At 71.6% G+C, this 56,069-nt stretch carries 54 protein-coding genes, 2 tRNA genes and 1 pseudogene (2 of these 57 cut by a window edge); 37 read left to right on the plus strand and 20 right to left on the minus strand.

Annotated elements, in window-relative coordinates:
* From HOO61_RS12465 to HOO61_RS12490, 6 genes are all read left to right on the plus strand, one after another.
* Positions 1-141, plus strand: partial view of an acetolactate synthase large subunit gene (locus tag HOO61_RS12465; protein WP_172259047.1) — the 3' end only. 1,635 nt of this gene lie to the left of the window's left edge; the window shows 141 of its 1,776 coding nt (coding positions 1,636-1,776); its start codon lies off the left edge, out of view; the stop codon is at positions 139-141.
* Positions 138-686, plus strand: a complete 549-nt coding sequence (gene ilvN / locus HOO61_RS12470) for an acetolactate synthase small subunit (protein WP_172259048.1) — start codon at positions 138-140, stop codon at positions 684-686. Before HOO61_RS12465 ends, ilvN begins: the two co-directional genes overlap by 4 nt.
* 34 nt (positions 687-720) lie before the next feature.
* On the plus strand, positions 721-1,749 hold the full coding sequence (gene ilvC / locus HOO61_RS12475) for a ketol-acid reductoisomerase (protein ID WP_367650143.1): 1,029 nt from the start codon (positions 721-723) through the stop codon (positions 1,747-1,749).
* A gap of 177 nt (positions 1,750-1,926) precedes the next feature.
* Entirely contained in the window at positions 1,927-2,265 is a 339-nt protein-coding gene (locus tag HOO61_RS12480) for a hypothetical protein (protein ID WP_172259049.1), read from the plus strand.
* A gap of 46 nt (positions 2,266-2,311) precedes the next feature.
* Entirely contained in the window at positions 2,312-3,811 is a 1,500-nt protein-coding gene (locus HOO61_RS12485) for a cytosine permease (protein WP_172259050.1), read from the plus strand.
* 96 nt (positions 3,812-3,907) lie between these two features.
* Positions 3,908-4,624, plus strand: coding sequence for a DsbA family oxidoreductase (locus HOO61_RS12490; RefSeq protein WP_172259051.1), 717 nt, complete (start codon positions 3,908-3,910; stop codon positions 4,622-4,624).
* Between the two features lie 3 nt (positions 4,625-4,627).
* Here HOO61_RS12490 and HOO61_RS12495 read toward each other — a convergent pair whose 3' ends face one another.
* Positions 4,628-5,200, minus strand: a complete 573-nt coding sequence (locus tag HOO61_RS12495; protein WP_172259052.1) for a YdeI family protein — start codon at positions 5,198-5,200, stop codon at positions 4,628-4,630.
* Positions 5,201-5,367: 167 nt separating this feature from the next.
* Between HOO61_RS12495 and serA the strand changes: the two genes are divergently transcribed.
* Positions 5,368-6,978 (plus strand): phosphoglycerate dehydrogenase, encoded by a 1,611-nt coding sequence (gene serA, locus HOO61_RS12500; protein ID WP_172259053.1) that lies wholly within the window; start codon positions 5,368-5,370, stop codon positions 6,976-6,978.
* Between the two features lie 6 nt (positions 6,979-6,984).
* Here serA and HOO61_RS12505 read toward each other — a convergent pair whose 3' ends face one another.
* The gene (locus HOO61_RS12505) at positions 6,985-8,436 is read right to left on the minus strand and encodes a PLP-dependent aminotransferase family protein (RefSeq protein WP_172259054.1); all 1,452 of its coding nucleotides are present in this window, start codon (positions 8,434-8,436) and stop codon (positions 6,985-6,987) included.
* 61 nt (positions 8,437-8,497) lie between these two features.
* Between HOO61_RS12505 and HOO61_RS12510 the strand changes: the two genes are divergently transcribed.
* Entirely contained in the window at positions 8,498-9,199 is a 702-nt protein-coding gene (locus tag HOO61_RS12510; protein ID WP_216658883.1) for a YitT family protein, read from the plus strand.
* Here HOO61_RS12510 and HOO61_RS12515 read toward each other — a convergent pair.
* Complete coding sequence (locus HOO61_RS12515) at positions 9,165-10,670, minus strand: gamma-glutamyltransferase (protein WP_172259055.1); 1,506 nt, start codon at positions 10,668-10,670, stop codon at positions 9,165-9,167. The two genes, HOO61_RS12510 and HOO61_RS12515, sit on opposite strands and share 35 nt — an antisense overlap.
* Positions 10,671-10,688: 18 nt before the next feature.
* Positions 10,689-11,255 carry an O-methyltransferase gene (locus HOO61_RS12520; RefSeq protein WP_172259056.1) on the minus strand — a complete coding sequence of 189 codons (567 nt, stop codon included), beginning with the start codon at positions 11,253-11,255 and terminating at the stop codon, positions 10,689-10,691.
* A gap of 424 nt (positions 11,256-11,679) precedes the next feature.
* On the opposite strand from HOO61_RS12520, the gene HOO61_RS12525 reads away from it, so the two are divergent.
* The 5 genes from HOO61_RS12525 to HOO61_RS12545 are packed head-to-tail and all read left to right on the plus strand — an operon-like array spanning position 11,680 to position 16,634.
* On the plus strand, positions 11,680-11,820 hold the full coding sequence (locus HOO61_RS12525; protein WP_172259057.1) for a hypothetical protein: 141 nt from the start codon (positions 11,680-11,682) through the stop codon (positions 11,818-11,820).
* A 10-nt stretch (positions 11,821-11,830) separates the two neighbouring features.
* Entirely contained in the window at positions 11,831-12,919 is a 1,089-nt protein-coding gene (locus HOO61_RS12530; protein ID WP_172259058.1) for a 3-isopropylmalate dehydrogenase, read from the plus strand.
* Between the two features lie 35 nt (positions 12,920-12,954).
* On the plus strand, positions 12,955-14,043 hold the full coding sequence (locus tag HOO61_RS12535) for a branched-chain amino acid aminotransferase (RefSeq protein ID WP_172259059.1): 1,089 nt from the start codon (positions 12,955-12,957) through the stop codon (positions 14,041-14,043).
* Positions 14,040-15,902 carry a Na+/H+ antiporter NhaA gene (nhaA, locus tag HOO61_RS12540; RefSeq protein ID WP_367650144.1) on the plus strand — a complete coding sequence of 621 codons (1,863 nt, stop codon included), beginning with the start codon at positions 14,040-14,042 and terminating at the stop codon, positions 15,900-15,902. Before HOO61_RS12535 ends, nhaA begins: the two co-directional genes overlap by 4 nt.
* Positions 15,903-15,959: 57 nt before the next feature.
* Positions 15,960-16,634: a DUF2306 domain-containing protein gene (locus HOO61_RS12545; RefSeq protein WP_172259060.1), complete on the plus strand. Its 675-nt coding sequence runs from the start codon at positions 15,960-15,962 to the stop codon at positions 16,632-16,634.
* Here HOO61_RS12545 and HOO61_RS12550 read toward each other — a convergent pair.
* The 4 genes from HOO61_RS12550 to HOO61_RS12565 form a co-directional block, all read right to left on the minus strand.
* Complete coding sequence (locus HOO61_RS12550; RefSeq protein WP_172259061.1) at positions 16,610-17,254, minus strand: response regulator transcription factor; 645 nt, start codon at positions 17,252-17,254, stop codon at positions 16,610-16,612. The two genes, HOO61_RS12545 and HOO61_RS12550, sit on opposite strands and share 25 nt — an antisense overlap.
* A complete protein-coding gene (locus HOO61_RS24880; RefSeq protein WP_216658884.1) occupies positions 17,251-18,396 on the minus strand; it encodes a sensor histidine kinase in 1,146 nt (381 codons plus the stop codon). The genes HOO61_RS12550 and HOO61_RS24880 overlap by 4 nt, the downstream gene beginning before the upstream one ends.
* Before the next feature lie 629 nt (positions 18,397-19,025).
* Complete coding sequence (locus HOO61_RS12560; protein WP_172259062.1) at positions 19,026-20,432, minus strand: HNH endonuclease signature motif containing protein; 1,407 nt, start codon at positions 20,430-20,432, stop codon at positions 19,026-19,028.
* 140 nt (positions 20,433-20,572) lie between these two features.
* Positions 20,573-20,917, minus strand: coding sequence for a TraR/DksA C4-type zinc finger protein (locus tag HOO61_RS12565; RefSeq protein ID WP_172259063.1), 345 nt, complete (start codon positions 20,915-20,917; stop codon positions 20,573-20,575).
* A gap of 88 nt (positions 20,918-21,005) precedes the next feature.
* On the opposite strand from HOO61_RS12565, the gene HOO61_RS12570 reads away from it, so the two are divergent.
* The 5 genes from HOO61_RS12570 to cimA all read left to right on the plus strand — a co-directional run bounded on the left by HOO61_RS12570 (position 21,006) and on the right by cimA (position 26,942).
* Positions 21,006-22,736, plus strand: a complete 1,731-nt coding sequence (locus HOO61_RS12570; RefSeq protein ID WP_172259064.1) for a serine/threonine-protein kinase — start codon at positions 21,006-21,008, stop codon at positions 22,734-22,736.
* 71 nt (positions 22,737-22,807) lie between these two features.
* The gene (locus HOO61_RS12575; protein ID WP_172259065.1) at positions 22,808-23,374 is read left to right on the plus strand and encodes a DUF5709 domain-containing protein; all 567 of its coding nucleotides are present in this window, start codon (positions 22,808-22,810) and stop codon (positions 23,372-23,374) included.
* Between the two features lie 124 nt (positions 23,375-23,498).
* Positions 23,499-24,530, plus strand: coding sequence for a zinc metalloprotease (locus tag HOO61_RS12580; protein WP_172259066.1), 1,032 nt, complete (start codon positions 23,499-23,501; stop codon positions 24,528-24,530).
* A gap of 166 nt (positions 24,531-24,696) precedes the next feature.
* Entirely contained in the window at positions 24,697-25,113 is a 417-nt protein-coding gene (locus tag HOO61_RS12585) for a hypothetical protein (RefSeq protein WP_172259067.1), read from the plus strand.
* A gap of 248 nt (positions 25,114-25,361) precedes the next feature.
* Positions 25,362-26,942, plus strand: a complete 1,581-nt coding sequence (cimA, locus tag HOO61_RS12590) for a citramalate synthase (RefSeq protein WP_172259068.1) — start codon at positions 25,362-25,364, stop codon at positions 26,940-26,942.
* A 51-nt stretch (positions 26,943-26,993) separates the two neighbouring features.
* On the opposite strand, the gene HOO61_RS12595 is transcribed toward cimA, so the two are convergent.
* A complete protein-coding gene (locus HOO61_RS12595; protein WP_216658885.1) occupies positions 26,994-28,790 on the minus strand; it encodes an LVIVD repeat-containing protein in 1,797 nt (598 codons plus the stop codon).
* A 156-nt stretch (positions 28,791-28,946) separates the two neighbouring features.
* Between HOO61_RS12595 and HOO61_RS12600 the strand changes: the two genes are divergently transcribed.
* Entirely contained in the window at positions 28,947-29,624 is a 678-nt protein-coding gene (locus tag HOO61_RS12600) for a DUF305 domain-containing protein (RefSeq protein WP_172259069.1), read from the plus strand.
* Between the two features lie 10 nt (positions 29,625-29,634).
* Here the strand turns inward: HOO61_RS12600 and HOO61_RS12605 are convergent, their stop codons facing one another.
* Positions 29,635-30,225: a TetR/AcrR family transcriptional regulator gene (locus HOO61_RS12605; RefSeq protein WP_172259070.1), complete on the minus strand. Its 591-nt coding sequence runs from the start codon at positions 30,223-30,225 to the stop codon at positions 29,635-29,637.
* A gap of 71 nt (positions 30,226-30,296) precedes the next feature.
* Between HOO61_RS12605 and HOO61_RS12610 the strand changes: the two genes are divergently transcribed.
* Together HOO61_RS12610 and HOO61_RS12615 are read left to right on the plus strand one after the other, a co-directional pair.
* Positions 30,297-30,851: an NADPH-dependent FMN reductase gene (locus tag HOO61_RS12610; RefSeq protein ID WP_172259071.1), complete on the plus strand. Its 555-nt coding sequence runs from the start codon at positions 30,297-30,299 to the stop codon at positions 30,849-30,851.
* Positions 30,852-30,882: 31 nt separating this feature from the next.
* The gene (locus HOO61_RS12615; protein ID WP_172259072.1) at positions 30,883-32,295 is read left to right on the plus strand and encodes an amidase family protein; all 1,413 of its coding nucleotides are present in this window, start codon (positions 30,883-30,885) and stop codon (positions 32,293-32,295) included.
* A 1-nt stretch (position 32,296) separates the two neighbouring features.
* Here HOO61_RS12615 and HOO61_RS12620 read toward each other — a convergent pair whose 3' ends face one another.
* The 3 genes from HOO61_RS12620 to HOO61_RS12630 are packed head-to-tail and all read right to left on the minus strand — an operon-like array spanning position 32,297 to position 34,251.
* Positions 32,297-32,908: an energy-coupling factor transporter transmembrane protein EcfT gene (locus HOO61_RS12620; protein WP_172259073.1), complete on the minus strand. Its 612-nt coding sequence runs from the start codon at positions 32,906-32,908 to the stop codon at positions 32,297-32,299.
* Positions 32,909-32,915: 7 nt separating this feature from the next.
* Positions 32,916-33,620, minus strand: a complete 705-nt coding sequence (locus HOO61_RS12625; RefSeq protein WP_172259074.1) for an energy-coupling factor ABC transporter ATP-binding protein — start codon at positions 33,618-33,620, stop codon at positions 32,916-32,918.
* A gap of 1 nt (position 33,621) precedes the next feature.
* On the minus strand, positions 33,622-34,251 hold the full coding sequence (locus HOO61_RS12630; RefSeq protein ID WP_172259075.1) for a biotin transporter BioY: 630 nt from the start codon (positions 34,249-34,251) through the stop codon (positions 33,622-33,624).
* A gap of 137 nt (positions 34,252-34,388) precedes the next feature.
* Here HOO61_RS12630 and HOO61_RS12635 point away from each other — a divergent pair, with 137 nt between their 5' ends.
* A complete protein-coding gene (locus HOO61_RS12635) occupies positions 34,389-34,928 on the plus strand; it encodes a TetR/AcrR family transcriptional regulator (protein ID WP_367650145.1) in 540 nt (179 codons plus the stop codon).
* A gap of 79 nt (positions 34,929-35,007) precedes the next feature.
* On the opposite strand, the gene HOO61_RS12640 is transcribed toward HOO61_RS12635, so the two are convergent.
* On the minus strand, positions 35,008-35,631 hold the full coding sequence (locus HOO61_RS12640) for a pentapeptide repeat-containing protein (protein ID WP_367650146.1): 624 nt from the start codon (positions 35,629-35,631) through the stop codon (positions 35,008-35,010).
* A gap of 53 nt (positions 35,632-35,684) precedes the next feature.
* On the opposite strand from HOO61_RS12640, the gene HOO61_RS12645 reads away from it, so the two are divergent.
* Both HOO61_RS12645 and HOO61_RS12650 read left to right on the plus strand, forming a co-directional pair.
* Complete coding sequence (locus HOO61_RS12645) at positions 35,685-36,326, plus strand: sulfotransferase family 2 domain-containing protein (RefSeq protein WP_172259078.1); 642 nt, start codon at positions 35,685-35,687, stop codon at positions 36,324-36,326.
* An 8-nt stretch (positions 36,327-36,334) separates the two neighbouring features.
* On the plus strand, positions 36,335-36,760 hold the full coding sequence (locus HOO61_RS12650; RefSeq protein ID WP_172259079.1) for a hypothetical protein: 426 nt from the start codon (positions 36,335-36,337) through the stop codon (positions 36,758-36,760).
* Between the two features lie 9 nt (positions 36,761-36,769).
* Here HOO61_RS12650 and HOO61_RS12655 read toward each other — a convergent pair whose 3' ends face one another.
* Positions 36,770-37,627: a 3-methyladenine DNA glycosylase gene (locus HOO61_RS12655; RefSeq protein WP_172259080.1), complete on the minus strand. Its 858-nt coding sequence runs from the start codon at positions 37,625-37,627 to the stop codon at positions 36,770-36,772.
* A 94-nt stretch (positions 37,628-37,721) separates the two neighbouring features.
* Between HOO61_RS12655 and HOO61_RS12660 the strand changes: the two genes are divergently transcribed.
* The 6 genes from HOO61_RS12660 to HOO61_RS12685 all read left to right on the plus strand — a co-directional run bounded on the left by HOO61_RS12660 (position 37,722) and on the right by HOO61_RS12685 (position 42,748).
* Complete coding sequence (locus HOO61_RS12660; RefSeq protein ID WP_172259081.1) at positions 37,722-39,083, plus strand: pyridoxal-dependent decarboxylase; 1,362 nt, start codon at positions 37,722-37,724, stop codon at positions 39,081-39,083.
* A 48-nt stretch (positions 39,084-39,131) separates the two neighbouring features.
* Positions 39,132-39,944: a fumarylacetoacetate hydrolase family protein gene (locus HOO61_RS12665; RefSeq protein WP_172259082.1), complete on the plus strand. Its 813-nt coding sequence runs from the start codon at positions 39,132-39,134 to the stop codon at positions 39,942-39,944.
* A 7-nt stretch (positions 39,945-39,951) separates the two neighbouring features.
* The gene (gene gltX, locus HOO61_RS12670) at positions 39,952-41,430 is read left to right on the plus strand and encodes a glutamate--tRNA ligase (RefSeq protein WP_172259083.1); all 1,479 of its coding nucleotides are present in this window, start codon (positions 39,952-39,954) and stop codon (positions 41,428-41,430) included.
* Positions 41,431-41,434: 4 nt separating this feature from the next.
* A complete protein-coding gene (locus HOO61_RS12675; RefSeq protein ID WP_172259084.1) occupies positions 41,435-42,442 on the plus strand; it encodes a type II CAAX endopeptidase family protein in 1,008 nt (335 codons plus the stop codon).
* Between the two features lie 71 nt (positions 42,443-42,513).
* Positions 42,514-42,585 (plus strand) — tRNA-Gln (locus HOO61_RS12680).
* Positions 42,586-42,675: 90 nt separating this feature from the next.
* A tRNA-Glu gene (locus HOO61_RS12685) sits at positions 42,676-42,748 on the plus strand.
* Between the two features lie 182 nt (positions 42,749-42,930).
* Here HOO61_RS12685 and HOO61_RS24885 read toward each other — a convergent pair.
* The 3 genes and pseudogenes from HOO61_RS24885 to mobF all read right to left on the minus strand — a co-directional run.
* A pseudogene (locus HOO61_RS24885) lies at positions 42,931-43,986 on the minus strand (tyrosine-type recombinase/integrase); the annotation flags it as partial.
* Positions 43,987-44,024: 38 nt separating this feature from the next.
* Positions 44,025-44,267: a helix-turn-helix domain-containing protein gene (locus HOO61_RS12695; RefSeq protein WP_172259085.1), complete on the minus strand. Its 243-nt coding sequence runs from the start codon at positions 44,265-44,267 to the stop codon at positions 44,025-44,027.
* A gap of 230 nt (positions 44,268-44,497) precedes the next feature.
* Positions 44,498-47,179: a MobF family relaxase gene (gene mobF, locus HOO61_RS12700; protein ID WP_367650147.1), complete on the minus strand. Its 2,682-nt coding sequence runs from the start codon at positions 47,177-47,179 to the stop codon at positions 44,498-44,500.
* A 420-nt stretch (positions 47,180-47,599) separates the two neighbouring features.
* Here mobF and HOO61_RS12705 point away from each other — a divergent pair, with 420 nt between their 5' ends.
* Complete coding sequence (locus HOO61_RS12705) at positions 47,600-48,010, plus strand: PRC-barrel domain-containing protein (protein WP_172259087.1); 411 nt, start codon at positions 47,600-47,602, stop codon at positions 48,008-48,010.
* 121 nt (positions 48,011-48,131) lie between these two features.
* Entirely contained in the window at positions 48,132-49,817 is a 1,686-nt protein-coding gene (locus HOO61_RS12710) for a hypothetical protein (RefSeq protein WP_172259088.1), read from the plus strand.
* Positions 49,818-49,884: 67 nt separating this feature from the next.
* Here HOO61_RS12710 and HOO61_RS12715 read toward each other — a convergent pair whose 3' ends face one another.
* Positions 49,885-50,355, minus strand: coding sequence for a hypothetical protein (locus tag HOO61_RS12715; RefSeq protein ID WP_172259089.1), 471 nt, complete (start codon positions 50,353-50,355; stop codon positions 49,885-49,887).
* Positions 50,356-50,621: 266 nt separating this feature from the next.
* Between HOO61_RS12715 and HOO61_RS12720 the strand changes: the two genes are divergently transcribed.
* The 5 genes from HOO61_RS12720 to HOO61_RS12740 all read left to right on the plus strand — a co-directional run bounded on the left by HOO61_RS12720 (position 50,622) and on the right by HOO61_RS12740 (position 54,938).
* Positions 50,622-51,365, plus strand: a complete 744-nt coding sequence (locus HOO61_RS12720) for a permease (protein WP_172259090.1) — start codon at positions 50,622-50,624, stop codon at positions 51,363-51,365.
* An 83-nt stretch (positions 51,366-51,448) separates the two neighbouring features.
* Positions 51,449-52,153 carry a response regulator gene (locus HOO61_RS12725; protein WP_367650148.1) on the plus strand — a complete coding sequence of 235 codons (705 nt, stop codon included), beginning with the start codon at positions 51,449-51,451 and terminating at the stop codon, positions 52,151-52,153.
* 108 nt (positions 52,154-52,261) lie between these two features.
* Positions 52,262-53,587 (plus strand): HAMP domain-containing sensor histidine kinase, encoded by a 1,326-nt coding sequence (locus HOO61_RS24890; protein WP_172259092.1) that lies wholly within the window; start codon positions 52,262-52,264, stop codon positions 53,585-53,587.
* Positions 53,581-54,132: a GerMN domain-containing protein gene (locus tag HOO61_RS12735; protein ID WP_172259093.1), complete on the plus strand. Its 552-nt coding sequence runs from the start codon at positions 53,581-53,583 to the stop codon at positions 54,130-54,132. The genes HOO61_RS24890 and HOO61_RS12735 overlap by 7 nt, the downstream gene beginning before the upstream one ends.
* A gap of 311 nt (positions 54,133-54,443) precedes the next feature.
* Positions 54,444-54,938 carry a hypothetical protein gene (locus tag HOO61_RS12740; protein ID WP_172259094.1) on the plus strand — a complete coding sequence of 165 codons (495 nt, stop codon included), beginning with the start codon at positions 54,444-54,446 and terminating at the stop codon, positions 54,936-54,938.
* A gap of 23 nt (positions 54,939-54,961) precedes the next feature.
* Here HOO61_RS12740 and HOO61_RS12745 read toward each other — a convergent pair whose 3' ends face one another.
* Positions 54,962-56,069 carry the 3' portion of an NAD(P)/FAD-dependent oxidoreductase gene (locus tag HOO61_RS12745; protein ID WP_172259095.1) on the minus strand. Its footprint extends 227 nt past the window's final position, so 1,108 of the gene's 1,335 nt are visible here — the last part of the coding sequence; its start codon lies beyond the right edge, outside the window; it ends in the stop codon at positions 54,962-54,964.

The raw sequence follows: 56,069 nt of genomic DNA on the forward strand, positions 1-56,069 counted from the left end.
GTGGTCGACTTCCGCGTCCACCGCGACGCGATGGTGTGGCCGATGGTCGCCGCCGGCACCAGCAACGACGAGATCAAGTACGCCCGCGACCTCGCGCCGCAGTACGACGACGTCCAGGACGACTGGGAGGTCCGGGCATGACCAACAAGCACACGCTGAGCGTGCTGGTGGAGAACAAGCCGGGCGTGCTCGCCCGCATCGCCAGCCTGTTCTCCCGCCGCGGCTTCAACATCGACAGCCTCGCGGTGGGCCCGACCGAGCACTCCGAGGTGTCGCGGATGACCATCGTGGTCAACGTCGACGAGTCGCCGCTCGAGCAGGTCACCAAGCAGCTCAACAAGCTGGTCGAGGTGATCAAGATCGTCGAGCTCGACGGCCCCGGGTCGGTCAACCGCGAGCTCCTGCTGGTCAAGGTCCGCGCGGACGCCACCACCCGCGGCGCCGTGCTCGACGCCGTCCAGCTCTTCCGGGCCAAGGTCGTCGACGTGGCCCCCGACGCGGTCACCGTGCAGGCCGTCGGCAACGCCGACAAGCTCGCCGACCTGCTGCGCGTGCTCGAGCCCTTCGGCATCCGCGAGCTCGTGCAGTCCGGCATGGTGGCGATCGGGCGCGGCTCGCGCTCGATCAGCGAGCGCACGCACCGCCCCGTCGCCGTACCCGCCCCTGTTTCTGCCATCGCCAACTGACCCCAGAGAAACCACCCATGAAGGAGAGCCCCCAGTGGCTGAGATGTTCTACGACGACGACGCCGACCTGAGCCTGATCCAGGGCAAGAACGTCGCGGTGATCGGCTACGGCAGCCAGGGCCACGCCCACGCGCTGTCCCTGCGCGACTCCGGCGTCGACGTCCGGATCGGGCTGCAGCCCGGCTCGAAGAGCCGCGACAAGGCCGAGGCCGAGGGCCTGCGGGTGCTCACCCCGCGCGAGGCGGCTGAGGAGTCCGACCTGATCGTGATCCTCGCCCCCGACCAGCACCAGCGAAAGCTCTACGCCGAGGAGATCGAGCCGGCCCTCACGCCGGGCGACACCCTCGTCTTCGGCCACGGCTTCAACATCCGCTTCGGCTACATCACCCCGCCCGAGGGCGTCGACGTGTTCATGGTCGCCCCCAAGGGCCCCGGCCACCTGGTGCGCCGTGAGTACGTCGACGGGCGCGGCGTGCCCGTCCTCGTCGCGGTGGAGAAGGACGAGTCCGGCAAGGCCTGGGACCTCGCGCTGTCCTACGCCAAGGCCATCGGCGGCCTGCGCGCCGGCGGCATCAGGACGACCTTCACCGAGGAGACCGAGACCGACCTGTTCGGCGAGCAGGCCGTGCTGTGCGGCGGTGCGTCGCAGCTGGTGATGTACGGCTTCGAGGTGCTCACCGAGGCCGGTTACCAGCCCGAGGTGGCCTACTTCGAGTGCCTCCACGAGCTCAAGCTGATCGTCGACCTGATGTACGAGGGCGGCATCGCCAAGCAGCGCTGGTCGGTCTCCGACACCGCGGAGTTCGGCGACTACGTCTCCGGCCCCCGCGTCATCACCCCCGAGGTGAAGAAGAACATGGAGGCCGTGCTCGCCGACATCAAGAACGGCGCCTTCGCCGAGCGCTTCATCACCGACATGGACAACGGCTCGCCCGAGTTCACCGAGTTCCGCAAGAAGGCCGAGAGCCACCCGATCGAGCAGACCGGGCGTGAGCTCCGCAAGCTGATGGCCTGGGTGAAGTCGCACGACTCCGACTACGTCGAGGGCAGCTCCGCTCGCTGACGCACGACCCGCATCAACCGCCGTACGGCGCGTCGGACAGGACGAAATTCCTGCCCGGCGCGCCGTTTCGCGCGTACGAGTCTCCGTGTCCGCGAATTCGTCCTGTCCGACACGCCGTCCACGCCCCTCGGGACCCTCCGCCGCTAGCGTCGAAGCACCACGACGAGAGGCGAGCAGATGATCCTGCGCAGATGGCGGGGCGCGGTCCGGGCCGCGGACGCGGAGGCGTACCTGCGTCACCAGGACGGGACCGGGGTGCGCGACTACCGGTCGACCGAGGGCAACCTGGGGGCGCTGGTCCTCAGCCGCGATCGCGGCGACGGCCTGGTGGAGGTGGAGACCGTCTCGCTCTGGCGGTCCATGGACGACGTACGACGCTTCGCAGGCGACGAGCCGGACCGTGCGGTGTTCTACCCGGGGGACGACGACCTGCTCGCGGAGAAGGACCTGCACGTCGACCACTTCGACGTGGTGGGTGCGGACCTCGACCCCCGGCTGGTCGCACCGCCCGAGTAGGCGGGTGGTGCTGGCTCCCGGGACCTGGGTGCGCGACGATGCGGGCATGAGCAACACGACCGCACCCGCGTCGGGGCTGGAGCAGACCCGCCGTCTCGGCGTCGAGACGACCGGCATCGAGATCATCGAGGAGTCCCAGCGGACGGCGCGTCCGCGCGACCTGTTCTGGCCGTGGTTCGCGGCCAACGTCTCGGTCTTCGGCATCAGCTACGGCTCGTTCGTGCTGGGCTTCGGCATCTCGTTCGTCCAGGCCCTGGTCGTCACGGTCGTCGGCATCGTCGTGTCGTTCGCGCTGTGCGGGATCATCGCGATCGCGGGCAAGCGCGGCTCGGCGCCCACGATGGTGCTGAGCCGGGCGGCGTTCGGTGTCAACGGGCAGAAGGTGCCCGGGGTCGTCTCGTGGCTGGTCTCCATCGGCTGGGAGACATTCCTCGCGATCCTCGCCGTGCTCGCGACCGCGACGATCTTCGCCCAGCTCGGCTGGTCGGGCGGCACCACGACGCAGGTGGTGGCCACCATCGTCGTCGCGCTGCTCATCGTCTCGGCGAGCGTGGCCGGCTACCACGTCATCATGCGCATGCAGTCGGTCCTGACCTGGATCACCGGCATCGCCACCATCGTCTACGTGGCCCTCACCCTCGACGAGATCGACTGGTCGGCGGTCAGCGCCATCCCGGACGGCAGCGCCCAGCAGATGGTCGGCGCCCTCGTCATGGTGATGACCGGCTTCGGCCTGGGCTGGATCAACATCGCCGCCGACTGGTCGCGCTACCAGCACCGCGACGCCCCGGGCGCCGCCATCGTCGGCTGGAACACCTTCGGCGGAGCGATCGCGCCCGTGCTGCTGGTGATCTTCGGGCTGCTGCTCGCGGGCTCGTCGGACACCCTGTCCGCGGACATCGCCGCCGACCCGATCGGCACGCTCGGCACGCTGCTGCCGACGTGGTTCCTGGTGCCGTTCCTGATCGCCGCCATCCTCGCGCTCGTCAGCGGCGCCGTGCTCGGCATCTACTCCTCGGGCCTGACCCTGCTGTCGCTGGGCGTGCGCATCCCGCGACCGGCCGCGGCGTTCGTCGACGGCCTCATCCTCACCCTCGGCACGATCTGGGTGGTCTTCTTCGCGGAGGACTTCCTGGGCCCGTTCCAGAGCTTCCTCATCACCCTCGGCGTCCCGCTCGCCGCGTGGGCGGGGATCATGATCGCCGACATCGCGCTGCGCAAGCGCGACTACGACGAGGCCGCCCTGTTCGACCCTGCCGGGCGCTACGGGTCGTTCGACTGGACGTCGATCGGCACCATGGTGGGCGCGTCGGTCCTCGGCTGGGGCCTGGTGGTCAACAACTTCGCCGCCGATGCGGCCTGGAACAACTGGCAGGGCTTCCTTCTCGAGCCGCTGGGCCTCGGCACCTACGTCGACGACCCGGCCGGCCCCTACTGGGAGGGCAACTGGCCCTACGCCAACCTCGGCGTGCTGCTGGCCCTGGTCCTGGGCTTTGGCGTGACCTACGTCGCCCGCCGCGCCAAGGTGCGCCGCCAGGAGTCCTGAGCCGCGACACGCCCGGGACTGGCCGTTGAGTCTCCTGGAGACTCACTGCCCAGTCCGCTCGGGAACACGCAGGTCACACGGCGTGTTGGGCTCGGCGTGAAGATCGAGATCTGGTCCGACGTCGTCTGCCCGTGGTGCTACATCGGCAAGCGTCGCATCGAGAACGCCCTGGCCGACTTCGAGCACGCCGACGAGGTGGAGGTGCACTGGCGCTCCTACCAGCTCGACCCGGGCGCGCCGACCGAGCCGACGGAGAGCACGACGACGATGCTGGCTCGGAAGTACGGCCAGTCGCCGGACGGCGCCCAGCAGATGCAGGACCGGGTCGAGGCGGTCGCGGCCGAGGAGGGCCTGGTCTACCGGCTCTCGCAGACGCTGCACCTCAACACGGTGGACGCCCACCGCCTCATCCACCTCGCCCACCAGCAGGGTGGCAACGAGCTCCAGGGCCGCGTGAAGGAGGCCCTGCTCGCGGCCTACTTCACCGAGGCCCGCAACGTCGCCGACCACGACGTGCTGCGCGACGTCGCTCGGGCGGCCGGTCTCGACGCGGCACGCGTCGAGGAGGTCCTCGGCTCCCGCGAGTTCGAGGACGACGTGCACGCCGACGTCGCGCAGGCCCAGGCCTACGGCGCCAACGGGGTGCCGTTCTTCGTGGTCGACCAGAAGTACGGCGTCTCCGGCGCGCAGCCGACCGAGGTCTTCACACAGGTGCTCGAGCGCGCGTGGTCGGAGTCGCACCCCGCGATCGAGGTGCTCGCCACGGGCAGCGCGACCGGGCAGGAGTGCGGCCTGGACGGCTGCGCCATCTGAGACCTACTGCGACTTGACTCCCTGAGCGGCCTTCTCGGCCGTCGTCTCGATGCGGGTCGCGCGGGTCTCCGGGCGCTTGGCCAGCACGATCCAGGTCAGGATCATCTTCTGCGCGGACGCCGACCACGACTCCCAGTGCTCGCGTGACCCCGGATGGCGGTCGAAGGCGGCGGCCAGGTCGTCGGGGACGACGCGGTCCTCGACCTGGTCCATCAGGGTCCACATGCCCGTCTCCTTGGCACTCGCGATCGCGGCTGCGCCGGCGGGCTCCATCAGGCCGGCCGCCTCGAGCCGGGCGACGCGCCCCTTGTTGATGCGGGTCCACATGCTGCCCCTGCGGCGCGGGGCGAACCACTGCATCGACCGTTGCTCGTCCACCGGCCTGGCGGTCGAGTCGACCCATCCGTAGCGCAGCGCCTCGAGGACGGCCTCCTCGTAGGAGAACGGCCGATCGGTGGCTTTGCGCGGACTGACCAGCCACACCCCCTGCGGCTGATCGTGGTGCTCACGCAGCCAGGCGCTCCACTCCTCGACCGTGCCCGGCTCGAGCCGCTCCGCGTCGTCCATCACGCCCATGGAGCGATCGTAGGAGTGCCCTCCGACACTCGGCCCGTGCCCGGGGCCCCGCGCGACACCTGGAGAGTGGGACAGGTTCGTGGGCCGGCCGACTCGCGAGTAGGGTGGGCCGGGCACAGCGTCGTGCAGTCCCGGACACACCCTTGATTCTCCGCGAGGACCCCGCTGTGAACGCACCTGCACCCTCCACGCCAGCCCGCCCGGTCGTGCTCATCGCCGAGGAGCTGAGCCCCGCCACGATCGAGGCGCTCGGCCCGGACTTCGAGATCCGCAGCTGCAACGGCGCTGACCGCGCCGAGCTCATCCCGGCGATCGCCGACGTCGACGCCATTCTGGTGCGCTCCGCGACCAAGGTCGACGCCGAGGCCCTCGACGCGGCCCAGCGCCTCAAGGTCGTCGCCCGCGCGGGGGTCGGCCTCGACAACGTCGACGTGAGGGCCGCCACCCAGGCCGGCGTCATGGTGGTCAACGCGCCGACGTCCAACATCGTCAGTGCCGCCGAGCTTGCCGTCGCGCTGATGCTCGCGGCGGCCCGCCACATCAGCCCGGCGCACGCTGCGCTGCGCGGTGGCGAGTGGAAGCGGTCGAAGTACACCGGCATCGAGCTCTACGAGAAGACCGTCGGCATCGTCGGCCTCGGCCGCATCGGCGTCCTCGTCGCCCAGCGACTCAGCGCCTTCGGCATGAAGGTCATCGCCTACGACCCCTACGTGCAGGCCGGCCGCGCCGCCCAGATGGGCGTACGCCTCGTCGACCTCGACACCCTCCTGGCGGACTCCGACTTCATGAGCGTCCACCTGCCCAAGACGCCCGAGACGGTCGGCCTGATCGGCGCCGACCAGCTCGCCCGGGCCAAGCGCAGCCTGGTCCTCGTCAACGCCGCCCGCGGTGGGATCGTCGACGAGGCCGCGCTGTTCGACGCCCTCAAGACCGGGCAGATCGCCGCGGCCGGGCTCGACGTCTTCGCCAGCGAGCCCTGCACCGACAGCCCCCTGTTCGAGCTCGAGAACGTCGTCGCCACGCCCCACCTCGGCGCCTCCACCGACGAGGCCCAGGAGAAGGCCGGCGTGGCCGTCGCCCGGTCGGTCCGGCTCGCGCTGAGCGGCGAGCTGGTGCCCGACGCCGTCAACGTGCAGGGCGGGGTCATCGCCGAGGACGTGCGTCCCGGTATCCCGCTCACCGAGAAGCTGGGTCGCGTCTTCACCGCCCTGGCCGGCGAGGTCGCCCAGCAGCTCGACGTGGAGGTCCGCGGCGAGATCACCGAGTACGACGTCAAGGTGCTCGAGCTGGCCGCGCTCAAGGGAGTCTTCGCCGACATCGTGGAGGAGCAGGTCTCCTACGTGAACGCCCCGCTCCTCGCCGCCGAGCGCGGCACGGAGGTGCGCCTGGTGACCGAGGCCGAGAGCCCCGACCACCGCAACCTCATCACCCTCCGCGGGACGCTCGCCGACGGCACCCAGGTGTCGGTGAGCGGCACGCTCGTGGGGATCGCGCAGAAGGAGCGGCTGGTCGAGGTCAACGGGTTCGACGTCGACATCGAGCCGACCGACCACCTCGCGTTCTTCACCTACGTCGACCGGCCCGGGATGGTCGGCACGGTCGGCGGGATCCTCGGCGACGCGCAGGTCAACATCGCCGGCATGCAGGTCTCGCGCCAGGGCAAGGGCGGCGAGGCGCTCGTCGCGCTCAGCGTCGACTCGGCCATCCCGGCCGAGACGCTGAACGAGATCGAGGCCGCCATCGACGCGGTCTCGGTGCGCGCGGCCGACCTGGTCTGAGGCGACCTACGCGACCATCACCCGGCCGGCGGCGCGACGCGCTGCCGGCCGGGCTGCGTCGGTGGACACGTGCTCCCACGCGGCGGCGAGACGTCGTACGGCCTCGGTGAGGTCGTCGGGGGAGGCGGTCCAGGGGATCCGGACGAAGCGGTCGAGACCGCCCTCGACCGCGAACACGGGCCCGGGCGCGACGACCACGCCGCGGCGCTCCGCCTCGACCGTCGTCGCGGTGCCGAGCGCCTCGGGCAGCTCGCACCACAGGGCGAGCCCGCCGTCGGGCACGCGGAAGCGCCAGGACGGCAGGTGCTCGCGGACGCCCGCGACGAGGGCGTCCCGGCCCGCGAGCAGGCGCTCGCGGTGCACCGGCAGCACCTCGTCGGCGCGGTCGAGCAGGTCGGCGAGCACGAGCTGCTCGAAGACCGGCGCGCCCAGGTCGAGGCCGATGCGCGCCTGCAGCAGGCGGTCCATGTCGGCGAGCGGCGCCCGCACCCAGCCCAGGCGCAGCCCGCCCCAGAACGACTTGCTCGCGCTGCCGATCGTGATCGCGTCGGGGGCGTACGCCGCCAGCGGCCGCGGCATGTCGTCGGCCAGCCCCGGCCGCAGGGCGAGCGCCTGGTGGGCCTCGTCGGCGACGACGGTGGTGCGCGTGCGGGCGAGGGTCCGGGCGAGCTCCTCGCGCTGGGCGTCGCTCATGAGCTGCCCGGTCGGGTTCTGGAAGTCGGGGATCAGGTAGGCCAGCCGGGGCGAGGTCTGGCGGAGCGTGGCCGCCAGCGCGTCGAGGTCCCAGCCGTCGGGGTCGACCGTGGCCGCGACCAGGCGTGCACCTGCGTGGCGCACCGCCTGCGTGGCGTTGGGGTAGGTGGGCGACTCGACGACGACCCGCTCGCCCGGGGCGGTGAAGGCCTGCGCCACGACGGACGCGGCGGCCAGCGCGCCGGCGGTGACCATCACCTGCTCGGGCACGGTCGGCACCCCGCGGGCCTCGTAGGCGGCCGCGATCCGCGCCTGGAGCGCGGGCACCCCGAGCGGGAAGTAGCCCGGACCGCTGAGGTAGGCCGGCAGCTGCTCGGTGGCGCGCTGGTAGGCCTCGACGAGGCCGGGCGGGGCGGAGTGAGCCGCGCAGTTGAGGTCGATGACGTCCTCGCCCCCGGTGCCCGGCATCAGCGACCGGTCGTGCGCGCGGCGCTGCCCACCCGGCACGGTCGTGAACGTGCCGGAGCCTCGCCGCGCCTCGGCGTACCCGGACTCCCGCAGCACCTCGTAGGCCCGCGTGACGGTGGTGCGCGAGACGTCGAGGGCGGCTGTGAGGTCGCGCTCGCTCGGCAGCCGCACGTCGATGCCGATCCGACCATCGCCGATGAGGACGCGCAGGCTCTCGGCGAGTCCGAGGTAGGCGGGGGAGCGCGGGAACTCACCGACGAGGGTGGCTACGCGCTGGGACGTCACGACCCGGCTCATGCAGGCCACTGTTCCATGATTGGCTATTTCGGACAAGGCCAATCGCGGGCATGATGGTGCCATGACCAGCACGACCCCCACCGGAGCCACCACCGCGACCACCCTGGGAACCGCTCCCCGCGGCGTCCTCGTCGACCTCGGTCCCGTCGCCCAGCTGCGCGCCGGACATCTTCTCCGGCGCCTGCCGCAGCTCTATGTCGGACTCGTCCTGTACGGCGTCTCGCTGGCGATGATGGTGCGCGGCGCGCTCGGCCTGGCGCCGTGGGACGTCCTGCACTCCGGCTTCGTCCGCCACGTCCCGATGACCCTGGGCCAGGCGGTCGTGCTCTTCAGCTTCGTGGTGCTCGTCCTCTGGATCCCGCTGCGTGAGATGCCGGGGCTCGGCACGATCAGCAACGCGGTGGTCGTGGGCCTCTCCGCCGACGCGACCCTGGCCGTCCTCGACCGCCCGGACGCGATCGCCGGCCGGCTCGGCCTGATGGTGGGCGGCGTCGTGCTGTGCGGACTGGCGAGCGCGCTCTACATCGGCGCTCAGCTCGGCCGCGGTCCGCGCGACGGCCTGATGACCGGGCTCGCGCGACGCACCGGCCTGTCGTTGCGGCTCGTGCGCACCGGTCTCGAGGTCGCCGTCGTGGTCATCGGCCTCCTGCTCGGTGGCGTCCTCGGTGTGGGCACGGTGGTCTACGCCCTGGCGATCGGTCCGCTCACCCAGCTGATGCTGCCGTGGTTCACCGTGGACCTGATGGCGCCTCGCGAGGGCTGACCCCCACCACCCGGGCCTCACCCTCGCGTCGCGGGTCAGCGACCGCGTCGAGCGATCCGTCGGAGCGGGTGAGCGCGGCACCGACGCCGCCGAAGTACATGGACAGCGCGTCCTCCATGCGCACCACCTCGTCGGGCAGCCCGGCCCGGTGGACGTGCACCCGGGGATGGGCCACGGCGGCGTGGAGGTCGAGCCCGCCGTTGACGAAGCCGGCCAGCGCACACACGACCGCAGTCGTGATGCGGTCGGCACCGGGCGACCCGATCGCCAGCGTCGACCCGTCGTCGTGGCGCCCGACGACGGGCGCCATGTTGGACAGCAGGCGCTCACCCGGGGCGACCTGCCGGTCGGGCGGGTTGAGCTCCTGCTCGCCGAGACAGTTGTTGAGCCAGATCCCGGTGCCGGCCGCGATCATGCCGGCGCCGTAGCCCGATGACACTGTCAGCGAGCACGCCGAGCCGTCGGCGTCGGTGACCGACACGTGGGCCGTCGAGCCCGACTCGAGCACCGCCCGGTGGTCGGCGTCGACCCGGTCGAGCCAGGCGCGCGACGCGTCGGCGAGGTCGGCGGCGACCTCCAGCACCTCGCGACGGTGTCCCAGGACGGCCCGCTGCACCCGGACGAGGTGCGCGACGTCGTCCGCGTCCCAGCCGGCCCTCGGCCGGTCCTCCATCAGTCGCAGCATGGCCGCGAGGACCACCCCACCGACCGACGGCGGCGTCGTGGTCGCGAGGCTCCAGCCGTGGACGCGGGCCGTCAGCGGCTCGCGGACCACGGGCGCGTACGCCGCCAGGTCGACGCGTCCGAGCAGGCCGCCGCGCTCGCCGACGTCCGCCGCGATCGCGTCGGCGAGGTCGCCGTCGTGGAGCGCGCGAGGGCCGACGGCCGCGACGTGCTCCAGCGTCGTCGCGAGGTCGGCGACGACGACGCGGTCCTCGGTCAGCCGACCCGCGTCGTCGTGCAGGGCTGCGTGGCTGGCGGGGTCCCACCCGAAGATCGACTCGTGGACGTGGCGCAGGTAGTAGCGCGACGCCGAGCCCAGGGTGAAGCCACCGCGGGCGACGTCGATCGCCGGCGCCACGAGCTCGGCCCACGGCAGGTGCCCGTCGCGGGCGTGCGCCTCGCCGAAGGCGGCGAGGGAGCCGTGCGTGGCGACCGAGCCGGCGCCGATCGTGATCTCCACCCCGCCGCCGTACTCCGTCGAGACGTCCCACGTGCGGGGCGGGGGAGCGTCGACGCGGCGGCCGATGCCGGGCCGGTCCATCCAGCCGTCGACGGCGTACGCCGCTCGGGCGGACGGTTGCACCGTGACGAACCCGCCCGAGCTCAGCGAGACGAGCCCGACCTCGGTGACCATCGCGACCAGGGCGGCCGCGATGGCGGCGTCGACGGCGGAGCCGCCCGCGCGGGCGACCTGCTCAGCGGCGTCCGCGGCCTCCGGGCTGGGCGCCGCGACGGCGAGCCGTCCCACGTCCCGGCGCCCGCCTGCTCAGCGCCGGGTGGCGATGACGGCGGACGCGTCGGCGGCCACCATCACCTCGACCGCGGTGAAGCGCTCGTCGGTGAGCCACTGCTCGCGGAGGGTGTCGACGCGGCCGTAGGTGATCGGGGGCCAGGACTCGCAGGGCGCGAAGTCGTCGAGCACCACGATGCCGCCGGGCTCGACGAGGTCGATGACGGCGTCGACGCCCACCTCGGACGGCGTGCCCGAGTCGAGGAACAACAGGGAGAAGGGGCCGTGCTCGCGCAGCACGCTCCAGTCGGCGGCGAGCACCTCGACCTTGGCGTCGTCGTCGAAGATCTTGGACGCCGCGCCGGCCAGCGACTCGTCGAGCTCGGCGGTCAGGATGCGCGCCCCGTTGCGTACGCCGCTGCGCAGCCACGCGGTTCCGACACCGCAGCCGGTGCCGAACTCGGCCATCGTGCCGCCCCGTGTCGCGGCGAGTGTCGCGAGCAGGCGACCGGTCTCGTTGCGGCAGAACGCGACGTAGCCGGCCTGGCGGCACACGTCGAAGGCGCGCTGGACGATGTCGGGGAGATCCGGGGGAGCAGACATGAGGCCGCCGAGTCTGTCACTCCTCGCCCGCGATCCCAGTCGATGGCCGCCCATCTCACGATCTGACACGTTTACAGAAACCCCGTGCGGCGGCGCGTCCGTCAGTCGTACAGTCGTCCCATCATGCGGAGCGTCTTCGTACTTATCGATCGCCGCGGCGAGGCCTGAGAGAGAGGCCACCTCGTCGCGGTGTTCGGCGTTGACGAGGTTCCGCCGCCCGGCCTTTCGCCCCTCCGCTGAGCGCCTGCTCAGCCGAGCTCGAAGCCACCGCCTTCGCGGCGGGTCCCTCGCAGTCCTGCGCGACCCGCACGCTCGTCGGCCGGCAGCCGGGCCCGGGCGATCCCCGACGTCCTGCTTCCCTCCCCGCCGCGGTGTCGGCGGCTTCGGGCTCACCCACCACCAGCCACACACAGGAGTGAGACCCATGTACGCGATGTATCCCGACACCTGGGGCCCCGCGGCCCACGACCCCGAGAACCCGCGCAGCGCCGAGAACACCGCGGTCGCCGTCCAGACCGCGCTTGACCTGCGAGACGGCGGCGGCCAGCGCCCCGACGACAACTAACGTTCGCCGCATGCCTGACACCGCGCAGACAGCAGCAGCCCGCGACACCGGGAGCCCGACCCTCGCCGTCATCCCCGGCGACGGCATCGGCCCCGAGGTGACCGCCGAGGCCCTCAAGGTCCTCGAGGTCGCCTCGCCGGTGAAGTTCGAGTCGACGCGCTACGACCTCGGCGCCGAGCGCTACCTCGCGACCGGCGAGGTGCTGCCCGACTCGGTGCTCGCGGAGATCCGCGGGCACGACGCGATCCTGCTCGGTGCCGTCGGCGGCAAGCCCAACGACCCGAACCTGCCCCCCGGCATCCTCGAGCGCGGCCTGCTCCTCAAGCTGCGCTTCGAGCTCGACCACTACGTCAACCTCCGCCCGTCGCGGCTCTTCCCGGGCTCGGTCTCACCCCTGGCCGACCACGTGCTCGACAAGGGTGACATCGACTTCGTCGTGGTGCGCGAGGGCACCGAGGGCCCCTACACCGGCAACGGCGGCGTGCTGCGCGGCGGCACCCCCGCCGAGGTCGCGACCGAGGTCTCGCTCAACACGGCGTACGGCGTCGAGCGCGTGGTCCGCGACGCTTTCGCCCGCGCGCAGAAGCGCCCGCGCAAGAAGCTGACGCTGGTCCACAAGACCAACGTCCTCGTCAACGCCGGCTCCCTGTGGTGGCGACTCTTCGAGCAGGTCGGCGCCGAGCACCCCGACGTCACGACCGACTACATCCACATCGACGCGGCCATGATCTTCATGGCCACCGACCCCGCCCGCTTCGACGTGATCGTCACCGACAACCTCTTCGGCGACATCGTCACCGACCTCGCCGCCGCCATCACCGGCGGCATCGGGCTGGCCGCCTCCGGCAACGTCAACCCCGACCGGACGGCCCCGTCGATGTTCGAGCCCGTCCACGGTTCCGCCCCCGACATCGCCGGACAGCAGAAGGCCGACCCGACCGCCGCGATCCTCTCCGGCGCGCTCCTGCTCGACCACCTCGGCCACGCCGAGGCGGCGGCCGCGATCGAGGCGGCCGTGCTGGCCGACCTCTCCGAGCGCGACCCCGGCACGAGCCGTCGTACGAGCGAGGTCGGGGACGCCATCGCCGCCCGCCTCTGAGAGCCCGCCGACGGGTTCTGGAATAGGTTGACCCCATGCAGATCAGCACCACCGCCAACCCCGCCCCCGTCGACGACGCCCGGCTCGCAGAGATCCTCGCGAACCCCGGGTTCGGCCAGCACTTCACCGACCACATGCTCACGGTCGAGTGGACGCCCGCGGACGGGTGGCACGCCGCGCGCATCGAGCCCTACGGCCCGCTGACGCTCGACCCGGCGACGGCGGTGCTGCACTACGCGCAGGAGACCTTCGAGGGGATGAAGGCCTACCGGCACGAGGACGGGTCGATCTGGACCTTCCGTCCCGAGCAGAACGCCGCGCGGATGGTGCGCTCCTCGCAGCGGCTCGCGTTCCCCGAGCTGCCGGTCGACGACTTCGTCGCCTGCGTCGACGCGCTCGTCGAGGCCGACCAGCGGTGGGTCCCCGACAACGCCGCGGGCGGGGGAGAGGGCGAGAAGGCGCTCTACCTGCGGCCCTTCATGTTCGCCTCCGAGGTCTTCCTCGGCGTGCGCCCCGCGCAGCACGTGACCTTCATGGTGATCGCGTCACCGGCAGGCGCCTACTTCAAGGGCGGCATCAAGCCCGTCAACCTGTGGCTGTCGGAGACGTTCACCCGCGCCGGTCGCGGTGGCATGGGCGCCGCGAAGACCGGCGGCAACTACGCCGCGTCGCTCGCCGCCCAGCGCGAGGCCATCGAGAAGGGCTGCGACCAGGTCGTGTTCCTCGACGACCAGGAGTTCCGCTACATCGAGGAGCTCGGCGGGATGAACCTCTTCTTCGTCCACCGCGACGGCAGCATCGTCACCCCCGAGACCGGGACCATCCTCGAGGGCATCACCCGGGCCTCGATCATCGAGCTGGCCGGCAAGCTCGGCCACGCGGTGGAGGAGCGGAAGTTCTCCATCGACGAGTGGCGCGACGGCGTCGCGTCGGGCGAGATCACCGAGGTGTTCGCGTGCGGCACCGCCGCGGTCGTCACCCCCGTCGGCGAGCTGCGCTCGCCCCAGGGTGTCACCCCGGCGCCCGCCAGCACCGAGCTGACCATGCGGATCCGCGAGGCGCTCGTCGGGATGCAGTTCGGGCGCGCGGAGGACACCTTCGGCTGGATGCACCGCGTGGTGTGAGCGACGACCAGTCGTCCTGCACGGGGTCCGCGGCCTTCGAGGCGCAGAGCTCGCGCTCGCTGCGCGACTTCATCCGGACCGAGTCCGGCTCCGCCGGCATGCTGGTGGTCGCCGCGCTCGTCGCCCTGGTGTGGGCGAACTCGCCGTGGTCGCAGTCCTACGTCGACCTCTGGCACACCGAGGTGTCCCTCAGGTTCGGTGACGGCGGCCTGTCGATGGACCTGCACCACTGGATCAACGACGGCCTCATGGTCGTGTTCTTCTTCGTCATCGGCCTCGAGGTCCGCAAGGAGTTCGCCATCGGCGAGCTCGTCGACCGCAGCCGGGTCGTGGTGCCGCTCGTCGCGGGCGTGATGGGCATGGTCGTGCCGGCCGCCCTCTTCCTGGCGCTCAACCCGTCCGGCGAGGCCGCCGCCGGCTGGGGTGCTGTCATCGGGACCGACACCGCCTTCCTGCTCGGCGTGATGGCGCTGGTGGGTCCTGCGGTGTCGACCCAGCTGCGGATCTTCCTGCTGACGCTCACCGTCATCGACGACATCGTGGCCGTCAGCGTCATCGGTGTCGTCTACTCCGACGACCTGTCCCTCGGCGCCCTGGCCGTCGCCGCGGCCTGCCTGCTCGTGCTGGTCGGGCTCGACCGCGCGGGGGTGTGGCAGGCGGCGCCCTACGTGCTGGGCGTGCTGGTGATGTGGTTCGCCACGCTGGAGTCCGGTGTGCACGCCTCGATCGCCGGCATGCTCAGCGGGCTGCTGGTCCCGGCGCTCGACCCGCGCCGCTCCGACGTGGAGGACGCCGCTCGCAGCTTCCGCGCGTTCCGGCAGTCGCCGATGCCCGGGGTACAGCGGGCCGCACGCCGGTCACTGACCCGCGCGATCTCGGTCAACGAACGCCTGCAGGAGGCGTTGCACACCCCCACCAGCCACGTCGTCGTACCCGTCTTCGCGCTCGCCAACGCCGGGGTGGACCTGCGCGACGGCGTCCTCGGCGACGCCCTCGGTTCGCGGCTGATGTGGGGCATCGTGCTCGGGCTCGTCGTCGGCAAGGCGCTGGGCATCTTCGCCGGCGCCTGGGCGAGCGTGCGCCTGGGCTGGGGCCGGCTGCCGCAGGGAGTCGGGCTGGGCCACACGCTGGCCGGTGGCGCGCTCTCCGGCATCGGCTTCACCGTGTCGCTCCTCATCATCAGCCTGGCGTTCGAGTCGTCCCGGCTCCAGGACCAGGCCCGCGTCGGAGTCCTGCTCGCCGCGGCCCTCGCGAGCCTGGCCGGCTGGCTGGCCTTCCGCTTCGCCGCCCGCTTCCTCGGCCAGCGCGACGCCGCCTTGCCGACCCACCTCAGCCGGCCGGTCGACCCGGCGCGCGACCACGTCGCGGGTCCGGTCGACGCCCCGCTGACCCTCGTGGAGTACCTCGACTTCGAGTGCCCGTTCTGCGCCCGGGTCAGCGGTGTCGGCAAGGAGCTCCGCGCGCACTTCGGCGACCGGCTGCGCTACGTCACCCGGCACCTGCCGCTGCCGGTGCACCCGCACGCCGAGCTGGCGGCGCTGGGCGCCGAGGCGGCGGCACGCCAGGGCCGCTACTGGGACATGCACGACGTGCTCTTCGCCCACCAGGACGAGCTCGAGCTGGAGGACCTCGCCGGCTACGCCGCCGAGCTCGACCTCGACGTGGAGCAGTTCCTCCGCGACCTCGACGACGACGACCTCGCCCGGCACGTCGCCCAGGACGTCGCCTCGGCGGAGGAGAGCGGCGTACGCGGCACCCCGACCTTCTTCGTCGGCGACACCCGCCACGTCGGTCCCCACGACGCCCGCACCCTGATCGCCGCGCTGGAGGCGTCGGCGGTGTCTCGGCCGATCGGCTGACCCGCGCCGGCCCGCGGGCCGATGCGTCGTACGTCCGGCGAAGCGAGGCTCGTCGGCATGACGACGACCGCCGCAACCCGCCCTGCCAGTGCCACGCGGTCCCGCCGCGACTGGTGGATCCCGGCCAGCCTGCTGGCGCTCGCCGTGGTGCCGTCCCTGGGAGGCGTCTTCCGCCTGGTCGACCTGTCGGGTGGCCGCACGGCCGAGAACGCACGCTTCTTCGACCTGCCCGCACCGATCCTCGTCCACATCTTCGGAGCCACGGCGTACCTGCTCCTCGGTGCGCTCCAGCTCTGGCCGTCCTTCCGGCGCAGGCGTCCGGGCTGGCACCGCTGGACCGGACGGGTGCTGGTGCCGGCAGGTGTTGCGGGTGGGCTGAGCGGGATGTGGATGGCGGCCTTCTCCGACCTTACGACCCACGACAACACCACCCTGATGTGGCTGCGCCTGCTCTTCGGGGCCGTCATGGTCGCCGGGCTGGTGCTCGGCCTGCTCGCGATCCGCCGCCGCGACGTCCGTACGCACCAGCGGTGGATGGCGCGGGCGTACGCCGTCGCGCAGGGCGCCGGTACCCAAGCGCTGTTCCTCGGCCCGTACGTCGCGCTCGTCGGGCAGCCCTCGGGCCACCCGAAGGCCGTCGTGATGGGTCTGGCGTGGGTGCTCAACCTGGCCGTCGCGGAGTGGTTGGTGCGGCGGTCGCAGACGCGTCAGTCGAGCCGTCGGGCCTGGTAGGCCCACAGCGCGAGCTCGACCCGGTTGCGCACGCCGAGCTTGGCCATCAGCGCACCGATGTGGGTCTTGACGGTGCTGAGGGAGATGTAGAGCTCGGCGGCGACCTCGTGGTTGGTCAGGCCGCGCGCGACGGCGACCAGCACCTGCTCCTCGCGCTCCGTCAGGGGCGTGGCGGGCTGCGGGGGAGTGTCGCGGCCCGCGAAGGTCCGGAGCAGGCGGGTGGTCACGGTGGGGGCGATCAGGGAGCCGCCGTCCGCCGCGGCGCGCACCGCATGGGTGAGCAGCTGCGGCCCGCAGTCCTTGAGCAGGAAGCCCCGCGCGCCGGCGAGGAGCGCGCCGTAGACGTAGTCGTCGAGGTCGAAGGTCGTCACCACGACCACCGCCATCGGGTCGGCGACGTCCGGGCCGGCGAGCGCGCGGGTCGCCTCGATGCCGTTGAGCCGGGGCATGCGGATGTCGAGCAGGCACACGTCGGGACGCAGCGCCCGCGCCTGCTCGACGGCGTCGTGGCCGTCGACGGCCGTGGCGACGACCTCGATGCCGTCCTGGGCGTCGAGGATCATCGCCAGCCCGGTGCGCACGATCTCCTGGTCGTCGGCCACCAGCACGCGCAGCGTCATCGGCCCTCCTCCAGCGGGAGGCGCGCGGTCACGCGCCAGCCGGCCGCCGGTGCCAGCGGCCCGGCCTCGAGACGGCCGCCGAGCAGGGCTGCCCGCTCGGTCATGCCGGCGATGCCGAAGCCGTCACCGCTGCCCGCCGACCCCCGTCCGTCGTCGGTCACGGCCAGCGTGACGCAGTCCCGCTCCCGGGTGACCCGCACCTCGACCAGTGTGGTGTCCCGGGCGTGCCTGCGCGCGTTGGCGACAGCCTCCTGCGCGATGCGCTGGAGGGCGGCCGCGACCGTCGGGGTCAGGTCGTCGAGGTGGACGTCGACGTCAACCGTGACCACCGGCCCGGGCCCGTCGCTCGCCAGGCCGAGGAGGTCGTCCAACGGTTGCACCGGTGGCTCGTCGTCGGTGCGGAGCATCCGCAGCACCTTCCGCGTCTCGGCCAGCGTGCGCGTCGCCTCCTCGTCGATGCGACGCAGGGCGTCGGTGGCCGCGTCTGGCTCACGGTCGGCGACCGCGAGTCCCGCCTGCGCGCTGATCGCGATCGCCGTGAGGTGGTGGGCCACGGTGTCGTGCAGGTCGCGGGCCAGGCGCTCCCGCTCCTGCTGCCGTACGTCGTCGAGCTGGCGCGTGCGCAACATCGCCCGTGCGCGGACGGCGGCGCCCAGCGCGACGGCGGCCACGACGACCGCGGTGCCGCCGATGCGGTCGGCGGTCGAGACGTCCTGCGACGCCAGCGAGGTGCTCGCCACGACGAAGAAGAGGGTGAGGCCCTCAGCGGCGCCGGCGCCCGACGCCCACCGGGTGAGGCTGTAGGGGATGAGGAGTCCCACGACGGCGGTGTTGAGGTCGCCGGGCGCCGGCCCCGCCGTGGTCGACGTGACCACAAGCAGTGCCATCACCACCGCCGCGAAGACCGACACCGTCAACAGCGGCATGGTCCGGCGCACCAGCAGCGTGGGCAGCCACGCCAGGAAGCCGGCGAGCGACAGCCAGCGGTACGGCAGGTCCGTGCGCAGCACCGCGACTTCCACCACGGCCAGGGCGGCCACCACTGCCACGAAGGCATAGTCGAGACCTCCGGGCGGGCGGGCGTCCGGCGCAGCGGGCAACCGCCACACGGACAGGACCATTGACCGGACGCGGGTGAGCACGCCAGCACGGTAGTGCCCGGCGGGGGTACGCCGGATCGGCCGGATGGCCGAGTGCGTCACGCGCGCGGCGGGCGACCGGTCCCTCCAGTCAGTCAGCTTCTTCAGGAAGTCCTGCGCCGCCTCTTCGGACACCGGTGATGGCGGCAACTGGTGCAACCATTCCCTCAACCGGCCGCCGTTCGAGGAAGTGAACACGGCCTACGTGGTGTTCGTCCGGCACCCCGTGCCCCGCTGGCCGGGCTCCGACTTCAGCACAGTGCGGTCCAATGCCTGTGCGCGGGCTCGGACCCGTGCTGCTGCACGGGTCATGTCGACAACCGGGGTGGCCGTCACTTCGGTGCGGACTTCGAGTCGAGCACGACGACCCCGCCATTGCGGGTGACGACGACGTGGTCAAGGTCGGAGAGTTGCAGGCTGATGCTGTCCATCCATCCTGTTGTCCCTCCCAAGCGCGGAGGAACATCGCGGCGAGGCCAGTCTGGAACAGGCCGATGAGGTACCACCCGTATCTACCTGCGAACGCGCGCGAAGACGACATGCGACGGTGCACTGGCCTGAGTGCCGGCGGGTTGGACCAGGACATGCCTCTCGCCCCCTGCGTGGTGCTCCTCAGGGGGTTCGGGGCGGGGTCATGGTCGACGGGGTCGGGGAATGCCGGGCGGAGCATCCGGGGGGTCGAGTGCGGTGGTGCCGGTGTTGTCGCGTCGGTAGCGGTACGCGTGCGGGCTGGTCCACTCGAACACCCCGGGTGCGACCATCGCGTAGCGCCAGGCCGAGTGGGTCTTGAGCCGGTGGTGGCCGCGGCAAAGGGCGGCGAGGTTGTCGGTCTGCGTGGGGCCGGGCTGGGGCCTGCATTCTGCTTCGGCGCCGGGGTCATGGGGGATGACGTGGTCGACGTCTGCTCGCCGGGCGGGGCGGGTGCAGTGCGGGAACACGCACGTGCGGTCGCGAAGGACGACCTGTTCGCGGATCCGGTCCGGGACCTGGTAGGCGTCGGTGTGGAGCGCGGTGTTGAGGTCGATGACGGGCTTGATGGTGACCTTGGTGCGCGTGTCGGCGCACCACGACTTCACCTGCTCGAGCAGCAGCAGCCGTTGGCCCTTCTCCAGGCGTCCGGTGGGACCGAACACGGTGGTGTCGCCGGAGAAGCCGGCGTCGAAGTGGGCGTGGAGCACAACCTCCCGCGCGGCCGGCAACCGCTGAGGGTCAGCGCCGACTCCTGCAAGATCGAGTGCGGTCTGGGTGCGGGCGAGGTCGCCGAGGGCCTGCGATCGGCGCACGTCCAACGTGTCGGTGGACCCCAACGCCTTCCGCTGCGCCGCGCCCTGCGTGAGCGCGCGGTCGAGGTCGAGGGCGTCGGCGATGCCGAGCTCGGCCTCCACCCGCATGGTGCCGGCGTAGTGCACGTCCCGGGTGTCGACGGTGACGTGGCGCGGGTCGACGTAGAGGTAGCCGTCCTCGGGATCGGCGGTCCGGTCAGCCTCAGCGAGGTCGCAGAGTCTGATGGCTTCGGCGACGAGCCGGTCGAGCTGGGCGGGACCGACCCGGCCGGCGACGGCGGCGACTTGCGCGTCGACGAACCCGGCCGCCTCCTTCGTGAGCGCGGGGCTGGAGTGGATGGTGGTCTCGGCGACCGCTCGGGCCTTCCACGCCGGCACCCGACCGGCGTGGACCTGGGCCCACAGCCGCGGCAGCCGGTGGCGCAGCTCGAGGGCGTGGCCGATGAGCTTCTTCGCCGCGACCGTCGAGACACCGAGGACGCCGCCGAGCTCGGCCACGCAGAACTCCGCCACTAGCGGGCATCCCTCGCCCGCGATGGGCTCCTCGTGCTCCCACCCCGCCGCCGGCACGGAGAAGGAGGCGGCGTGGTGGATCGACTCCGGCGGGTGCAGGTCCGCCCACCGGGCCGCCACCTCGAGAAGGTCGGCGGCGGCGCGCTCCTCGGCCGCCTTCCGGTCCCGCGCGAGCGCCAGCAGGCCGGAGGCGGTGAGGTCGTCCACCTCACCTGTCACCCGGACTGCCAGCGCTTCGCTCATGTGTTCGATTATATCGGTCACTGTTGACACTCGGCCATGACTGTGGACGGTTGCTGGCCACTCTCCTCGGCGAGTTCGGGGACCCCATCAAGGTTGAGACGTTGAGGGCCCGGGTGGCCTCCCTTCCGCCCCGCGCCGGCTCACGACCGCCGGGACGCACACGTGATGCACGTGCGCGCCGCCGGCAGCGCTTCGAGGCGAGCCTCCCCGATCGCGGACCCGCAGGCCTCGCAGGCGCCGTAGGTGCCGGCATCGACCCGGGCGAGGGCGGCGTCGAGCTCGGCGAGGTGGTGGCGCACCTGGCGCACGAGCGCGCCGATCTGTGACCTCTCGAAGGCGATCGTCGCGCCCTCGGGGTCGTGCTCGTCGTCGGCGTTGGTGTCGAGGGACGCCGCCACGATGGACTCGTGGTCGCCCGTCAGGCTCGCCAGGCGCTCGAGCGTCTGCTCGCGCTCGTGCTGCAGCCGCTGTCGTACGTCGTCCACCACCCCATGGTCGCCCAGAGGTCCGACGACGCCCCGCCGGGCGTGCCGGGATCGGGGTGCACCGGGCCTCCCGCCGTATCCTCGTGCCGTGACGACGTCCCCGAAGGCGCCGCCGCCCGGGCTGACCGTCGGCGGCTACGCGCTGCGTGCCCGCCTCGGCGAGGGCGGCATGGGCGTGGTGCACCTCGGGCAGCGGCCCGGGGAGCGTCCGGTGGCGATCAAGGTCCTGCGCCCTCACGTCGTCGGCGACGACGAGGCACGGCGCCGGCTGGCGCGCGAGGTGAGCTCGCTGAGCCGCATCCGCAGCCGTCGCATCGCCGAGATCGTCGACGCCGACCCGTTCGGCGAGATCCCCTTCGTCGCGACGCGCTACGTGCCCGGCCTCTCCCTCCACGACCACGTGCAGGAGGAGGGGCCGCTCGGGGGCGCCGATCTGCTGTGGTTCGCCGACTGCCTCGCCGAGGCGCTCGAGGCGGTCCACTCCGTCGGCGTCCTGCACCGCGACGTGAAGCCGTCCAACGTGATCATGGAGGGCCGCACGCCCATCCTCATCGACTTCGGCCTCGCCCGCGTCGCCGAGGACTCCCGCATCACGATGAACGGCTGGCTCCTCGGCACGCCCGGCTACCTCGCCCCCGAGATCCTCTACGGCGACGACGCCACCGCCGCCTCCGACGTGCACGCCTGGGCCGCCACGGTGGCGTACGCCGGCACCGGCCGCGCCCCGTTCGGCCGCGGGCCGTCCGTGGCCGTCATGGACCGCGTCCGCCGCGGCGAGCACGACCTCGCCGGCCTCGACCCCGACGTGCGCGAGCTCGTCGAGGAGGCACTCGCACCGAAGCCCGCGGACCGGCCCTCGCTCGAGGAGGTGCGCGACTGGCTCGAGGACCTCGGGTCGCCCGAGCACGAGGAGCGTGACGACCGCACGGCCGCACCCGTCACGCTGCCTTACGTCGCCGGCGTACGACAGGACCTCGAGGCCCCCACCCGCGTCGGCAGTGCCGCTGCGCTCGCGCAGCCGGTCGCTCCGCCCACCGCACCGTCGTACGCACGGCCCGAGGCCGAACCGGTGCACTGGTCCCACGACTGGGACCAGACACACCACGACGACCACGACGACCACGACGACACCGTCGGGTGGGGTGACGCCGGGACGCTCCCGCACCGGCAGACCCGCGTGCTCCCGGACGGATCGGTCGAGGCCGTCACCGACTACGGCCCCCACGTCCGACCACACGTCCCCGCCGGCCAGCGGCTGCGCCGCACGCTCACTCTCCTCGCCGCGGGCGGCGTCGTCGCCGGCGCGATCACCGTGGCCCCCTACGTCGCGCTCGCCGTCCTCCTGGTCCTCGTGTGGCTGCTGCGCAGCGGCTCGATGGCCGCGGCGTCCGCGGGCAGCCGCCGCGACCGTCGCGGTGCGAGGTGGTACGACGGCCTCCAGGTGCTGCTGGCCGCGCCGTGGCACGCGGTGGCCGGCCTCTCCGGCACCCTCGTGCTCTTCCTGTGGAGCGCCGGCATCGCCTGTGCGGTCGCGCTCCTCTGCTTCGCCGCGTCGCTGTCCCTGACGACCTCGCTCGCCGCGATCGGCGCGATGTTCGCGCTGTCGACCTGGTGGGGGCCGGGGTCCGAGCGGCTGCGCTCGCCGGTGCACCGCGTCGTCGACCCGCTCGCACGTCGCGGCGTTCCGTGGCTGATCGTCACGCTCCTGGTCGCCGCCGCCGCGTCCGGGCTGGGCGCCGCGGCGTCGGCACAGGGCACCAGCTGGACGCCGTACGACGCCGCACCCTTCTCCGACGTGAGCCTCCCCGGCTGGTTGTGACGGACCTCCCCGTTCAGGCGGGCCGGTCCGGGGTACCTAGCCTCCTCATGCACCTGACAGCAGGAGGACCGATGAGCGGCGACACGACCGACAACGAGAGCTACCACGGCTACAGCGTCGACGACGAGGACCAGCCCCAGGGCGAGGGCGACAGCCTCGTCGACGACCGGGGCCTGGCCGAGCCGCTCGACGAGGGCTACTCGCCGCCGGAGAAGTGGTCCGCGGCGCAGGGCTACGGCAACACCCCGCTCGAGGAGAGCCAGGGCGAGTCGCTCGACCAGCGCGTCGAGCAGGAGGTCCCCGAGCCCGACCCGTACGTCGTCGCCGACGCTGAGGCGGCCAGGGGCGACCTCGCCGCGCTGGTGGCCGAGGACTCGAGCGAGGGCGAGGCCGTGCAGGCCGACCTCGACGCCGCCGAGGTCGACGGCGACCGCGCGGGTCGTCTGGTGGCCGAGGACGAGGGGGTCCGCACCGACGCCGAGAAGGACCTCGTCGCCACCGACGTCGGCATCGACGGGGCCGCGGCCGGTGCCGAGGAAGCCGCGGTGCACGTCGTCGAGGACCCCGAGGTGGGTGACCCCGGGCTGCTCGACGCGGAGGTCGTCGACGAGGAGCCCGACGGGCGCGTCCAGGGCTGATCGAGCGGCCCGGCCCGGCCGCGTGACCGCGCCGGGCCGGGGTCCACCCGAAGGTGGGTCTTCCCCGACCGCCCGCGCGGGCTCTACGGTCCCCTCAACCGACTCACGTGAGGGGATCCCCCATATGCACCTCGTCAGCACCCTTGCCGTACGACGCCTCGGCGTCGCGGTCACCGCACTCGCCCTCGGGATGGGCATGTCCACGCCGTCGTTCGCCGCGCCGGCCAAGGAGAAGTCCACCGACTGCATCGACTACGGCGAGGTCGCCGAAGCGCCGGAGGGCACCATCCCCCGCGACGACCTGCACCTCGTCCACAAGGACCCGCTCGCCAAGGCGATGAAGGCGCGCACGACCTCGCGCACCTCCGCCAGGGGCAAGCCGGGCGCCGCGGTGGCGGCCGCCGCGTTCGAGCCCGTCACCGTCCCGGTGCGTTTCCACGTCATCGCCAAGGACCGCGGCCAGGAGGGCGGCGACCTGTCCGACGCCCGCATCGCCGAGCAGATCCGGGTGCTCAACGAGGCCTACGCACCGCACGGCTTCGCCTTCGAGCTCGAGGAGGTCACCCGCACCTACGAGCCGCAGTGGTTCAACCTGATCTACCCCAATGGTGCCGAGCCGCGCTTCCGCGGCAGCTCCAAGGAGATCGCGATGAAGAAGGCGCTCTACGGCGACAGCACCTCGGAGACGCTCAACATCTACTCCGCCTCGCTCGGCCAGTCGCTGCTCGGCTGGGCGACGTTCCCGTCCGACTTCGACGCCGAGGCCACCGGCGGCAACCCGATGCCGCGGTACCGCGACGGCGTGGTCATCGACTACCGCAGCCTGCCGACCGTGCCCAACGACACCGGCGACACCAGCGTGTACTCGGTCTACGGCGAGGGCGACACCGCGACGCACGAGGTCGGCCACTGGCTGGAGCTCTACCACACGTTCCAGGGCGGGTGCTCCGAGCCGGGTGACTACGTCGCCGACACCGCGCCGGAGGCCTCGCCGGCCTTCCAGTGCCCGGTCGGCCGCGACACCTGCGCCGGCGGTGGGCTCGACCCGATCACCAACTTCATGGACTACACCTACGACTCCTGCATGACCCAGTTCACCGCGGGCCAGGCCACCCGCATGCAGACGGCCTGGACGGAGTACCGCGCCATCGGCTGACCCGAGCCGACGTCCCCCGCGGGGCACCGCCCCGCGGGGGACGCCCGGCCACCCGCGCAACTGTGCGAGAACTGTGCGGGTCGCTGTTCGTGGCCGCTGCCGGCCAGAGACGGTGGACTGCTCCTGCCGCGGCCCACAGGGGGTCACGGGGGAAGGGAACACCACCATGGGCATCACCACCGTCCGACGGCTCGGCGTCGTCACCGCCGGCGCCGCAGCCGCCATCGCCGTCACCGCGGCGAGCGCCAGCGCTCACCACTGCTTCATCCCGATGAACACCCTCGACGGGCCGACCTCGTCGAACTGGTTCGTCATCTCCGCCGAGATGGGCGCCGAGTTCGAGGGGTACACCGCCGACTGCGACGGGGCCCGCGACGCCGGCTACGCCGCGCTCCGCGAGGCCGGGCTGCCGGTCGCCCTCAAGGTCTTCGAGAAGATGACCATCGGCGACCCCAAGCACACCGGTCGCACCAACCCCAACGGCGCCGACGGCAAGGGCCTGGAGTACTTCGCCGAGGGCTCGCCGCTGCCGATGCAGATGGTGGAGACGTACGTCGCCGGGGCGGACGCCTACAGCTGCTGACCGGCTCAGGGTTCGGGGGGACGTCACGTGCCCCGGGTGCCGCTCGTGGGGGGTGGCACCCGGGGCACGCGCGTGCCTGCCGACCGGATGCCGAGACGCAGGTCTCAGCCACGTGACATCGGTGGCACCATGAACAGGTGACCAGCAGCACGATCATCATTGCCTAGCGCGTCGGGACTCCCCGCCGCGCCGACCTCCTGCACCCCAGGAGGTTTTTTCATGTCAGCACCGACCGAGAGACCGCTCCGATGGACCTGCACGGCTCGTTCCACGTCTACGACACCACCCTGCGCGACGGCGCCCAGCAGGAGGGGCTCAACCTCTCGGTCGCTGACAAGCTGAGCATCGCCAAGCAGCTCGACGGGCTCGGGGTGGGCTACATCGAGGGCGGCTGGCCGGGCGCCAACCCCAAGGACACCGAGTTCTTCCGCCGTGCCCGTGAGGAGCTCGACCTGCGCCACGCGCGACTGGCGGCGTTCGGCGCGACCCGGCGGGCCGGCGTACGCGCCGCGGACGACCCGCTCGTGGCAGCGCTGCGTGACTCCGGGGCAGGCGTGGTCACCCTCGTGGCGAAGTCGCACGACCGCCACGTCGAGCTCGCCCTGCGCACCACGCTGGAGGAGAACCTCGCGATGGTGCGCGACACCGTCAGCCACCTGCGCGAGGAGGGCCAGACGGTCTTCCTCGACGCGGAGCACTTCTTCGACGGCTACCGCGCCAACCGGGCGTACGCGCTCGAGGTCCTCCGCACCGCTGCCGAGGCGGGCGCCGAGGTGGTCGCACTGTGCGACACCAACGGCGGCATGCTGCCCGACTGGGTCTCCGACGTCGTGCTCGACGTCGTCGAGACGACCGGCGCCCGGGTCGGCATCCACGCCCACAACGACAGCGGTTGCGCCGTGGCCAACTCGCTGGCCGCCGTCGCCGCCGGCGCGACCCACGTGCAGGGCTGCATCAACGGCTACGGCGAGCGCACCGGCAACGCCGACCTGGTCACCGTGGTGGCCAACCTCGAGCTCAAGCTGGACCGGTCGGTCCTGCCGCAGGGCCTGCTCCGCGAGGCCACCCGCATCGCGCACGCGGTCGCCGAGGTCACCAACGTGCCGCCGGCCTCGCGCCAGCCGTACGTCGGCACGTCGGCGTTCGCGCACAAGGCCGGCCTGCACGCCAGCGCGATCAAGGTCGACCCGGACCTCTACCAGCACCTCGACCCGCTCGTCGTCGGCAACGACATGCGCCTGCTCGTCTCCGACATGGCCGGCCGCGCCTCGATCGAGCTGAAGGGCCGCGAGCTCGGCTACGACCTGTCGCAGGACCGCGACGTCGTCACGCGTGTCACCGAGCGCGTCAAGGAGCTCGAGCAGCGCGGCTACACCTTCGAGGCCGCGGACGCCTCCTTCGAGCTGCTGCTCGCCGAGGAGGTGGAGGGCACGCGCCCGTCCTACTTCGACGTCGAGTCGTGGCGCGTCATCACCGAGACCCGTGTGCAGGGCGAGGCCGTCTCCGAGGCGACCGTGAAGCTACGGGCGGAGGGTGTGCGCTACGTCGTCACCGGCGAGGGCAACGGGCCGGTGAACGCCCTCGACGCGGCCCTGCGGGAGGCGATCGGGCAGGCCTTCCCCGAGGTGGCGAAGTTCGAGCTGATCGACTACAAGGTGCGCATCCTCGACCAGGGGCACGGCACCGACGCGATCACGCGCGTGCTCATCGAGACCACCGATGGCGAGTCGTCCTGGGTCACCGTCGGTGTGGGCGCCAACGTGATCGAGGCGTCGTGGGGCGCACTCGTCGACGGGCTCACCTTCGGCCTGCGACGCCACCACCGCTGAGGGGTGGCGCCACCACCGCGGCCGAGGCCGGGGTGGTGGCGCCGTACCTGCTCAGAGGGCGCCGCGCAGGTCCTTCAGCGCCTGCTTGAGCTCTCCCTGGTCGCCGGAGTCGTCGAGGACCCGGATGGCGTTGCTCAGCTGGGCCTTCGCCGCGGCGCCCCGGCCCTCGAGCTTCTCGGCCTTGGCGAGGTGCTTCTCGACGGTGTCGAGCGTCGCGCCGGACAGCTCGCCCGAGCGGACCGCCTGGTCGAAGTAGGCCCCGGCGACGTTGAAGCTCGGCTCCCAGACGATCTTCTCCTGGTGCTGCGCGTTGAACTCATCGAGCACGACCTCGCGCGCCGCGTCGAGCTCGTTCTCACTCAGCATGTCGCTCGTCTCCAGCCCGAAGGTGTCGAAGCCACGCGCGATCTCGGTGCCGTAGACCTGGCCGTTGTACCAGTAGGTCGACCAGAGACCGCCCAGGTTGAGCCCGTTCGGGTTAGCCGGGGTGCTGATCGGGCCGCGGTCGAAGTAGGCGATCTCGACCGGGTTGGCGGTGTCGCTGAAGTCGATCACCGACAGGCCGCCCTGGTACCAGGCCTGGACGAGGATGTCGCGACCGGGGACCGGGACCAGCGAGGAGTTGTGGGCGACGCAGTTCTCCGCGGTGGTCTGCGCGGCCGGCATCTTGTAGTAGCTCGCGAACTCCATCTGGTCACCGTCGAGGTCGAACAGCGCGTCGGCGCCCCACTCGGGCTTGTCGGTCGCGCGGCACCGGGCGCTCGTGCCGCCGCCCCACTCGTCGGTGAAGATCACCTTGGTGCCGTCGTTGTTGAAGCTCGCGGAGTGCCAGTAGGAGAAGTTGGGGTCGGCGACCGCGTCCAGGCGAACCGGGTTCACCGGGTCCTCGGTGTCGAGCAGGATGCCGTTGCCCTGGCAGGCGCCGGCGACCAGCTCCTTGGCGGGGAAGGCCGTCACGTCGTGGCAGGTGTTCGTGTTGGGCAGCGGGGAGTACGCCGTCCCGGACGGGTGCAGCGTGCCGGGCACCGTGTTCTGCAGGCCGTTGAAGGCGCCGGTCGCCGGGTCGGTGAAGATCCGCGGCTGGCTGACGATGGCGGCCGTCTCGGGTGCCGCGAGGGGGACCTTGATGACGTCGATGCGCCACTGGGTCGGGTTGCCTGACGTGACCGGCGCGGGGTTGTTGGGGTTGGCGTTCTCGCAGCCCGCCAGCTCCGCGGCCGGGCGGACCCCGGACGTGCCGGAGTTGTAGATGTAGATGTTGGCCGGGTCGTCGGGGTCGCTGACGATCGTGTGCGTGTGGGACCCGCGGCAGGTCTGCACCCCCGGCAGCTGCACCGGGTTGTCGATGTCGGAGATGTCGAAGATCCGCACGCCGCGGAAGCGCTCGGGGTTGACCGCGCCGGGCGCACCCTGGGTGCCGCAGTCGATGCGGCCCCGACCCTCCTCCACGGAGATGAAGAGCAGGTCGCCGTAGACCGACGGGTCGCCCTGACCACCCGGGCACACGAACGACGTGCGCAGCGTCGGGTTGGTCGGGTCGGAGAGGTCGTAGACCTGGAAGCCGTTGAAGCTGCCGACGATCGCGTTGTCACCACTGAACGCCAGGTCCGAGTTGGCGAACCCGATGCCGTTGAAGCCGGTGACGTCCGAGTCGAAGGCCCCGGCGCGCGGATCGTTGTCGAGCAGCTCGATGTTGCTGCTGGCCTCTGACCACGGGATGTAGCCCGGCGCGAGGTCCTCGCGCGGGTCGTCCGCTGCGTACGCCGCTGCGGGCACGAGCGCCGCGGCCAGGACCATCACCCCCGCGGCGCGCATCGTGGTCCGGCTCCGACGGGGTAGACGAGACATCGCGGTGACCCTCCCAGCTCAGGTCGGCACGTGATGATCGGTCCGGGAGGTCCGCGGCGTGGTCGACCTACTATGACGTTGACTTGTCAACGTAGCGATGACACGCCGCGTCCGCCAGACCCAGAATGTGGGTACACCGCCGTGAATGGAGAGCCCATGCCGCTGACCCGTGACCGCCGTCCGGGCCGCACCACCGCCGCGCTCGCCGTACTGGCCGTGGCGCTCGGGCTGACGGGATGCACCGCCGAGGCCGAGCCCGAGGACGACGCCGCCCCGGTGGTGCAGCTGGGGGCGCCGGGGGAGTCCAACACCACGCTGTCACCGGAAGAGGCGGAGTCCATCGACGATCCGGCGTACACCGCCGCCGACGTCGCCTTCGTGCAGGGGATGATCCCGCACCACCAGCAGGCACTGAAGATGACGGCTTTGGTCGGGGACCGCGCCGACGACCCCGACCTGAGGACGATCGCGGAGCGCATCGAGGTGTCCCAGGTCGCCGAGATCGAGCAGCTCGAGGGATGGCTGACCGCCCGCGGCGAGAGCGTCTCCGGCATGCATGCCGGTCACGGTGACGGTGAGCACGGGATGCCGGGGATGCTCACCCCGCAGGAGATGACCCGGCTCGAGCGCGCCTCCGGCCGGCGCTTCGACCAGCTGTTCCTGCTGGGCATGATCCGCCACCACGAGGGCGCGGTGCTCATGGTGGAGTCGCTGCTGACCGAGGGCGAGGGCGGGCAGGAGTCCGAGGTGTTCCAGCTCGCCGGCCACATCGGCTCCGACCAGCAGGTCGAGATCGCGGCCATGAAGCGCAAGCTCGCCGAGCTGGCCCGCTGAGGGGTCGCGCTCAGGCGCCGACCACCCGGCGCACGAGGTCGTCCCACCCGGCCTCGACCCGGTCGACCGCGATGTGCTCGGTGTTGACCTGCTGGTCGAGCACGACCATCTCCAGCGGCGCGAGGAGCGCGGTGGCGAGCATCAGCAGGTCCCCGGTGACCCCGAGCTCGCCCAGGAGGTAGCGGACGTGCATGTTGGCGAACGAGACGGCTGCCGCCGAGCGGGCGCCGGGGCGGCCCGCGGCCGCGATGAGCTCGCCGTGGGTCAGGTTGGTCCGCAACCGGGAGTGCCCGAAGGCGAGCAGCCGGTCCAGCGGAGGAGCGCCCGGCCCCAGGGGCGGCGGACCCGAGATGACGCTGGCCTGCCACGCGGTCTCCGACTCGTTGAGGACCGCGGCCATCAGCCCCTCGCGGCTCTCGAAACGTCGGAAGAGGGTTCCCTTCCCGACGCCGGCCTCGGCGGCGACCGTGTCCATCGTCACGCAGCCGACCCCCCGGGTCCGCACGAGGCGCAGCGCCGTTGCGAGGATCGCCTCCCGGTTGCGCGCCGCGTCGGCCCGCTCCGGCGCGGGCTCGTCGGCAAGCGGCAGGAGGTGGATCACCGCGCCAGCCTAGGTCGCAGGAAGTTCGACGGCAGCGGAATATAAGCGGACTACGGTCCGTTTAGCGGTGCATGACCACTCAGAAGCAGACCCGTGTCGCCGTCCTCCTCGGCTCCTACCGCGCCGGTTCGCTCAACCGTCGCATCGCCGAGCACCTCCGCGACCACGCCCCCGCGGGCGTCACCGTCGACGTCGTCGAGGGCCTCGACGCCGTCCCGTTCTACAACGAGGAGCTCGACGGGGACGCTGCGCCGGTCGCCGCCACCGCCCTCCGCGAATCCGTCGCCGGTGCCGACCGCGTGCTGGCCGTGACGCCGGAGTACAACGGCACCATGCCCGCCGTCCTCAACAACGCCATCGACTGGCTCTCGCGGCCCTACGGCCAGGGCGCCATCGTCGGCAAGCCCTTCGCGGCCATCGGCGCCACTCCCACGCCGTACGGCGGCAAGTGGTCGCACGAGCACGCGCGCCACTCGGCCACCATCGCCGGCGCCGTCGTGGTGGAGGGCATCGTCGTCGACGAGCCCGCCCTCGAGGGCGACCCGCTGGAGAACGAGGAGGCCGTGCAGCGCTTCCTCGGTGCGCTCGACGCCCTCGTCGCGCACGAGGTCGAGGCCGCCGCCTGAGCCTGGCCACCGATCTCGCTACGGTCGAGGTGTGCCACTCCACGACCTGACCGCGCTCGAGCAGGGTGACGCCGTACGCCGTGGGGAGGTGTCGCCGCTCGAGCTGGTCGAGCACTATGCCGGCCGTGCCGGCTCGATCGAGGTGGGTGCCTTCATCACGCCGACGCACGAGCTGGCGCGTGACCATGCGCGCCGCCTGACCGAGCAGTTGGCCGGGGAGCGACGCCCCGCGGACGCCGGTCCGCTCTGGGGGGTCCCGACGGGCATCAAGGACCTCCATCCCACGGCCGGGGTCCGCACCACCTTCGGGTCCGCGGCGTACGACGACTTCGTCCCCGAGGAGTCCGACGGCCTCGTCCTCACCGTCGAGGCGGCCGGCATGCCCAGCCTCGGCAAGACCAGCACGCCGGAGTTCGGGTCGCCCTGCTACACCGAGCCCGACGTCGCCCCGCCGGCCGTGACGCCGTGGGACACCTCCCGCACCGCGGGTGGGTCGTCCGGCGGCGCCGCAGCTGCGGTCGCCGCCGGGCTCCTGCCGGTCGCACCCGGGTCGGACGGCGGCGGCTCGATCCGGATCCCGGCGTCGTGCTGCGGGCTGGTCGGGCTGAAGCCGACGCGCGGACGGATCAGCGGCGCCCCGCGCTACGGCGACCCGGTCGGCCTCGCCACGGCCGGCACCCTCGCGCGCACGGTCCGCGACGCCGCCGCGCTGCTCGACGTGCTGGCGGGCCGCCGGGTCGGCGACCCGTTCTGGGCCCCCGAGCCGTCGGGCACCTTCCTCGACGCCTGCGACCGCGAGCCGGGGCGGCTCCGCGTCGCCCGCTTCGTGACTCCGGTCATCGTCGACGTCGAGGTCCACCCGTCCTCGGTCACCGCCTGGGACGCCGCCTCCCGCCTGCTCGAGTCCCTCGGCCACGACGTGGAGGACGTGCCCGTGCCGATCCCGCGCGAGGCCGTCGCCGACTTCGAGACCTGCTGGGCGGTGCTGACCGCCCTCTCGACCGCGCCGCCGGGCCGCGAGGACCTGCTCCGCCCGCTGACCCGCTGGCTGGGCGGTCTCGGCCACGCCGTCAGCGGCCCCGACTTCGGGCTCGCCATCGGCCGCCTGCGGCAGCACGCCGCGGCGGCGCTCGCCGCGCTGGCGTCGTACGACATCGTCCTCACGCCCACCCTCGCGAGCCCGCCGGTCGAGGTCGGGGCGCTGCGCGACGACACCGACCCGGCCCGCGACTTCGCGCTCCAGAAGGAGTTCACGCCGTGGACCAGCGCCTGGAACGTGACCGGCATGCCGGCCGTGTCGTTGCCGCTCCACTGGACCGACGACGGGCTGCCGGTCGGCGTGATGCTCGCCGCGCGACCGGCGGAGGAGGAGCTGCTGCTGTCCGTCTCGGCGCAGGTCGAGACCGCGGCCCCGTGGACCGCCAGGCGGCCGCCCGGTTGGTGACTCAGTCGTCCCCGATGCCGCGCGCGTGGAGCGCGTCGCCGGACTCGTGGGCCCGGGCGACGAGCCGGATCACGAAGGGGGAGAGGTACGCCCGCGGGTTGCGGTCGAGACCGCGCGCGCGGGCCGCGTCGCGGGTCTCGCGCGCGATGGCGATGGTGCCCGGCAGCGCCCCGATCGTCAGCGCGACCGTGAGGGCCACCCGGTCGGGGTCGACGCCGACGAACCGCAGCGGCCGCGCCCACCGGGCGAGGGCGTCGACCATCTCGTCGACCGACGTCGTCGCGGTCAGGGACAGGGCGGCCAGGCCCAGGCTGAGCAGGTCGAGGAAGGTCTCCACGGCCTTCGCCCCGCCGTACCACCACCACTGGAACGCGCTCGCCACGACGGCGATGAGCAGCACGCCGCGGGCCGCCCGCCAGACCGAGCGCAGCGGCACCCGGGCCAGCGCCGCGAGCAGCAGCGTCACCGCGAGGAACACGAAGGCGGCGCGCGCGTCGCGGACGACGACGATTGCCAGGCTGAGCGCGGCCAGGCCGAGCACCTTGGCACCCACCGGCAGCCGGTGGAGGAACGTGTCGCCGGGCTGGTGCAGCCCCGCCATCAGGTCGCTCATGCCGTGCTCATGCGGGGGTGTCCACGAGCTGCGTGTAGTAGGCGATCGACGCCTCCGGCGGCCCGTCGGCGACGACCCGCGCCGCGTCGACGACCACCACCCGGTCGCACCGGGCGGCCAGGTCGAGGTCGTGGGTCACGAGCACGAGCTGCTGGGTGAGCCCGAGCAGGGCCTCGGCGACGCGCAGGGTGTTGGCGCGGTCGAGCAGCGTGGTCGGTTCGTCCGCGACCACGACAGACGGCTCGAGGGCCAGCACGCCTGCGAGCGCGAGGAGCTGGCGCTGGCCCCCGGAGAGCGAGTGGACCGAGTCGTGGGCGTGGTCCTCCAGCCCGTTCGCCGCGAGCACGGCCAGGGCCCGCCGGCGACGTTCGTCGCGGTCCTTGACCGTGCGCCGCAGCGACAGCTCGATGTCCTCGACACAGGTCGGCATCACCAGCTGGGCGGCCGGGTCGGTGAAGCAGAACCCGACCATGCGGCGTACGGCGGCGCCTTCGCGCGCCACGTCGCGCCCGTCGACCGTCACGCGTCCGGCCGAGGCGCGGACGAGGCCGTTGACCAGCCGCGCCAGGGTCGACTTGCCGGACCCGTTGGCGCCGATGACGGCGACCCGGCGCTCCGTGAGGGTGAGCGTGGTGGGGGCGAGGATCTCGCGCTCGCCGCCACCGGGGAGGGGGACCCGGACGGCGGCCTCCGCGAGCTGGATCGACGTCAAGTCAGCTGCGTCGGTCGCGGTGCAGCAGCTGCGGGAAGGCGCGGTGCACCTCGGCAGCGATCATCGCCACCAGCGAGGTCTTCACCAGGTCGCCGAGCCAGAACGGCACGTCGTAGGTGGCGGCCTCGAGGAACGAGATGTCGAAGAAGCGCATCATGCCGAGGATGCCGAGCGGGTGGATGACCAGCACGCTGGCGGTGAGCGAGCAGAAGAAGACCACGATGGCCCGCGTGCGGCGCTCGCGGGCGACGTACGCGACCAGGAAGCCGCCGAGGGCCGCAGCGAACGGGAACGACAGCAGGTAGCCGCCGCTCGGGCCGGTGAAGACGCCGATGCCCGAGGAGTGCTCGGCGAAGACCGGCAGCCCGACCGCGCCCAGGGCGAGGTAGAGCGTCACGGCCGAGAAGCCACGGAGCGGGCCGAGGACGCAGCCGGCCAGCATCACGGTCAGGGTCTGGAGCGTGATCGGTACGCCGGCGCTGCCGACCGGGATGGCGCCGATGTAGGCGCTGGCGCTGATGAGGGCAGCGAAGGCGGCGACGAGCGCGAGGTCCCGGGTCGGTGACGAGGAGCCGGGGGAGTCGTGGCGGCCGGTCCCGGGGGTCGTGTCGGGCTGGGCGGTGGCGGTCATGGGTCGTTCCTCGCGGGTCGCACGGACGGGACCTGAACACTGTTCAGGGTGAACGGCGTTCAGGTTAGGCTGGGGACGAAGTCGTCGTCAACGTCGTCCGAGGACCGGGAGGGTGCGTGGCCCACAGGCGCAGTGACGTGCTCTCTCACGCCGTCGACCTGCTCGACACCCACGGGCTGGCCGCCCTCACCATGCGTCGCCTCGGGGCCGAGCTCGACGTCCAGCCGAGCGCGATCTACCACCACTTCCCGAGCAAGCAGGCACTCCTCGCGGCCGTGGCCGACGAGATCCTGGCGCGCGGTGCACGACCGCGTACGGCGACGGAGTGGTCCGACCGGTTGCGCGAGGCCTGCTCCGAGCTGCGGCACGCGATGCTCGCCTGCACCGATGGTGCCGACGTCGTCGCGACCGTGTGGGCCTTCGGCCTCGGTGCCGACGCGCCGGTGGCGGAGATGGAGAAGGTCCTCACCGAGGCCGACGTGCCCCCCGAGCTGGTCCCCGTCGCGTCGCGCACCCTCGTCCACTACGTCTTCGGCCACGCCTTCGAGGAGCAGACCGCCCGTCAGGCCGTGGGTCTCGGCGCCGTCGAGCGCTCGCTCGACTCGCTGCCCGACTTCGACCTCGGGCTCGACCTCGTCATCGACGGGCTGCGAGCCCGGCTGGACCCCGATATCTGAGGACGTGGTGGTCGGACCTCGGCCCCGAATCCGTTCACCACGTCCTCAGATATCCGGTCAAGGAGGGACTCCCCAGGGGTCAGGCCGAGGTGTCGACGTCCGCGCCCTGCAGCTCGGCGAGGAGCACGGCGCCGGCCAGGTCGAGCCGCGTCCGCCTGAGCTCTGCCGCCGCCAGGTCGACGCCGTCGAGGCTCGCACCGCGGAGGTCGGTGCGGTCGAGCTTGACCTGCCGCAGTACGGCCCGGTCCAGCCGGGCCCGGGCCAGCGAGGTCAGGGTGAGGTCCGACATCGACAGGTCGGCCTCGCGCAGGTCGACGCCGGTGAGGTCGAGGCGGGAGAGGTTGGCGCCGCGGATCGTCACCCCGAGCCACGACCCGCCGACGACGGTCAGCGGACGCAGGGTGCAGTCGGCGAAGGTCGAGCCGACCAGCTTGCAGCCGTCGAGCGTCGCGTCGAAGAACGACGTACGCCGGAAGTCGCAGCCCACGAAGGCGGTGGCGGTGTGGACCGAGGCGTTGAACCGGCCGCCGTGGAACGTGCACCGCTCGAAGGTGGCTCCGGACGACGTGGACTCGGAGAGGTCGACGTCGGTGAAGGTGCACTCGACGAAGCGCGCGGCACCGAGGTCGTCGCCGTACCAGTCCTCGCCGCGAAAGTGCTGGTCGCGGTGGGGCTGGGCGGTCGTCGTCCGGGGCTCGCTCACGGCGTTCACCGTAGCCATGGGTCGGGGAGGGCGGGACGGATAGGGTCGTCCCCGTGATCGCGTCCCACCAGCACCGCTTCATCTTCCTCAAGACCCGCAAGACGGCGGGCACGAGCGTGGAGATCGCGTTGTCCAAGGTGTGCGGGCCCGACGACATCATCACCGAGATCAGCCCCGAGGACGAGGAGCTCCGGCAGGCCGCCGGCGGGCGTCCGCCGCAGAACTTCCAGTCCCCGCCGCTCCCGCGCAAGGCCTACAACCACATGGGTGCCAAGGCCACCCGGGACCTCGTCGGCGCCGACGTCTTCGCCGACTACTTCACCTTCGCGATCGAGCGCAACCCGTGGGACGCGGTCGTCTCCCTCTACTTCTGGAAGTACAAGGACCGTCCCGAGCTGCCGGACTTCGAGGCCTACGTCCAGGAGATCTGGATCGAGCAGCTCGCCAACAACCGCCGCCTCTACCGCATCCGCGGCAAGATGGCGCTCGACCGGATGCTGCGCTACGAGAACCTCGACGCCGAGCTGCGCGAGGTCTGGCAGCACCTGGGTCTGCCCGGCGAGCCCGACCTGCCGCGCGCCAAGGGCAACGCCCGCCCCGCGGGCCACTACCGCGAGCTCTACACGCCCGCCTCGAAGCAGCGCGTCGCGACGGTGTTCGCCGACACCATCGATGCGTTCGGCTACGAGTTCTGAGCCCCGGCATGTCGACGACGTCGCCCCAGCCGCGATGGGCCACCAGGACCAACGCGGTCTTCGCCGGTCTCGCGGCCCTCTTCGTCGCTGCGTTCCCCGTCGCGCTCGAGATCGACGACCGGGTCGATCGCACCCGGCCGATGTTCGACGACCGGGCCCGGATGGAGTGGCTGCAGTACCAGAGCGTGCTGTCCACCGGTCAGGGTCGGGCCCTCGAGCTGGCTCCCGGCCAGTCGACCGAGGTGGCCGGCGAGCTCTTCGCCCCGTCATCCGGGGTCAGCGTCGTGGTCCGCGTCGAGGAACCGGACCGTCCCTGCGTCCGAGCGAGCAACGAGCACGGCGACGTCACGGAGTGGGCATGCGTCGACCCGGAGGACCCACCGGTGGACCCTGACCCCGAGGACGTCGACCTCGCCGTCGCCCAGGGCTCCTGACCCGCCCGGTCAGGCCGGCGCGACCGCCAGCAGCCGCTCGCACTCGGCGACGAGCCGCGCGCGCAGGGGAGCGCCCCGCTCGGCGAAACCCCGCTGCGCCTCGACGTACGCCGCCTTGCCCTCTGTCGTCTCGATCCGGACCGGGTCGAAGCCGAGGTCGGCGAGGTCGTACGGCGCCGCCCGCATGTCGAGCACCCGGATGTCGCGGGCCAGCTCGAAGCAGTCGGCGACCAGGTCGCTGGCGACCATCGGCGTGAGCCGGAAGGCGTGCTTGTAGAGGTCCATCCCGGCGTGCAGGCAGCCGGGCTGCTCGAAGGCGGGCCGGTCGTCACGCGCCGGCTGCAGCGTGTTGAGCGGACGGGCGGTGGGGGTGAAGAAGCGGAACGCGTCGAAGTGCGAGCAGGCGATCCGGTGCGACTCCACGACCGCGTCGGTGCCCTCGGGGCCGAGACGCAGCGGCCAGTCATGCCGGGTCCCGTGCTCCACCGACCGATGCACCATCGCCCACTCGTGCAGGCCGAAGCAGCCGAGCTGCGGCGCGCGTGCGGCCGTCGCGCTCAACAGCGTGTGCAGCTGGGTGAGCAGCGGGCGCTGCGAGACGACGTACGACGCCGCGACGGCGACCGGCTCGCCTCCGTACCCCTTCAGCCCGACATGCTCCTCGGCGCCCTCGAGCGCGATTCCGAAGCCGGGGTGCCAGCGGCCCAGCTGGGCGGGTCGCTGGGAGTAGTAGGTGAAGAGGAAGTCGTGGACCGGGTGCTTCACCTGGTCGGCGCGACGCGCGAGGTGCGGCTGGACGAAGTCGTCGATGCGGGCGGCGTGCGCCTCGGCGAGGGGACGCCACTCGGAGGTCGACAGCACGCGCACTGCGCCAAGGCTAGTGCGGGGGAGCGGTCCGGACCGCTTCCACGCGGCCCGACGGCACTCGACGCGCGGACGATGCCGGGTGGACACTGCCGAGATGGACCGCACCGCCGGCCTCGAGAGGGCGTACGCGCACGCGCTCGGGTGGCTCGACTCCCTCGCCGCCCGGCCGGTCCCGCCGGCCATGACCGTCGAGCAGGTGCGCGCCCGCCTCGACCGGCGCCTCCAGGACGGGCCGACCGACCCCGCCGCGGTCGTCGACGAGCTGGCCGAGGCGTGCGAGCCGGGACTGACGGCGATGCCGGGGGGACGGTTCTTCGGCTTCGTCATCGGCGGCACCCACCCGGCGGCCCTGGCGGTGGACTGGCTGGTCAGCGCGTGGGACCAGAACTCCGGCCTGCGGGTGCTGACGCCGGCGCACTCCGCGGTCGAGGACGTGGCGGAGGAGTGGGTGGTCGACCTGCTCGGCCTCCCGGCCGGCAGCGCCGTCGGCTTCGTCACCGGCGGCACCATGGCCAACTTCACCTGCCTCGCCGCCGGGCGCGACGAGGTGCTGCGACGGGCGGGCTGGGACGTCGCCGAGCGTGGCCTGGTGGGCTCGCCCGGAGTACGCGTCCTCGTCGGGGCCGAGCGCCACGACACCATCGACCTCAGCCTCCGCTACCTCGGGCTCGGGGCGCCCGAGCCCGTGGCGGTCGACGACCAGGGGCGCATCGAGGCCGCTGCGCTCGCGGCCGCCCTCGACGCCGGCGACGGACGTCCCACGATGGTCTGCCTGCAGGCCGGCAACGTGCACTCCGGCGCGTTCGACCCCTTCGACGCGGCGATCGCGGCCGCCCACGACGCGGGCGCGTGGGTGCACGTCGACGGAGCGTTCGGCCTGTTCGCGGGAGCGTCGCCGCGGCGCCGCCACCTCCTCGCGGGGGCCGACCGCGCCGACTCCTGGGCGACCGACGCCCACAAGACCCTCAACGTGCCCTACGACTGCGGGCTCGCGATCGTCCGCGACCGCGCGGCGCTGCGTGCCGCCATGGGCATGCACGGCGACTACCTCATCCACGACGCGGCCGGAGAGCCGTTCGACAAGGTGCCCGAGATCAGCCGACGCGGTCGCGCGTTCCCGGTCTGGGCGGTCCTGCGGTCGCTGGGCCGGGACGGTGTCGCCGAGCTCGTCGACGGCTTCTGCGACCACGCGGCCGCCTTCGCCGAGGGGATCGCGGCCATCGAGGGCGCGCAGGTGCTCAACGACGTGGAGTTCACCCAGGTGTGCGCCTCCTTCGGCGACGACGACCGCACCCGGGCCGTGGTCGACGCGATGCTCGCCGAGGGGACGGCCTGGACCACCGGCTCCCGGTGGCACGGACAGGCGGTGCTCCGGGTGAGCGTGAGCAACTGGTCCACGACCTTCGACGACGTGGCCGCCAGCCTGGCCGCACTGCACCGGGCGGCCGGCCACTAGCCGCTCCCGGCGTGTTCCCGGCTCCTGCCGGTTGGATAGCCTCGGCGCATGCGCATCTGTCGGTTCAGCACGGGCGAGGAGCCCCGCTTCGGCGTCGTCACCGGTGAGGTGGACGAGTTCGGCCAGCCCGCCGACGACTCGGTCGTCGTGGCCCTCGCCGGCGACCCGCTCTACGTCGGGATCAAGCTGCTCGAGGAGCAGCACCGGCTCAGCGACGTACGCCTCCTCGCGCCGATCATCCCGCGCAGCAAGGTGGTCGGCATCGGTCGCAACTACGCCGCGCACGCCGCCGAGATGGGCAGCGACCTGCCGTCGGAGCCGCTGATGTTCCTCAAGCCCAACACGGCCGTCGTCGGCCCGGGCGACCCGATCTTCTACCCGCCGCAGACCAGCAACCTCCACTACGAGGGCGAGCTGGCGGTGGTCATCGGGCGCATCTGCCGCGACGTACCGGCCGAGCAGGTGACCGACGTGATCTTCGGCTACACCATCGCCAACGACGTCACCGCGCGCGACCTGCAGCGCTCCGACGTGCAGTTCACCCGCGCGAAGGGGTTCGACTCGTTCTGCCCGATCGGGCCCTGGATCGAGACCGACCTCGACCCGCAGGCCTTCATCGACGGCCGCGAGGTGCAGACCTTCCTCAACGGCGACGTCGTGCAGGACGGCTCGACCGCCGACATGATCTTCGACGTGCCGACCCTCGTCGCCCACGTCTCGTCCGTGATGACGCTCCTGCCCGGCGACGTCATCCTGACCGGCACCCCCGAGGGTGTCGGGCCGATGGAGGTCGGCGACGAGGTCGAGATCTCGATCGCCGGCATCGGCGCCCTGACCAACCCCGTCGCCCAGAGGAATTGAGCACCCGATGACCACCCCCGACAGCCGGCCCGTCCGCGTCCGCATGGCCCCGTCCCCGACGGGCTCGCCGCACGTCGGCCTCGCCCGCACCGCCCTCTACAACTGGGCGTTCGCGCGCCACCACGGCGGCACATTCGTCTTCCGCATCGAGGACACCGACAAGGCGCGCAACACCGAGGAGTCCTACGACTCGCTCATCGACCTCATGCAGTGGCTCGGCCTCAGCTGGGACGAGGGCGTCGTGGTCGGCGGACCCTACGGCCCCTATCGGCAGTCCGAGCGCTCCGGCATCTACGCCGACGTGCTGGCCCGCCTGCGCGAGTCGTCGTACACCTATGACTGCTTCTGCACGAACGACGAGGTGGAGGCGCGCCGCAAGGCCAGCGGCTCGAAGGTGATGGGCTACGACGGCTTCTGCCGCGAGCTGTCCGAGGAGCAGCGGGCCGCCTTCGAGGCCGAGGGCCGCACCTCGGTCGTCCGGTTCCGGATGCCCGACGGCTCGATCACGTGGGACGACCTGGTCCGCGGCGACATCACCTTCGAGACCGAGCACGTCCCCGACTTCGCGCTGTGCCGCGCCAACGGCGACCCGCTCTACACGCTGACCGCGCCCGTCGACGACGCCACGATGGAGATCACCCACGTGCTGCGCGGTGAGGACCTGCTCTCCAGCACGCCGCGACAGGTCGCGCTGTTCGACGCCCTCAAGGAGCTCGGCGTCGCCCAGGAGACCCCCCGGTTCGGCCACCTGCCCTACGTCATGGGGGAGGGCAACAAGAAGCTCTCCAAGCGCGACCCGCAGGCCCACATGGCGCTCTACCGCGAGCAGGGCTTCCTGCCGGAGGGGCTGCTCAACTACCTCGCGCTCCTCGGCTGGTCGATCGCCGCCGACCGCGACGTGTTCAGCCTGGCCGAGATGGTCGAGGCGTTCGACATCAAGGACGTCAACCCCAACCCGGCGCGGTTCGACCTCAAGAAGGCCGAGGCGATCAACACCGCGCAGATGCGGTTGCTCACGATCGACGAGATCACCCACCGCGTGCTGCCCTTCCTCAAGGAGGCGGGCGTCGTCGGCGACCCCGTCCACGACGCCGACGCGCAGCTGCTCGAGCTGGCCATGCCGCTGGTCGCGGAGCGGATCAACAAGCTCACCGAGGCCGCACCGATGCTCGGCTTCCTGTTCGTCGACGAGGAGCACTTTGAGCGCGATCCCGACGACGTCGCCAAGGTGCTCGACGAGACCGGCCGCGGCGTCGTGCAGGCGTCGTACGACGCACTCGCGGGCCTGCACGAGTGGTCGACCGCCGCCATCGAGGAGGCGCTCCGCGTGGCGCTCATCGAGGGCATGGGGCTCAAGCCCCGGGTGGCCTTCGGTCCCGTCCGCGTCGCCGTGACCGGCCGGCGGGTCAGCCCGCCGCTGTTCGAGTCGATGGAGCTGCTCGGCCGCGAGCGGAGCCTCGCGCGGCTGCAGTCGGCCCTGGGCTGACGCCGTGCCCGCACCGCTGGCGCCCGACTTCCGGCCCCGCTACCACCAGCTCCACCGGGTCGGCCGTCCCGGCGTGTGGCGCTCGGTGGTGGGCGCCGTGCTGCTCATCGTCCTGGTGTTCGGCGTGGTGCCCCTGGTCGCCGGCGGCATCGCCTTCGTCACGCTGCTGGCCACGGGCAGCACCTCGCGGGAGGCGTCTGCAGTCCTCGATGTGACGGAGGAGGCGACACCGGCGGGGCTGGCCCTGCTCAACGTCATCATCGCCGCGGCCATCCCGCTGACGTTCCTGGTGACGTGGTGGCTGCACCGGCTCAAGCCGCGCTGGGTCTCCTCGGTGGCGCCCCGGTTGCGCTGGGGCTACCTCCTGGTGTGCCTCGGCCTCTCGGTGGTGGCGCTCGTCGCGTCGCTCGGTGTGGCCCTGCTGCTGCCCGTGCAGGCCGGTGACATGCCGGAGGGCACGGTCAATGACTTCACCACCCAGACGCGCGACTTCCTGCTGGTCATCCTGCTGCTGACACCGCTCCAGGCCGCCGGCGAGGAGTACCTGTTCCGCGGCTACCTGACGCAGGCGTTCGGCTCGCTGGTGTGGGCGCGCCGGGCCTCCGAGACGCTCGCGGTGCTGGGGCCGGCGCTGATCTTCGCTCTCTTCCACGGGCTGTCGCAGGACTGGCCGGTCTTCTTCGACCGCTTCGCCTTCGGCGTCGTCGCCGGCATCCTCGTCATCCGCACCGGAGGGCTCGAGGCGCCGATCGCGATGCACGTCCTCAACAACTTCCTGGCCTTCGGCCTCGCCCTCGCCTTCGGCGACCTGACCACCGCGCTCAACGCCGAGGGCGGCAGCAGCTGGTGGACGATCCTGTCCACGCTGACGCAGTCGCTGGTCTACCTCGGGCTGGCGACCTGGGTGGCGCGGGCGATGGGCCTGGTCGACGCCGGACCGCCGGTCGGAGGTGCGCCGCTGCCGCCCGCAGGCGGCGACCCCGAATTGGTCGGCCCGCCACCCCGCGTGTAACGTTCGGGGTCGGTTCGGCAGAGCTACACGGCCGGACCGCGTGGGTGGTCGGAGACGATCCGATACCCCCATGGGGTATGGTGTAATTGGCAACACGGCTGATTCTGGTTCAGTTGTTCTAGGTTCGAGTCCTAGTACCCCAGCAAGGTCTTCGCCCCCGGGCGAGGATTTGGAGTGACACTCCGGCCCCGGCTAGAGTTCAGCTCCGTTGCTCCTCGGAGCAGCACCTGCAAGCCCCCGTTGTGTAGCGGCCTAGCACGTCGCCCTCTCAAGGCGGTAGCGCCGGTTCGAATCCGGTCGGGGGTACAGCACAGAATTGCGGCCCTGACCAGCGGAAACGCTGGGAGGGGCCGCTTCTGCATTTGCCTCACATTCGGCCTCGGGCAACGCTGGGGCAACACGGGGCAACAGATCCCGACGGTGCCGCGCCGTCTCCCGGGCGCGATCCGTCGCTCGCCGACCTCGTTGAGCCGGTCCTCGAAGAGGTGGCCGTAGGTGTCGAGCGTCATCGTCGCGGAGCTGTGTCCGAGCATCTGCTGGACGACCTTGACGTCAGCGCCGCTCGCGATGGCCAGGCTGGCTGCGGTGTGCCGCAGCAGGTGGGGATACAGGTCGGGGACCCCGATCGAGCGGGCTGCCGCGCCGAACGAAGTCCGGAACGTGCTGACCCGCAGCGGCTGGCCGTTGCGGATGCCGGCGAACACCAGGTCGTCGGGCGCCTTGCCGGCGACGTGGACGGCCAGCTCGGTCGTGAGGAAGCGCGGGATGGGCACCTCGCGACGTTGGTGGGTCTTCGGCGTGCCCCACACGAGTCCCTGGCCCTGGACGGGGGTCACGGACTCGGCGATGACGGCACGGTTGCGGCGCAGGTCCAGCCGGGCGACGCGCAGCGTGGCCATCTCCCCGAAGCGGACCCCTGTGTAGGCCAGGAAGAGGACGACCAGGCGATAGGTCTCGTTGGCGCGGGTGTCGAGACTGCTGAACTTGCTCACGTCGCTCGGGTAGCCGGCTGCCGTGGCGAGGTCGTCGACCTGGTCGTGGGTGAGGTAGGGGTGCTCGTGCTTGGCAGTGCGGGGCAGGTTGACGCCCACGGCCACGTTGCGGGCCAGGCGGCCGTCCTTGACCGCGAGGTCGAGGACCAGGCTGAGCACGCGGTGGATCTTGTGGACGGTGGCGGGGGAGTGGGCCCTCGTCAGCTCGGTGACCCACGCCTGGACGTCGCCGTGCGACACGTTGGCGAGCTTCACCCGGTCCCACCTCGGCCCCACGTGCCGGCTCAGGATCCCGGCGTAGCGAGACCGCATGGTCGGCTTCAGGTGTGTCTGACCGTCCAGCCACCGCTGGGCCCAATGACCGACCGTGCCCTGCGCGAGTGCCGGGTCGACGTAGGTGCCGACGACCTTGGCGTTCTCCACCCCGGCCAGGAACCTCTGGGCGTCGACCTTGCGGGCGAACGTCTTGTTGCGCTGGGCGCCCGCCGGCGTGCGATAGTGCGCCCGCCATGATGTCTGGCCGTCACGGACCCGCTTCTCGATGCTGGCCATGGCTCATCGTGCCCACGTGGGCGGGCGACTGTCGACGCTCATCGCCCGTCCTGTGGACGGTTGGTCTGTTCGGTGAGCCAGAGGGTCAGGTCGGTGCGCCAGTAGCGGACGTGGCGGCCGACCTTGAAGCTCTTGGGTCCGCAGCCGAGGTGGCGCCAGTAGCGCATGGTTCCTTCGGGGACGCGCAGGAGGCTGCAGGCTTCCTGCAGGGTCAGCATCTCGTCACCGGGGTCACGGCGCGGTCTGGCGGTCTGGGTGGGCGGCTGGGGTTGGGCGGTCATGTGGTCCTCCTCGGTGATGGCGTTCGGCGTCCGGGAAAGGCGACGGGCGTTGGCGTCCCTCGGACATCTGCAGCCGCGCCGCGTCGCGTGTGAAACATGTCGACCAGCGTGGACGCCGAGGTTTACCGGATTCCGGTGCCACGGAGGGGAAGGCTGAGGGGGAAACCTGGAAACGCGCAGGTCAGCAGGTTTCCCCAACTTGTTTTGGGTGGCACTTGTCAGAGCCCGGTTCAAAGCCCGATTCCGGAGGGTCGGAAGGCTGGTCGGAGGTGGGTGTCGAGGGGGGAACGCTGGCGCGGTGGTCGCGGAGCGGTGGGTCCGTAGCGGTCGACGGCCTCGAGGGCTAGCCGTTGGAGGTGGGCGGGGCCGAGGCCTGCGCGGTCGCGGCTGAAGACCTGGCTCCACTGCTGTCGGGCTTCGTCGAGGCTCGCTGCCACGAGGTGTGCGACGTTGGAGTCCCGGCCCCGGGTCATGGCGACGTAGGCGGATGCGGCGCCGGTGGTCTCGCCGATGGCGACGTGGGCGTATTCGACGGTCTCACCCTGCGCGCCGTGGATGGTCGTGGCGTGCGCCAGCTCCACGTGCTCGTGCACGTACGCCGCCGGCAACCGGTGGTCGCGGCGGCGTTCGGGTGAGTGCACGATGAGGTCGCCGGCGGAGCTGATCGCGGTGACGGTCCAGGTCTGGCGGTTGGTGACCCCGAGGGCGGGATCGTTGCGGCGCGTGGCGACGCGGGCCCCGACTCCGATCTGCTCACCCCGGTGCGTCACCACGTGCGTGACCGCCCCAGTTGACCCGTGAACGGACTGGCGAGTCCGCTGGTTGCTGATGGCCGCGTTCAGCGTGGCGACCTGTTCGCGGGTGTCCGCGACCACGAGAGCGCCGGTGGCGCCGATGTCGGCGAGCGCGGCGGTGCGCTCGGCTTCGGAGGGGTGGATGATGATCTGGCCGCGTGCAAGAAGGTGGTTGAAGACGTCGTCGGGGGCGCGGCCGTCGCGCATGCGGAGGCTGAGGTGGGCGTAGTCGGGGTCGGTGAAGCGGTGGACGTGCTCCATGGTGAGCACGGCGCTGGGGTGGGCCCACGCGAGGGCGTGGTCGAGGACGCCGCCGCGGCCGACGGCGGGGAGCTGGTGCCGATCGCCGAGGAACGCGATCCGGGCGCCGGTTTCGTCGGCGAGGGTCAGCAGGGCCAGTGCGTCGTCCTGGGTGACCATGCCGGCCTCGTCGACCAGCAGCAGGTCTCCACGTCGCAGGCGCGCCTGCGGGCACGGCTCGCTGCGCTGCTGGCTGGGTTGCCGGGTTCGGTGGCCGTCGTCATCCCAGCGCCAGCCGTGCTGGTGGATCAGCCATGAGGCCGACTGCCCGGAGGCGCCCGTTTCGCGGGCGGCGACGTCGGCAGCCTTGCGGGTCGGGGTCACGACCTCCAGTCGGTGCCCACGCCGCGTCAGATGTGTTCGGACCGCGGCGAGGGTGGTGGTCTTCCCGGCACCTGCTGCGCCCTCGACGACGACCAGCGGACCCTCACAGGTCAGCGCAGCGACCACCCGGACCTGCTCCGGCGCCAGCCGCCCCAACCGCGCGAGCCGCGCCAACGTTGCGTGGCGAAACCGGGCGTCCTCGGCGGGCTCGGCAGGATGGGAGCGCCGCAGCAGCCGCTCGAGGATCTCGGTCTCAACGGCGAGCACCCGTGGTGAGGTCAACGCGCGCACGTGTTCTGGGACGTCAGGTCGCAGCAGCAAGGGCGTGCACCGTGCCGCCGCGCGGGCGGTGAGGTCCTCGGCCAGCTCACCACGAACGCCGGCTGCGGCGACCAGGCCTGCCTGCGCGATCAGCGTCTCGACCTGACCCCGGATGTCGGCGGTGTTCCACGCGGACCGCTTGGCGCCCAGACGCGAGAGCACGAGCTCGACTGCCCGGTTACGATCGAGGTCCGCGATCGACACCGTCCTGGACGACACAGCCGCCGGCGGGTCCATGTAGCCGAGGGCGCGCAGCTCTTCCTTCCACCGCTCGGTCACCTGGACGCCGTCGGTCGGGACGACCTTGTCGGGACGGGCCTCGGCCCACGCCCGCCGATCCCAGATCTCCCGCAGCGGCGCCGCCGGCTCCTCGCCAGGGTGCGCCGACCGCCAGTCGGCCTCGTACCGGTCGGTGTTCGCGCGGATCTGCGCGGTGCGGGCGCTGAACGCACCAGCGAACGGCCTCAGCTCGTCGATCTCCCCGGACGCGGGATCGAGAGTGAACCCGGCATCGGCGAGCGCGGCGCGGAACCCGGGATCGGTGGCAACGGCAGCGTGGCCGATCCCGTTGATCGCCTCGATCATGTCCCGGACCCCGACCGAGTGCAGCCCTCGCCACCTGCCGGCCGCGAAGACGCGGGCGTTGACCTGGAGGTGCAAATGCCGGTGCGGGTCGCCGGCCCGGGACGTGTAGTGCCTAATCACGGCTGCCTCGAGCCGCTCGACGGGCACCTGCACCTGCCGGCCCCGGGGCCCGACCCGGGTGGTGGCGTGATCGGCAAGGTAGGTGATGATCTGTTCGGCGGCACGCTCCTGCGCGGCATCGAGCGCAGCGGACACCTCCGCGTCAAGTGCGGCGGCGAGCGACCAGGTCTTGGGGCCGTTGACCGTGACCTCGACGAACCGCAGCCCGTTCGCGTCCTTACGAAGCCGGCCCTTCGGCTGACCGGACTCGACATCCAACCCCGCCACCCACGCCTCGTAGGCCACGCCGTCCAGATCCGGCCTTCTCGCGATAGTGGCCAAGCCGCCGGGCGGTCGGGTGGCGGCGAACCGCCTCGCGATGCCGTCGCCTTCGGCGAGGTAGTAGTCGTCGTAGCGGGCACAGTCCTGCTCGACGTACGCGCGCGCGGCCTTCGGCGCACCTCGATAGAACTTCACACCACCGTGCACGCCAACCACCTGCCTCAACGACGTCCGTCGACAACAAACGAAGCCCTCGAAATGCCGCGTGGGCCGCCCGACCACGGGCGACCCATCTACGAACCCTCGTAGCATGTGTGCCGCTTGATTGGTAAGGGGTGGAGAGCCGACGTTGGGCGGACGGATCGAGAAGACTCCGCGAGCCGACGATGTTCACTCATGATCAATCGTCTGGGACTGTGGGAGTGCTCCGGCGCTGGTCGAGGGAACTGTCGAGCACGCGCACACCCGTTGCCCTGACTTCCATCGAGTCATCGTGTCCGGCGCCCGTCGTGAGCCCGGGCTTTTCGGCTGAGGTCACAGAATCGCAATCCCCTGATCCGTCACTGGTCATCTGCGCGTGTCAGGGTCGAGGACGTGAGCTGTCGATCGCCTGCGAGGAGGGCTACGATGACCATGACCCGTGAGCTTGTACCTCTCAGCACGACTGAGCTGACCCTTGCCGAGGAGCAGGACGACGTCCGCGGCATGTCCGTAGTCGACGTGCGTGATCACCGGGTCGGTGAGGTCGAGGAGATCCTGGTGGATCCCGAGGAGAGGCGTGCGCGCCTCCTGGTGATTGCGTCGAGCAGCATCGTCGGTCCGAAGGAACACCACCGTCTGGTCCCGGTCGATGCGGTGTGCCGCGTGCGAGACGACGTTTGTCTCGAGCGCAGCGACCTGCATGTCGATTCCGGCTTCGACTACGACGCCTCCCCTCGCGGACCTGTCGACTACCGACCGGTCTACAGCTACTTCGGCTACGCCCCGTTCTGGGAGGACGGCTACCGGGCGCCGTACTTCCTCGCCCGCCGACCATGACGTGCTCGCCGCGCGTCGCGCGCGTCGAGCCGACAGGGGGATGAGGCGGCCCTCTGGGGCAGGGGCCCGGAGGGCCGCTGCCCTGGCGCGAGCCAGGGCCCGGATCGGTAGCGTGGCGGTCGTGCGGTCAGGTGTCTGGCGCGTGGTGCGGGTGTCGGCGGCGTTCGTCGTCTACGGAGCGCTGGCGGCGGCGGTCCTGGGGGCTCCGGTGGCGGCGGAGCGAGCGGTGGAGGCGGTCCGCATCGAGGACCGACTGGGGACGGTGCCGGTCGAGCTCTCGCTCACCCACCACGGTCGCTCGGTGCTCGACACCGGAGTGCTGGGCAGTCTCTACTGGGACCAGACCGGAGCGCTGGGATTCGGTGCCCGGGTGAGGGTGACGGACACGCCGCAGGCGGACGGAACGCTGGCGTCGTACGCCAGTCCCCGCTTCGTGCGTGCCAACGCCGTGTTCGTCAGCGCGCCAGAGCAGGTCGCGGGCGCGTACGGCGATGCGTTGCGCTCGCAGCTGCTCGGTCACCTGATGTGGCGCGAGCTCGCCGCCTTCATGGTGGGAGGACTCGTCATGACCGCCGTCTTCCGGGCGCGGTCGCCGATACCGGCCGCCTGGTCCCGCCGCCGATCGATCATTTCCGGCGCCGTGGCGCTTGTGACGCTCGGAGCGGTCTCATGGGGGACCGCGGCATGGTTGTTCGCGAGGTGGGAGGGCAACGCCGAGGTCCCCGACGCGTACGCGATGCCCGGAATCTCCGAGCTGTCCTTCAGCAGCCCGCAGTCGCTGGAGATCGCCCGGCAGGTCCGGCCCTTCCTCGAGAAGAACAACGAACGGATCCAGGAGCGCACGCGCACCTACCTCGACGAGGCCGAGGAGTCGTTGGCCGGCGAACTCACCGTCCGGGCCGGCGACCTCGCGCCGCGTGACGGTGAGTTGGTCGTGCTCGCCGAGGCCGATCCGCAGGGCAGTCACGTCGGCACCCGGGTGCGCACGCTCGTGTACGCGGCGCTGGTCGAGGCGATCGGGGTCGACGCCTTTGCCGTGCGGACGATCTCCGGGGGCATCACTTCCAACGGCACGATTGCCGAGGCCGGGTTCGTCGAGGTCGAGGTGGCTGCCAGCGGCGAGATCCCCACCGTGGTCGTGAAGGGCGACCACGACACCGGGACGACCCTCGAGCAGCTCTCCGCGACCAGTGCTACGAATCCGCATTTCGACCCCACCGAGGTGTCAGGCCTTCGCATCGTCGCCGGGAACGACCCCGCCTTCAAGACGCTCTTCGGCGGCACGGTCGTCAACGAGACCGGGGTATCGGAGACCGAGCTCGGCGAGCAGCTGCGCACGTACGTCGACGACGAGGATCCAGACGCAGTCGTCGTGCTCCTCCACCAGCCACGCTCGGCCGCCGGCTACCTCGGCCTTGGCTCTCTCGACGACCTCCCCAACGAGACCGACGACAGGCCCCTCGACCTCACCACGCCGGTCGACGACGGAATACCGGACGTGCCGCCCGGGATCGTCAACATCGGTCACTTGCACGACGCCGAGCTCCCACGGGTTGTCTGGAACACCGACGGCGACGAGACCACCTGGACCGTCGTCAACCAGCTCGGCACCTCCGGGGGAGTAGAGGAACGACCGACCTTCAACCGGTTCTCCACCCCCTATTCGGCACCGCTCAAGCGCGTGAGCATCCAGTTGCAGTACGTCGACCGCGAGACTGGCCTGCAGACCGGCTACGCCAGCATCGAGTTCGCCACTGACGGCGTCGCGACCGTCGCCGGCCGTACTGACCTCGGTCAGTCCGAGTAGCTCCGCAATCGTGCGCGCGGCCGGCGACGGCAGCAACGAAGATGGCGGCGGCCGCCTGCATCTGTCGTCACGTCTCCGACACTGCGACCGGGAACTCCTCGCCGGCTGCGGGCCGGCCAACGGGGAACACCGAGACCACGTGGGTTCCCACATCGCGCGGCATCGCGCGACCGTCGCCGAGCTCACCTGCTGGCGCATCTACCGCGAAGACCTGATTACCGGCAGGGTCGACCAGGCGCAGCTCATAGCCCTTGTCGCTCTCGTTCTCGAGCACCATCGCGACGACTTCTCCGGCTTCCGCCTCGAGGTCTGGTGAGGCGCCCACCTGTCCGTCGGTGGACACGTGGAACCGCAGTGTCGGAGCGTTCAGCGGGACATCGTTCTCCTCACGGTCGCTCATCGGCACCGCTTCGTTCCGGCCCTCCTGGCCGCAGGACGACAAGACCCCGGCCAGCACTACACACACCGCCATCATCACCACCGTGCGCGACGAACGTCGCGCTGCGGCTGCCTGGCCTCGTTCGGTGAACATCGTCATGGTTGATCTGACTCCTTCGATCGGCTTCCCCTTGGCCTAGGACTCCACCTTGCGAAATCTGGCGCGGAGAGACAACGGCGGTCACGCTGAGGCCGCGTCCGACCGTCACAGGGCCGTCACACGGCCGTCGCACGTCCCCTTCACCCCCGGCTCGCACCTCTCAGCCTCGACGGCAGGCCTGCGACACGGCGTGATCGTGACAGTCGTGTGACGACGCTCGACGAGGAGCATCACGTCCGTGACAGCGGGCACCGATGGTGCTCAGGGTGAAGTTCTCCCTCAAGGAAAGGAGTCGTCATGACGACACCGAACGAGAGGCCGGACCCCGTGACAACCGAACGGGCCCGCACCACACCGCCAACGCCGACGAGAATGGCGCCGACAAGCGCGGTGCCGACAGCGCTCGATCGACCGGCCGGACGCACGAGACACGTGCCGAGTACGTCCGTCGTCACGACGACCGGGACGTGATCGCGTCAAGGGACATGGTTCGCTGGGGACCGTTGTGGGCCGGCGTACTGGTTGTCCTTGCGACCTATCTCGTCGTGCAGCTCGCGGTGTTCGCGCTCAACCTGTATTCCGACGGTGGCGCGTGGTGGAGCTCCGTCTCCGCGTTGGTCGCGTTCTTCATCGGCGGGCTGGTCGTGGGTGCGACGGCGCTGTGGCACGGTGTAGGTCAGGGGGCTGTGAACGGCGCCGTGTTGTGGGCGTTCGCCACCGTCGGCCTGCTCCTGCTCGCGGTGCTCGGCGGCGGGACGCTCGCGGGTCCGGTCTCGACCGTGGCAGCCGACTTGGGTGCGATTCAGGACCTGAACCTGCAGAACCCGCCGACGGAGCAGGTGAACCAGGCGCTGCAGGGAGCTCGTGACGCCGCAGGCTGGGCCCTGCTCGGACTCGGGCTCGCCTTGGTTGCCGCTGTAGCCGGCGGCGTGGCGGGAGCGAGGATCTGGCCCCATCGCGACAGCGCCGGCACCGCCAGGCGGGAAGCGGCGCATGCCCTCACCCACTGAGTGGGGGCATCGGGGAGCCCGCAGCGCGCCAGCGGCAAGTGGGCTCCTCGTGCGTTTCTCGACGGGGGTGTGAGAATGGGTTGGTGTCACGTTCGGTGTTGTTCATCGAGGACGATCAGCGGATTCGACGTGCCGTGGCGATGGCACTCAGGGCCGACGGGTTCGACGTCGTGGAGGCCGACACCGGTGAGGACGGACTGTTCGCCCTGGCCGAACGCGAGGTCGGCGTCGTGCTTCTCGACCTGATGTTGCCTGATGTGGACGGTTTCGAGGTGTGCCGCCAGATCCGACGACGAAGCGATGTGCCGGTGATCATGGTGACGGCCAAGGCGGACAGCCATGACGTGGTCGCTGGCCTGGAAGCGGGCGCTGACGACTACGTCACTAAGCCCTTCGTGCCGAAGGAGTTGGCGGCGCGGATTCGTGCGCTGCTGCGACGCACGGCGACTTCCACGACTGCGCGCGCTCCGGTGATGGTCGGTGGTCTGGAGATCTCTCCGGAGCGGGGCGTGGCCATCCGGGAGGGTAAGGTGGTCAACTTGACGCGGACCGAGTTCGGTCTGTTGTGCGAGCTCGCTGTTGAGCCGGGCCGCGTGCACACGCGGGAAGAACTTCTTGAGCGGGTGTGGGGTTATGACTACTTCGGCGACGAGCGGCTCGTCGACGTCCACATCCGTCGGCTGCGGACGAAGATTGAACAGGATCCGGCCGTGCCCCAGGTCGTGACGACCGTGCGGGGCATCGGATATCGGCTGGCGGCCGATCCGGGCCCACCTGCTGGGGACTAGATGGCGGTGAACGCGTGGCGTTCGGCGTTCCGAGCCGGCCTTGCGCGACTGCAGGGGTGGCCTGGTGAGGCCGGGATACGCCTCCGCGCGACGTTGGCCTTCGGGCTCGTGGCTGGGGCCGTTGCGGTGCTGGGCGGGGTCGCCGTGTGGGCGAGCGTGGCGGGCTATCTCCTGAGTCAGCGCCACGAGGCAGCGACAGCGCAGGCCATGGCCAACGACGAGCAGGTGGCCCGAGGGCTGCAGTCATCTGGGCTGACCCCCCCACAGGCCCTCGCCCAGCTGCCGCACCAGCTCGCCTCGTCCTCGTTGCTGTACTACCAGGACGAGTGGTTCACCGATGACTTGACCGTCTCCCGCAGCACGATCCCCGCCGAACTGGCAGCGCTCGTCAGGGGAGGGCAACCCCACTCGCAGCGCGTCGCGGTCGGGGGAAGCCCGGCTCTGGTGGTGGGGCTACCGGTGGAGGGTGCCGGCGCGGCCTACTACGAGGTCTTCATGCTCACCGAGCTCGACGAGTCCCTCACGACACTGACACTGGTGCTGGTCGCCGGAGGTCTCCTGATCCCCGTCGCGACCATGACTCTGGGGTGGTGGGCCGTTCGACCGGCGCTGCGGCCCGTCGAACAGGTGGCCGGCGCGGTCGCTGCCGTGGCGAGCGGCGATCTCCGGGTCAGGATCGATCCGCGCGGGGATGCGTCCCTGCGTCTGATCGCCGAGTCGTTCAACTCCACTGTCGACGCCCTCGAGCGGCGCGTGAGGATGGACGCCAAGTTCGCCGCAGACGTGAGTCACGAGCTCCGGAGCCCCCTGACTACGATGGTCAACACGGTCCATCTGGTCGAGCGGTATCAGGACTCCATGGACTCCGACGGCCAAGAGGCGCTGGGGCTTCTCCGGGCGGAGGTCGACGGGTTCCAGCAGCTGGTCCAGGACCTGCTCGACATCTCGCGCTCGGACGCCGGAAGCGATCGGCTCGCCATGGTCGAGCTGCGACTCGCCGAGCTCGTCGAGCGTGCCCTCCCACCGGACCTGCTGTCGCGGGTGGAGGTGACGTCGGGCGGGGCGTCGGCGGTCGTGCGAGGCGACAAGCGGCGTCTGCGGCAGGCCCTGATGAACCTGGTCGCCAACGCCGAGCTCCACGGGGCAGGAGTGACGGCGGTGCGCGTCGATGCTACTGAGCAGCTGGCGTGCCTGACGGTGGAGGACGCCGGCCCGGGTCTGGACGTTGACGAGCTCGAGCGTATCTTCGACAGATTCTCCCGGGGCCGGGGTAGCGAGCGGGGCTCGACGACCGGTGCGGGCCTCGGGCTCGCCCTGGTGGCCCAGCACGTTCGGCTGATGGACGGCACCGTCAGCGCAGAGAACCGACCGACCGGTGGTGCCCGATTCGTCATCAGGCTGCCGCGATCCACGACGGAGGCGCCACCGTGCTGACCCAGCCCCGTACGCTGATGGCCGCCCTGGCGGCCGTGGTGCTCGCCGTGACCGGATGCGGGGTCCCGCTCCAGGACGACCCGGTCGCCCTTCAGGCGACCACCACACCCAGTCCGGTCAGTCCGAGCCCGGGCGGGAGCAGCGTCGTCCGGGTCTACCTGGTCAAGGACGCACGCCTCGTGGAAGAGGTGCGACGGGCCGACGACCCGTCGGAGCAATCGGCGTTGGACCTGCTGACGGACGGTCCCACCACTGCTGAGAAGGTGGTCGGGACGACGACTGCCCTGGCTCCGGGGGAGTACGCCGTCGAGGACTCCGGCCTCGCCACGGTCATCGACGTGCCGGTGCAGTTCACCCAGGTCGCGGGAGACCTGCAGCTCCTCGCTGCGGCCCAGCTGGTGTGGACGGTGACCGACCGACGACCCCGCTCCGCGGTGCAGGTCACCTTTCAAGGCGAGCCCATCGAGCTCCCGACGGACCAGGGCTTGACCAGCGACCTGGTGCGCCGCTCCGACTACCGGTCCGTAGCTCCGGAGGACGGTTAGGGCAACGCGGTTCTGCGAGACGCGCTTCGCCGCATCGCGGGCGGCTGGAACGTGGCTTGGGGCGGCATCTACCGTGGCCGATATGAGCACACGACGACTTCTCTACGTAGGCGCCGTCCTCTTCGTCGCGGCGGTCATCGGCCGGCTGGTCGCGGAGTCCTTCTAGTGCGCCAGACGAGATCCATGACGATTCCGTGAACGTTGGCCGAATCGGCGGCCGCTGACACATAGCGGTGGGCCGGAGCGGCAACCACGCGAGTATGACCGTTCCCCATCGCTCAACTCATTCCGCTTCTCGCCCTCTACGCGCTGTGGGTGGACCCTGGACTCGCGTTGTCGCGGGCCTGGCAGTCGGGCTCGCCTGTGCGACGTCCTGCGCCGAGCGACCGGTCGAGACCGAGGCCTCGATCGGTCAGGTCGAGCGCACGGAGTCGATGGACGCGCTCGGGATGGCACTGGTGACCAACGGCCAGGGTGCTGCCCGACTGGTGGGCACCTTGGTCAACCAAGCGGACGACCCGGACCGCCTGATCGGGGTTGACGTCGAGCCGACCGTCGGGTCCTTCGACGTCGTGATCGCGGACGGGCCGATCGTCCTTCCCCCAGAGGAGCCGGTCACCTTGGCCCGTGACGCGCAGATGACTGTGTTCACCGACCGGTTCGTGCCCGGTTTTCGCCCGGAGCTGCGGCTCGTCTTCCTGAATTCGGCGCCCATCGTCACCACCGTTCCGGTCGAGACGCAGACCGGCCCCTACGCGGAGGTGGAGGTGCTCCGAGCCCCGGACGGTGACATCTCGCCGGACTGACTGTCGTGATCGCTGGGCGAGAGTCAGGTTCGGAGGGAAGCTGAGACGGCACCCATCAGCGTCTTCGGTCGGAGCAGAGCCTGCGGCGGGTCGACCATGGACGTCACGCGAAGGAACGCCCGCCCGAGGGCCGGGTCGCTGGAGGCGCCGGCCTGGATCCGGGCGACGTACCGTCCGAGCAGGCCGGCCATCGCCGTCCGGCGTCCGCTGACCCCGGGGAAGGTGAGGTCGGCTCCTGATGACAAGGCCCACGCTGCGTTGACCACCTTCGCGACATCGCGTTGGAAGCGGTGCGGTCGCAGTGTTCCCTGGTCGAGGTGCCGCCCCAACGCTGCGGCTTCGAGGGCGGCGACGGTCATGCCCTGACCGTAGATCGGGTTCAGCGAGCACACGGCGTCTCCCAGCACCACGACTCCTTCTGGCATGGATGCGAGCTGGTCGTAGCGTGCTCGGACCGAGGTGGGATGCCTGTACGCCACGGGGTCGTCCAGAGGCTCCGCGTCGAGTATGGCCCGGTGTACGTCGGGAAGCGCAAGGTCTGCGGCGAACCGGATGAAATCCTCTGGGTCCGTGGGCGGGTGATTCCCCAGCACTCCCATCAGGGTCACCAGGCATTGGTCGCCTCCCAGCCGGGACAGGGCGCCACCTCGTGGCTGCTTGGGCGTGGGGCCCGAGAGGATGACCAGGTCGTTGTCGATCACGCCCGCTGGTAGCCGGTATCGGCGGCTGGCGTAGCCGACCCCGACGTGCAGCAGCTGGACGGTTGGCCGCTCGTGGCCAAAGGTCTCGAGCCAGACCGGCATTCGCGATCCCCGGCCGGTGGCGTCGACGACAAGGTCGGCAGCGTGGTCCCGACCCGCACCACCGTCCTGGCGGCCGACGACACGGACGCCGCGGACCCGACGGGCGCCTGCATCCGCGACCAGGCCGACCACGTCGTGAGCGCGCAGAAACCCGACATTCGCTAAGCCTTCGACCCTGCGACGAATGTCCTGCTCGAGTACCGGGCGGTCCGCACAGAGCATCGCCAGGCCGGAGTCTCCCTGCGCGAAGCGGTACCCTCCGAAGCTCAACCGGCTGTGCGCAAGCATGTCCCCGCACGGCACTCCGCTGGCGGTCAAATCGGACGCC

The organism is Nocardioides sp. zg-1230 (assembly GCF_013155335.1).
GTDB lineage: Bacteria > Actinomycetota > Actinomycetes > Propionibacteriales > Nocardioidaceae > Nocardioides.

What these genes read in the sequence shown, in the direction of transcription:
- ilvN (WP_172259048.1), top strand. Translation starts at nt 138, where the DNA reads ATGACCAACAAGCACACGCTGAGCGTGCTGGTGGAGAACAAGCCGGGC.
- HOO61_RS12480 (WP_172259049.1), top strand. Translation starts at nt 1,927, where the DNA reads ATGATCCTGCGCAGATGGCGGGGCGCGGTCCGGGCCGCGGACGCGGAG.
- HOO61_RS12485 (WP_172259050.1), top strand. Translation starts at nt 2,312, where the DNA reads ATGAGCAACACGACCGCACCCGCGTCGGGGCTGGAGCAGACCCGCCGT.
- HOO61_RS12495 (WP_172259052.1), bottom strand. Translation starts at nt 5,200, where the DNA reads ATGGGCGTGATGGACGACGCGGAGCGGCTCGAGCCGGGCACGGTCGAG.
- HOO61_RS12505 (WP_172259054.1), bottom strand. Translation starts at nt 8,436, where the DNA reads ATGAGCCGGGTCGTGACGTCCCAGCGCGTAGCCACCCTCGTCGGTGAG.
- HOO61_RS12510 (WP_216658883.1), top strand. Translation starts at nt 8,498, where the DNA reads ATGACCAGCACGACCCCCACCGGAGCCACCACCGCGACCACCCTGGGA.
- HOO61_RS12520 (WP_172259056.1), bottom strand. Translation starts at nt 11,255, where the DNA reads ATGTCTGCTCCCCCGGATCTCCCCGACATCGTCCAGCGCGCCTTCGAC.
- HOO61_RS12525 (WP_172259057.1), top strand. Translation starts at nt 11,680, where the DNA reads ATGTACGCGATGTATCCCGACACCTGGGGCCCCGCGGCCCACGACCCC.
- HOO61_RS12530 (WP_172259058.1), top strand. Translation starts at nt 11,831, where the DNA reads ATGCCTGACACCGCGCAGACAGCAGCAGCCCGCGACACCGGGAGCCCG.
- HOO61_RS12535 (WP_172259059.1), top strand. Translation starts at nt 12,955, where the DNA reads ATGCAGATCAGCACCACCGCCAACCCCGCCCCCGTCGACGACGCCCGG.
- HOO61_RS12545 (WP_172259060.1), top strand. Translation starts at nt 15,960, where the DNA reads ATGACGACGACCGCCGCAACCCGCCCTGCCAGTGCCACGCGGTCCCGC.
- HOO61_RS12550 (WP_172259061.1), bottom strand. Translation starts at nt 17,254, where the DNA reads ATGACGCTGCGCGTGCTGGTGGCCGACGACCAGGAGATCGTGCGCACC.
- HOO61_RS12560 (WP_172259062.1), bottom strand. Translation starts at nt 20,432, where the DNA reads ATGAGCGAAGCGCTGGCAGTCCGGGTGACAGGTGAGGTGGACGACCTC.
- HOO61_RS12575 (WP_172259065.1), top strand. Translation starts at nt 22,808, where the DNA reads ATGAGCGGCGACACGACCGACAACGAGAGCTACCACGGCTACAGCGTC.
- HOO61_RS12580 (WP_172259066.1), top strand. Translation starts at nt 23,499, where the DNA reads ATGCACCTCGTCAGCACCCTTGCCGTACGACGCCTCGGCGTCGCGGTC.
- HOO61_RS12585 (WP_172259067.1), top strand. Translation starts at nt 24,697, where the DNA reads ATGGGCATCACCACCGTCCGACGGCTCGGCGTCGTCACCGCCGGCGCC.
- cimA (WP_172259068.1), top strand. Translation starts at nt 25,362, where the DNA reads ATGGACCTGCACGGCTCGTTCCACGTCTACGACACCACCCTGCGCGAC.
- HOO61_RS12595 (WP_216658885.1), bottom strand. Translation starts at nt 28,790, where the DNA reads ATGTCTCGTCTACCCCGTCGGAGCCGGACCACGATGCGCGCCGCGGGG.
- HOO61_RS12600 (WP_172259069.1), top strand. Translation starts at nt 28,947, where the DNA reads ATGCCGCTGACCCGTGACCGCCGTCCGGGCCGCACCACCGCCGCGCTC.
- HOO61_RS12610 (WP_172259071.1), top strand. Translation starts at nt 30,297, where the DNA reads ATGACCACTCAGAAGCAGACCCGTGTCGCCGTCCTCCTCGGCTCCTAC.
- HOO61_RS12620 (WP_172259073.1), bottom strand. Translation starts at nt 32,908, where the DNA reads ATGAGCGACCTGATGGCGGGGCTGCACCAGCCCGGCGACACGTTCCTC.
- HOO61_RS12630 (WP_172259075.1), bottom strand. Translation starts at nt 34,251, where the DNA reads ATGACCGCCACCGCCCAGCCCGACACGACCCCCGGGACCGGCCGCCAC.
- HOO61_RS12650 (WP_172259079.1), top strand. Translation starts at nt 36,335, where the DNA reads ATGTCGACGACGTCGCCCCAGCCGCGATGGGCCACCAGGACCAACGCG.
- HOO61_RS12660 (WP_172259081.1), top strand. Translation starts at nt 37,722, where the DNA reads ATGGACCGCACCGCCGGCCTCGAGAGGGCGTACGCGCACGCGCTCGGG.
- HOO61_RS12665 (WP_172259082.1), top strand. Translation starts at nt 39,132, where the DNA reads ATGCGCATCTGTCGGTTCAGCACGGGCGAGGAGCCCCGCTTCGGCGTC.
- gltX (WP_172259083.1), top strand. Translation starts at nt 39,952, where the DNA reads ATGACCACCCCCGACAGCCGGCCCGTCCGCGTCCGCATGGCCCCGTCC.
- HOO61_RS12695 (WP_172259085.1), bottom strand. Translation starts at nt 44,267, where the DNA reads ATGACCGCCCAACCCCAGCCGCCCACCCAGACCGCCAGACCGCGCCGT.
- HOO61_RS12705 (WP_172259087.1), top strand. Translation starts at nt 47,600, where the DNA reads ATGACCATGACCCGTGAGCTTGTACCTCTCAGCACGACTGAGCTGACC.
- HOO61_RS12715 (WP_172259089.1), bottom strand. Translation starts at nt 50,355, where the DNA reads ATGACGATGTTCACCGAACGAGGCCAGGCAGCCGCAGCGCGACGTTCG.